The organism is Kitasatospora sp. NPDC038210, from assembly GCF_055600605.1.
This window is the reverse complement of record NZ_JBVJYK010000031.1, coordinates 1-54,315: the sequence shown is the minus strand read 5'-3', so window position 1 is coordinate 54,315 and position 54,315 is coordinate 1. Positions and strand designations below refer to the sequence as shown.

Annotated in this window: 57 protein-coding genes and 1 pseudogene (1 of these 58 only partly in view); 31 read left to right on the top strand and 27 right to left on the bottom strand. The window is 75.2% G+C overall.

Translation table 11 applies throughout. From position 1 onward, the window contains the following. Both ACZ7KX_RS37215 and ACZ7KX_RS37210 read left to right on the top strand, forming a co-directional pair. Positions 1-2,206, top strand: the 3' portion of a protein-coding gene (locus ACZ7KX_RS37215; RefSeq protein ID WP_470330383.1) for a right-handed parallel beta-helix repeat-containing protein. It extends 1,247 nt beyond the left edge of the window; only the last 2,206 of its 3,453 coding nucleotides appear in the window; the start codon falls outside the window, past its left edge; its stop codon occupies positions 2,204-2,206. Further along, positions 2,203-3,588, top strand: coding sequence for a S8 family serine peptidase (locus ACZ7KX_RS37210; protein ID WP_470330382.1), 1,386 nt, complete (start codon positions 2,203-2,205; stop codon positions 3,586-3,588). Before ACZ7KX_RS37215 ends, ACZ7KX_RS37210 begins: the two co-directional genes overlap by 4 nt. Positions 3,589-3,733: 145 nt before the next feature. On the opposite strand, the gene ACZ7KX_RS37205 is transcribed toward ACZ7KX_RS37210, so the two are convergent. The 4 genes from ACZ7KX_RS37205 to ACZ7KX_RS37190 form a co-directional block, all read right to left on the bottom strand. Next, on the bottom strand, positions 3,734-5,104 hold the full coding sequence (locus ACZ7KX_RS37205; RefSeq protein ID WP_470330381.1) for a MinD/ParA family ATP-binding protein: 1,371 nt from the start codon (positions 5,102-5,104) through the stop codon (positions 3,734-3,736). A 143-nt stretch (positions 5,105-5,247) separates the two neighbouring features. Further along, positions 5,248-5,925 (bottom strand): HAD family hydrolase, encoded by a 678-nt coding sequence (locus ACZ7KX_RS37200; RefSeq protein WP_470330380.1) that lies wholly within the window; start codon positions 5,923-5,925, stop codon positions 5,248-5,250. Between the two features lie 59 nt (positions 5,926-5,984). After that, entirely contained in the window at positions 5,985-6,938 is a 954-nt protein-coding gene (locus tag ACZ7KX_RS37195) for a DUF4331 family protein (protein WP_350519413.1), read from the bottom strand. 175 nt (positions 6,939-7,113) lie between these two features. Then, the gene (locus ACZ7KX_RS37190; protein ID WP_470330379.1) at positions 7,114-8,388 is read right to left on the bottom strand and encodes a cytochrome P450 family protein; all 1,275 of its coding nucleotides are present in this window, start codon (positions 8,386-8,388) and stop codon (positions 7,114-7,116) included. 151 nt (positions 8,389-8,539) lie between these two features. Between ACZ7KX_RS37190 and ACZ7KX_RS37185 the strand changes: the two genes are divergently transcribed. Beyond that, entirely contained in the window at positions 8,540-8,896 is a 357-nt protein-coding gene (locus ACZ7KX_RS37185; protein WP_470330378.1) for a hypothetical protein, read from the top strand. Between the two features lie 50 nt (positions 8,897-8,946). Here the strand turns inward: ACZ7KX_RS37185 and ACZ7KX_RS37180 are convergent, their stop codons facing one another. Then, positions 8,947-9,477 carry a YcxB family protein gene (locus tag ACZ7KX_RS37180; RefSeq protein WP_470330377.1) on the bottom strand — a complete coding sequence of 177 codons (531 nt, stop codon included), beginning with the start codon at positions 9,475-9,477 and terminating at the stop codon, positions 8,947-8,949. A 319-nt stretch (positions 9,478-9,796) separates the two neighbouring features. Then, a complete protein-coding gene (locus ACZ7KX_RS37175; RefSeq protein WP_470330376.1) occupies positions 9,797-10,954 on the bottom strand; it encodes an outer membrane protein assembly factor BamB family protein in 1,158 nt (385 codons plus the stop codon). A 318-nt stretch (positions 10,955-11,272) separates the two neighbouring features. On the opposite strand from ACZ7KX_RS37175, the gene ACZ7KX_RS37170 reads away from it, so the two are divergent. Next, positions 11,273-11,458: a hypothetical protein gene (locus tag ACZ7KX_RS37170; protein ID WP_470330375.1), complete on the top strand. Its 186-nt coding sequence runs from the start codon at positions 11,273-11,275 to the stop codon at positions 11,456-11,458. 131 nt (positions 11,459-11,589) lie between these two features. On the opposite strand, the gene ACZ7KX_RS37165 is transcribed toward ACZ7KX_RS37170, so the two are convergent. Then, positions 11,590-12,900, bottom strand: a complete 1,311-nt coding sequence (locus ACZ7KX_RS37165; RefSeq protein ID WP_470330374.1) for a DNA sulfur modification protein DndB — start codon at positions 12,898-12,900, stop codon at positions 11,590-11,592. Between the two features lie 206 nt (positions 12,901-13,106). On the opposite strand from ACZ7KX_RS37165, the gene ACZ7KX_RS37160 reads away from it, so the two are divergent. Further along, positions 13,107-13,499 (top strand): S26 family signal peptidase, encoded by a 393-nt coding sequence (locus ACZ7KX_RS37160; RefSeq protein ID WP_470330373.1) that lies wholly within the window; start codon positions 13,107-13,109, stop codon positions 13,497-13,499. Positions 13,500-13,524: 25 nt separating this feature from the next. On the opposite strand, the gene ACZ7KX_RS37155 is transcribed toward ACZ7KX_RS37160, so the two are convergent. Beyond that, positions 13,525-14,805 carry a HEAT repeat domain-containing protein gene (locus ACZ7KX_RS37155; RefSeq protein WP_470330372.1) on the bottom strand — a complete coding sequence of 427 codons (1,281 nt, stop codon included), beginning with the start codon at positions 14,803-14,805 and terminating at the stop codon, positions 13,525-13,527. 110 nt (positions 14,806-14,915) lie between these two features. Here ACZ7KX_RS37155 and ACZ7KX_RS37150 point away from each other — a divergent pair, with 110 nt between their 5' ends. Both ACZ7KX_RS37150 and ACZ7KX_RS37145 read left to right on the top strand, forming a co-directional pair. After that, on the top strand, positions 14,916-15,359 hold the full coding sequence (locus tag ACZ7KX_RS37150) for an NADAR family protein (protein ID WP_470330371.1): 444 nt from the start codon (positions 14,916-14,918) through the stop codon (positions 15,357-15,359). A 202-nt stretch (positions 15,360-15,561) separates the two neighbouring features. Further along, the gene (locus ACZ7KX_RS37145) at positions 15,562-16,425 is read left to right on the top strand and encodes an alpha/beta fold hydrolase (RefSeq protein WP_470330370.1); all 864 of its coding nucleotides are present in this window, start codon (positions 15,562-15,564) and stop codon (positions 16,423-16,425) included. 69 nt (positions 16,426-16,494) lie between these two features. On the opposite strand, the gene ACZ7KX_RS37140 is transcribed toward ACZ7KX_RS37145, so the two are convergent. Together ACZ7KX_RS37140 and ACZ7KX_RS37135 are read right to left on the bottom strand one after the other, a co-directional pair. Further along, on the bottom strand, positions 16,495-16,704 hold the full coding sequence (locus ACZ7KX_RS37140) for a DUF397 domain-containing protein (protein ID WP_470330369.1): 210 nt from the start codon (positions 16,702-16,704) through the stop codon (positions 16,495-16,497). After that, positions 16,689-17,528, bottom strand: a complete 840-nt coding sequence (locus ACZ7KX_RS37135) for a helix-turn-helix domain-containing protein (protein WP_470330368.1) — start codon at positions 17,526-17,528, stop codon at positions 16,689-16,691. The genes ACZ7KX_RS37140 and ACZ7KX_RS37135 overlap by 16 nt, the downstream gene beginning before the upstream one ends. A gap of 118 nt (positions 17,529-17,646) precedes the next feature. Here ACZ7KX_RS37135 and ACZ7KX_RS37130 point away from each other — a divergent pair, with 118 nt between their 5' ends. The 4 genes from ACZ7KX_RS37130 (at position 17,647) to ACZ7KX_RS37115 (ending at position 19,227) form a co-directional block, all read left to right on the top strand. Continuing rightward, positions 17,647-17,850: a hypothetical protein gene (locus ACZ7KX_RS37130; protein ID WP_470330367.1), complete on the top strand. Its 204-nt coding sequence runs from the start codon at positions 17,647-17,649 to the stop codon at positions 17,848-17,850. Continuing rightward, entirely contained in the window at positions 17,850-18,098 is a 249-nt protein-coding gene (locus tag ACZ7KX_RS37125) for a hypothetical protein (RefSeq protein ID WP_350519426.1), read from the top strand. Before ACZ7KX_RS37130 ends, ACZ7KX_RS37125 begins: the two co-directional genes overlap by 1 nt. A 73-nt stretch (positions 18,099-18,171) precedes the next feature. Then, positions 18,172-18,639, top strand: a complete 468-nt coding sequence (locus ACZ7KX_RS37120; protein WP_350519427.1) for an NUDIX domain-containing protein — start codon at positions 18,172-18,174, stop codon at positions 18,637-18,639. Positions 18,640-18,789: 150 nt separating this feature from the next. Further along, positions 18,790-19,227, top strand: coding sequence for a VOC family protein (locus ACZ7KX_RS37115; protein ID WP_470330366.1), 438 nt, complete (start codon positions 18,790-18,792; stop codon positions 19,225-19,227). A 209-nt stretch (positions 19,228-19,436) separates the two neighbouring features. Here the strand turns inward: ACZ7KX_RS37115 and ACZ7KX_RS37110 are convergent, their stop codons facing one another. Continuing rightward, positions 19,437-20,687, bottom strand: a complete 1,251-nt coding sequence (locus ACZ7KX_RS37110; protein WP_470330365.1) for an MFS transporter — start codon at positions 20,685-20,687, stop codon at positions 19,437-19,439. Positions 20,688-20,749: 62 nt separating this feature from the next. Between ACZ7KX_RS37110 and ACZ7KX_RS37105 the strand changes: the two genes are divergently transcribed. After that, positions 20,750-21,751: a DUF5937 family protein gene (locus tag ACZ7KX_RS37105; protein ID WP_470330364.1), complete on the top strand. Its 1,002-nt coding sequence runs from the start codon at positions 20,750-20,752 to the stop codon at positions 21,749-21,751. 106 nt (positions 21,752-21,857) lie between these two features. Continuing rightward, entirely contained in the window at positions 21,858-22,787 is a 930-nt protein-coding gene (locus ACZ7KX_RS37100) for an ATP-grasp domain-containing protein (protein ID WP_470330363.1), read from the top strand. 93 nt (positions 22,788-22,880) lie between these two features. On the opposite strand, the gene ACZ7KX_RS37095 is transcribed toward ACZ7KX_RS37100, so the two are convergent. Further along, on the bottom strand, positions 22,881-24,062 hold the full coding sequence (locus ACZ7KX_RS37095; protein ID WP_470330362.1) for a serine hydrolase domain-containing protein: 1,182 nt from the start codon (positions 24,060-24,062) through the stop codon (positions 22,881-22,883). Positions 24,063-24,251: 189 nt separating this feature from the next. Here ACZ7KX_RS37095 and ACZ7KX_RS37090 point away from each other — a divergent pair, with 189 nt between their 5' ends. Next, positions 24,252-24,857 (top strand): DUF2306 domain-containing protein, encoded by a 606-nt coding sequence (locus ACZ7KX_RS37090; protein ID WP_470330361.1) that lies wholly within the window; start codon positions 24,252-24,254, stop codon positions 24,855-24,857. 64 nt (positions 24,858-24,921) lie between these two features. On the opposite strand, the gene ACZ7KX_RS37085 is transcribed toward ACZ7KX_RS37090, so the two are convergent. The 3 genes from ACZ7KX_RS37085 to sigJ all read right to left on the bottom strand — a co-directional run bounded on the left by ACZ7KX_RS37085 (position 24,922) and on the right by sigJ (position 26,863). Then, on the bottom strand, positions 24,922-25,302 hold the full coding sequence (locus ACZ7KX_RS37085; protein ID WP_470330360.1) for a hypothetical protein: 381 nt from the start codon (positions 25,300-25,302) through the stop codon (positions 24,922-24,924). A gap of 111 nt (positions 25,303-25,413) precedes the next feature. Next, complete coding sequence (locus tag ACZ7KX_RS37080; RefSeq protein WP_470330359.1) at positions 25,414-25,749, bottom strand: hypothetical protein; 336 nt, start codon at positions 25,747-25,749, stop codon at positions 25,414-25,416. A gap of 19 nt (positions 25,750-25,768) precedes the next feature. Continuing rightward, on the bottom strand, positions 25,769-26,863 hold the full coding sequence (sigJ, locus tag ACZ7KX_RS37075; RefSeq protein ID WP_470330358.1) for an RNA polymerase sigma factor SigJ: 1,095 nt from the start codon (positions 26,861-26,863) through the stop codon (positions 25,769-25,771). Positions 26,864-26,987: 124 nt separating this feature from the next. On the opposite strand from sigJ, the gene ACZ7KX_RS37070 reads away from it, so the two are divergent. From ACZ7KX_RS37070 to ACZ7KX_RS37055, 4 genes and pseudogenes are all read left to right on the top strand, one after another. Then, a complete protein-coding gene (locus tag ACZ7KX_RS37070) occupies positions 26,988-27,464 on the top strand; it encodes a carboxymuconolactone decarboxylase family protein (RefSeq protein ID WP_470330357.1) in 477 nt (158 codons plus the stop codon). Between the two features lie 140 nt (positions 27,465-27,604). Then, positions 27,605-27,802: pseudogene (locus ACZ7KX_RS37065) on the top strand (carboxymuconolactone decarboxylase family protein); the annotation flags it as partial. Positions 27,803-28,012: 210 nt separating this feature from the next. Next, positions 28,013-28,534 (top strand): SixA phosphatase family protein, encoded by a 522-nt coding sequence (locus tag ACZ7KX_RS37060; RefSeq protein WP_470330356.1) that lies wholly within the window; start codon positions 28,013-28,015, stop codon positions 28,532-28,534. A 156-nt stretch (positions 28,535-28,690) separates the two neighbouring features. After that, positions 28,691-29,554, top strand: a complete 864-nt coding sequence (locus ACZ7KX_RS37055; protein WP_470330355.1) for a YhjD/YihY/BrkB family envelope integrity protein — start codon at positions 28,691-28,693, stop codon at positions 29,552-29,554. A gap of 31 nt (positions 29,555-29,585) precedes the next feature. On the opposite strand, the gene ACZ7KX_RS37050 is transcribed toward ACZ7KX_RS37055, so the two are convergent. Then, a complete protein-coding gene (locus ACZ7KX_RS37050; RefSeq protein WP_470330354.1) occupies positions 29,586-30,179 on the bottom strand; it encodes a histone deacetylase in 594 nt (197 codons plus the stop codon). Between the two features lie 496 nt (positions 30,180-30,675). Here ACZ7KX_RS37050 and ACZ7KX_RS37045 point away from each other — a divergent pair, with 496 nt between their 5' ends. The 3 genes from ACZ7KX_RS37045 to ACZ7KX_RS37035 all read left to right on the top strand — a co-directional run bounded on the left by ACZ7KX_RS37045 (position 30,676) and on the right by ACZ7KX_RS37035 (position 36,079). Next, positions 30,676-34,686: a Pls/PosA family non-ribosomal peptide synthetase gene (locus ACZ7KX_RS37045; protein WP_470330353.1), complete on the top strand. Its 4,011-nt coding sequence runs from the start codon at positions 30,676-30,678 to the stop codon at positions 34,684-34,686. Positions 34,687-34,816: 130 nt separating this feature from the next. Next, on the top strand, positions 34,817-35,065 hold the full coding sequence (locus ACZ7KX_RS37040) for a DUF4287 domain-containing protein (protein WP_470330397.1): 249 nt from the start codon (positions 34,817-34,819) through the stop codon (positions 35,063-35,065). A 303-nt stretch (positions 35,066-35,368) separates the two neighbouring features. Then, positions 35,369-36,079 (top strand): hypothetical protein, encoded by a 711-nt coding sequence (locus ACZ7KX_RS37035; protein WP_470330352.1) that lies wholly within the window; start codon positions 35,369-35,371, stop codon positions 36,077-36,079. A 195-nt stretch (positions 36,080-36,274) separates the two neighbouring features. Here the strand turns inward: ACZ7KX_RS37035 and ACZ7KX_RS37030 are convergent, their stop codons facing one another. Beyond that, a complete protein-coding gene (locus ACZ7KX_RS37030) occupies positions 36,275-36,721 on the bottom strand; it encodes an anthrone oxygenase family protein (RefSeq protein ID WP_470330351.1) in 447 nt (148 codons plus the stop codon). Between the two features lie 91 nt (positions 36,722-36,812). Between ACZ7KX_RS37030 and ACZ7KX_RS37025 the strand changes: the two genes are divergently transcribed. The 3 genes from ACZ7KX_RS37025 (at position 36,813) to ACZ7KX_RS37015 (ending at position 39,102) form a co-directional block, all read left to right on the top strand. Further along, positions 36,813-37,391 carry a TetR/AcrR family transcriptional regulator gene (locus ACZ7KX_RS37025; protein ID WP_470330350.1) on the top strand — a complete coding sequence of 193 codons (579 nt, stop codon included), beginning with the start codon at positions 36,813-36,815 and terminating at the stop codon, positions 37,389-37,391. Between the two features lie 389 nt (positions 37,392-37,780). Further along, the gene (locus ACZ7KX_RS37020; protein WP_470330349.1) at positions 37,781-37,906 is read left to right on the top strand and encodes a hypothetical protein; all 126 of its coding nucleotides are present in this window, start codon (positions 37,781-37,783) and stop codon (positions 37,904-37,906) included. Between the two features lie 566 nt (positions 37,907-38,472). Next, complete coding sequence (locus tag ACZ7KX_RS37015; protein WP_470330348.1) at positions 38,473-39,102, top strand: hypothetical protein; 630 nt, start codon at positions 38,473-38,475, stop codon at positions 39,100-39,102. Positions 39,103-39,457: 355 nt separating this feature from the next. On the opposite strand, the gene ACZ7KX_RS37010 is transcribed toward ACZ7KX_RS37015, so the two are convergent. Next, entirely contained in the window at positions 39,458-40,111 is a 654-nt protein-coding gene (locus ACZ7KX_RS37010; protein WP_470330347.1) for a flavin reductase family protein, read from the bottom strand. A gap of 153 nt (positions 40,112-40,264) precedes the next feature. Further along, positions 40,265-40,912, bottom strand: a complete 648-nt coding sequence (locus ACZ7KX_RS37005) for a carbonic anhydrase (protein WP_470330346.1) — start codon at positions 40,910-40,912, stop codon at positions 40,265-40,267. Between the two features lie 289 nt (positions 40,913-41,201). On the opposite strand from ACZ7KX_RS37005, the gene ACZ7KX_RS37000 reads away from it, so the two are divergent. Both ACZ7KX_RS37000 and ACZ7KX_RS36995 read left to right on the top strand, forming a co-directional pair. Further along, a complete protein-coding gene (locus ACZ7KX_RS37000) occupies positions 41,202-42,698 on the top strand; it encodes a phosphatase PAP2 family protein (RefSeq protein ID WP_470330345.1) in 1,497 nt (498 codons plus the stop codon). Positions 42,699-42,785: 87 nt separating this feature from the next. Beyond that, entirely contained in the window at positions 42,786-44,102 is a 1,317-nt protein-coding gene (locus ACZ7KX_RS36995) for a cryptochrome/photolyase family protein (RefSeq protein WP_470330344.1), read from the top strand. Between the two features lie 99 nt (positions 44,103-44,201). On the opposite strand, the gene ACZ7KX_RS36990 is transcribed toward ACZ7KX_RS36995, so the two are convergent. Continuing rightward, positions 44,202-44,918, bottom strand: a complete 717-nt coding sequence (locus ACZ7KX_RS36990) for an SDR family NAD(P)-dependent oxidoreductase (protein ID WP_470330396.1) — start codon at positions 44,916-44,918, stop codon at positions 44,202-44,204. 124 nt (positions 44,919-45,042) lie between these two features. Then, the gene (locus ACZ7KX_RS36985; RefSeq protein ID WP_470330343.1) at positions 45,043-46,218 is read right to left on the bottom strand and encodes a PP2C family protein-serine/threonine phosphatase; all 1,176 of its coding nucleotides are present in this window, start codon (positions 46,216-46,218) and stop codon (positions 45,043-45,045) included. A 277-nt stretch (positions 46,219-46,495) separates the two neighbouring features. On the opposite strand from ACZ7KX_RS36985, the gene ACZ7KX_RS36980 reads away from it, so the two are divergent. Further along, the gene (locus ACZ7KX_RS36980) at positions 46,496-46,876 is read left to right on the top strand and encodes a helix-turn-helix transcriptional regulator (protein ID WP_470330395.1); all 381 of its coding nucleotides are present in this window, start codon (positions 46,496-46,498) and stop codon (positions 46,874-46,876) included. Positions 46,877-46,880: 4 nt separating this feature from the next. Then, a complete protein-coding gene (locus tag ACZ7KX_RS36975; protein ID WP_350633829.1) occupies positions 46,881-47,297 on the top strand; it encodes a VOC family protein in 417 nt (138 codons plus the stop codon). A gap of 135 nt (positions 47,298-47,432) precedes the next feature. Here ACZ7KX_RS36975 and ACZ7KX_RS36970 read toward each other — a convergent pair whose 3' ends face one another. The 3 genes from ACZ7KX_RS36970 to ACZ7KX_RS36960 all read right to left on the bottom strand — a co-directional run bounded on the left by ACZ7KX_RS36970 (position 47,433) and on the right by ACZ7KX_RS36960 (position 49,821). Then, positions 47,433-47,648 (bottom strand): hypothetical protein, encoded by a 216-nt coding sequence (locus ACZ7KX_RS36970; protein ID WP_470330342.1) that lies wholly within the window; start codon positions 47,646-47,648, stop codon positions 47,433-47,435. Further along, positions 47,645-48,418 (bottom strand): MerR family transcriptional regulator, encoded by a 774-nt coding sequence (locus tag ACZ7KX_RS36965; RefSeq protein ID WP_470330341.1) that lies wholly within the window; start codon positions 48,416-48,418, stop codon positions 47,645-47,647. The genes ACZ7KX_RS36970 and ACZ7KX_RS36965 overlap by 4 nt, the downstream gene beginning before the upstream one ends. A gap of 107 nt (positions 48,419-48,525) precedes the next feature. Then, positions 48,526-49,821 (bottom strand): FAD-dependent monooxygenase, encoded by a 1,296-nt coding sequence (locus ACZ7KX_RS36960; protein ID WP_470330340.1) that lies wholly within the window; start codon positions 49,819-49,821, stop codon positions 48,526-48,528. 231 nt (positions 49,822-50,052) lie between these two features. Here ACZ7KX_RS36960 and ACZ7KX_RS36955 point away from each other — a divergent pair, with 231 nt between their 5' ends. After that, positions 50,053-50,445, top strand: a complete 393-nt coding sequence (locus ACZ7KX_RS36955; protein WP_350519460.1) for a RidA family protein — start codon at positions 50,053-50,055, stop codon at positions 50,443-50,445. 95 nt (positions 50,446-50,540) lie between these two features. Here the strand turns inward: ACZ7KX_RS36955 and ACZ7KX_RS36950 are convergent, their stop codons facing one another. Next, positions 50,541-51,326 (bottom strand): NAD(P)-dependent oxidoreductase, encoded by a 786-nt coding sequence (locus tag ACZ7KX_RS36950; protein ID WP_470330339.1) that lies wholly within the window; start codon positions 51,324-51,326, stop codon positions 50,541-50,543. Between the two features lie 65 nt (positions 51,327-51,391). Here ACZ7KX_RS36950 and ACZ7KX_RS36945 point away from each other — a divergent pair, with 65 nt between their 5' ends. Continuing rightward, a complete protein-coding gene (locus tag ACZ7KX_RS36945; protein ID WP_470330338.1) occupies positions 51,392-52,288 on the top strand; it encodes a LysR family transcriptional regulator in 897 nt (298 codons plus the stop codon). A 93-nt stretch (positions 52,289-52,381) separates the two neighbouring features. Here the strand turns inward: ACZ7KX_RS36945 and ACZ7KX_RS36940 are convergent, their stop codons facing one another. After that, complete coding sequence (locus ACZ7KX_RS36940) at positions 52,382-52,531, bottom strand: hypothetical protein (RefSeq protein ID WP_470330337.1); 150 nt, start codon at positions 52,529-52,531, stop codon at positions 52,382-52,384. A gap of 138 nt (positions 52,532-52,669) precedes the next feature. Here ACZ7KX_RS36940 and ACZ7KX_RS36935 point away from each other — a divergent pair, with 138 nt between their 5' ends. Then, the gene (locus ACZ7KX_RS36935; RefSeq protein WP_470330336.1) at positions 52,670-53,863 is read left to right on the top strand and encodes a helix-turn-helix domain-containing protein; all 1,194 of its coding nucleotides are present in this window, start codon (positions 52,670-52,672) and stop codon (positions 53,861-53,863) included. Here the strand turns inward: ACZ7KX_RS36935 and ACZ7KX_RS36930 are convergent. Continuing rightward, positions 53,818-53,937 carry an alpha/beta hydrolase gene (locus ACZ7KX_RS36930; RefSeq protein ID WP_470330335.1) on the bottom strand — a complete coding sequence of 40 codons (120 nt, stop codon included), beginning with the start codon at positions 53,935-53,937 and terminating at the stop codon, positions 53,818-53,820. The two genes, ACZ7KX_RS36935 and ACZ7KX_RS36930, sit on opposite strands and share 46 nt — an antisense overlap. Positions 53,938-54,315: the final 378 nt, after the last annotated feature.

Here is a 54,315-nt window from a genome sequence, read left to right as displayed (position 1 = left end):
CGGCAAGGCCACCGCGGTCACCGGCGTCGAGGTCGGCCCCGGCGGCGTCGCCTCCCTGCGCGACTGCGACATCGCCGAATGGACCGGCGAGGGCGTCCTGGTCGAGGACGGCGGCGAACTCACCATGGCCCGCGGCCGGGTGCACGGCAACCGCCGCCACGGCGTGCTGCTGGGCCCGGGCAGCCGGGCCGCGCTGACCGGCTGCGAAGTCACCGACAACGCCGGCGACGGCCTGCGCGTGGACTCCGAGGAACCCGTGCGGATCACCGGCTGCACCGTCGCCGGCAACCGCGGCTCGGGGCTGCGCCAGACCAGGGCCGGCGGCCGGCTCGCCGTGCAGGACCTCACCAGCCGCGACAACGGCCGCGCCGACAGCCACGGCACCGCCGGCGCCGGAGCCGAGGACGGCCCCGCCGCCGTCCGCCCGGCCGGCGCCCCCGGTGACACCGGCCGCGGCCCCGCCGGCCACGACGACACCGCCGACCCGGCACCGGACCCGGCCGCCACCCCGCCGCCGCCCGAGCCGGAGGGACCGCAGGCCGCCCTGCAGGCCCTGGTCGGCCTGGAGGGCGTCAAGGAACAGGTCGCCACCCTGGTCAACCTCAACAAGCTGGCCCGGCGCCGCGAACAGGCCGGGATGCCCGCCCTGCCGATGGGCCGCCACCTGATCTTCGCCGGGCCCCCCGGCACCGGGAAGACCACCGTCGCCCGCCTCTACGGCGCCATCCTCGCCGAACTCGGTGTGCTGCGCGACGGCCACCTCGTCGAGGTCGCCCGCGCCGACCTGGTCGCCTCGATCGTCGGCGGCACCGCGATCAAGACCACCGAGGTCTTCCAGTCCGCGCTCGGCGGCGTCCTGTTCGTCGACGAGGCGTACGCGCTGTCCGCCGGATCCGGCGGCACCGGACCGGACTTCGGCCGCGAGGCCATCGACACCCTGGTCAAGCTGATGGAGGACCACCGCGACGACGTGGTGGTGATCGTCGCCGGGTACTCGGAGGAGATGCGCGACTTCCTCGCCTCCAACCCCGGCCTGGCCTCCCGCTTCAGCCGCACCGTCGAGTTCCGCAACTACGCGCCCGAGGAACTGGTCACCATCGTCGAACGGGCCGCCGCCGCCCACGGCTACGAACTCGACGCCGCCGCCGTCGACGCGCTCGGCACGCACTTCACCCGCATGCCCAAGGGCGCCGACTTCGGCAACGGCCGCGCCGCCCGCAAGGTCTTCGAGGAGATGGTCGACCGGCAGGCCTCCCGGCTCGCCGGACTCGCCGAGGTCACCGACGCCGACCTGCCCCTGCTGCTGCCCGAGGACCTCGGCGCCGAGGCCGCCGCCGCGGCCCGCGCCGACACCGGCGCGGCGGGAGCCGACGGCGGCGGGAGCACCGCACTGCTGGAACAGCTGCGCTCGATGGTCGGCCTCACCGCCGCCAAGGAACAGGTCGAGAACCTGGTCAACCTGATCACCCAGGTCCGCCGCCGCGAACAGGCCGGACTGCCCACCGCGAAGATCAGCCACCACCTGGTCTTCGCCGGCCCGCCCGGCACCGGCAAGACCACCGTCGCCCGCCTCTACGGCGAACTCCTCGCCGAACTCGGCGTCCTGCCCGGCGGCCGCCTCGTCGAGACCGCCCGCGCCGACCTGGTCGGCCGCTACATCGGCCACACCGCCCAGCTCACCCGCGACGCCTTCGAACGCGCCCGCGGCGGCGTCCTGTTCATCGACGAGGCCTACACCCTCACCCCGCGCGGCGGCGGCTCCGGCGGCGACTTCGGCCAGGAGGCCGTCGACACCCTGATGAAACTCATGGAGGACCACCGCGACGAGGTCGTGGTGATCGTCGCCGGCTACCAGGAGGAGATGCAGGGCTTCCTCGCCTCCAACCCCGGTCTCGCCTCCCGCTTCTCCCAGCAGATCGCCTTCGACCACTACAGCGCCGACGAACTCGTCACCATCGTGCGGCTGCAGGCCGAACAGGCCGGCTACGTCTGCGCCCCCGAGACCCTCGCCGCCCTGGCACAGCTGTGCGAAGCCGTCCCGCGCGACCGCACCTTCGGCAACGGCCGCTTCGCCCGCCAGACCCTCGAAGCGATGATCACCCGCCAGGCCGGCCGACTCGCCCGGCTCGACATCGGCGACGTGTCGGAGCTGAGCCTGCTGCTCCCGCAGGACATCCCCGCACTGCTCCAGCGGAGCGGCGCGTGACGGGCGGTCGCCCCCGTCCGCGCCGCGCCGGGCCCGTCCCGGCGACGGCCGCCGCCGCGCTGTGCTGCGCCGTCCTGCTGGCGCCGGCCACCCCGGCCGGCGCCGCCCCCGGAGCCCCGGCCCCCGGAGCCCCGCTGCCCGGCGCCCCGGTCGCGGGCGTCCCCGTCGCCGGCACACCCGCCGCGCCGGGCCCCGCCCGCCCCGGCCCCGCTCCCTCCGGCGGCGACGCCGCGCTGCCCGTGATCGGGCAGAACCGGGGCACCGGCCGCACGGACGGCTGCGTGAAACCCTCCGACAAGGACACCGACCGGATGCCCTGGGCCCAGGCCTTCCTGCGCCCCGAGACCGCCTGGCAGCTCGGCCGCGGCGCCGGCGTGACCGTCGCCGTCGTCGGCTCCGGCGTCGACCCGGCCTCCGGCGTCCTGGGCGAGCGCCTGGTGCCGGGGCCGCGCGAGTACGGCGACGGCGGCTCCACCCGCGACTGCGTCGGCCACGGCACCTTCCTGGCCGGGCTGATCGCCGCCCGCCACCGCGACGGTGTCGGCTTCACGGGCATCGCCCCCGAGGCGCGGATCCTCGCCGTCGCCGTGACCGACGACGCCGGGAACACCACCGCCGCCCTGCTGGCCAAGGGCATCCGCGACGCGGCCGACGGCGGCGCCCGGGTGATCGCGGTCGCCCTGCCCGTCGCGGCGGGCAACGAGGACCTGGCCGGCGCGGTCCGCTACGCCGACGACAAGGGCGCCCTGGTGGTCGCCCCGGCCGCACCCGACCAGGGCGGCGGTTCCGGCGCCGCCCAGGCCCCCGCGCAGGTGCTCACGGTGTCCGACCTGGCCCCGAACGGCGCCCCGCCCGGCGGCGGTCCGGACTCCGGCGGGTCCGGCGGCTCGGGCGGCTCGGGCGGTGCCTCCGGCGGGTCCGGACGCATCGACCTGGTGGCCCCCGGGGACGCCATGATGAGCGTCGGACCCGGCGGCAAGGGCTACTTCACCGGCTCGGGCCCCAGCTTCGCCGCCGCCGTGGTCGCCGGCACCGCCGCCCTGGTCCTCGGCTACCGGCCCGACCTCGGCCCGGCCCAGCTGAAGGACCGCCTCACCGCCACCGCCTACCACCCCGGCACCGCCCTGCCGGACCCTCGCCTCGGCTACGGCACGGTCGACCCGGCAGCCGCCGTCGGCGCCCCCGCACCCGCCCCCGCGCCGTCCGACCGCCCGGCCCCGACCACGGCCGCACTCCGACCGCCGCCCCCCGACCCGGCCGGCCGCGAGGCGATCATGACGGCGGGCGCCGTCCTCACCGCCGTGGCCCTGATCACCGGCACCGCGCTGGTCTGCACGGCCGGCCGCCGCCGCGCCTGGCGCCCCGGCCGCTGGCAGGCCTGACCCCCGGGACCCGGGAGCCCGACCCGGGCCGAGGCGGGCCGGGCGGGGCGTGCGAGCGCACGCTCCGCCCGGCCTCCGGACGCCCATGACGACGCGCCCCGGCCGACATGACGTCTCGTCGCGTGACCGGCGTCGAACGCGGCTGCTAACAGGCGGGAACGGGCCCGCCCGCGAGGCCCGAGGGCCGCGCGAAGCCCGAGGGCTGCGCGAGGCCCGCGGGGTGCACGGACTGCACCGGGTGCGCGGGGTGTGCGGCGCGGAGGTTCATCCCCTCGGCGACCGCGGCGGCGAGTTCGAGGTGGGCGCGGCGGGTGCGGTGACGCAGCTTCGCGGGGTCGAACGTCCCGCCGAGGGCCAGGTGTTCGTCGAACGGCAGGACGACCGCGGCCCGGCACAGCCGCTCGAAGTGCGCGACCATGGTCTCCGCCTTCACCACCCGGCCGGTGCCGCGGACGCCGGAGATCAGGGTCACGCTGCGCTGCGCCAGCGCGCCGTACCCGTTCGCGTGCAGCCACTCCAGGGTGGCGCCGGCGCCGCTCGCGCCGTCGATGCTGGTGGTGGCGGCGATGACCAGCTGGTCGGCGAGGTCGAGCACGGCGCTCATGGAGCCGTGCAGCAGGCTGGTGCCGCAGTCGCTGAGGACGATCGGGTACTGGCGGGCGAGCAGGTCGACCAGCTGCCGGTAGTCCTCGCCGCCGAAGCCGGTGGCGACCGCCGGGTCCGGGTCGTTGGCCAGGACCTCCAGCCCGCTGGCGGTCAGCGAGGTGAAGCGGCGGATGTCCATGTAGCCGGTGATCGAGGGCGCGGCGGCCAGCAGGTCCTGGACGGTGGCCGTGGTCTCCCGGCGGACCCGCTGGCTGAGGGTGCCGGTGTCCGGGTTGGCGTCGACGGCGATCACCTTGTCGGACCGGGTCTCGGCGAGGACGGAGCCGAGGGCCAGCGTCGCGGAGGTCTTGCCCACCCCGCCCTTGAGGCCGACGACGGCGATCCGGTAGGAGCGCTGCAGCGGCGTGCGGATGACGGCCTCCAGCCGTTCGCGCTCGCCCCGGCCGAGCGCGGTGCCGAGGCCGATCCCGCGCAGGCCCCGCCGCGCTGCGGGTGCGGCGGGGGCGTTGACCGCCTGCGCGTGCGGCGCGCGCGGGGCCGCCTGGACCGGCGGGGCCGCCTGGACCGGCAGTGTCGGCGGGGCCGGCGCAGCGGGGTGGACGGGCGGCGCGGGCGGCACGGCGAGGAGCAGGGCCGGCTGCGGCTGCGGCAGGTGTTGCGGCGGCATGTGCTGCGGCTGCGGCGGCGGGGGCGGTGCCTGCGGGGGGAGTGCGGCGGGCAGCGGCCGGGCCTCCGGGGGCACCAGCACCGTGCCCATGGCGTCCAGCGGCCGGTGCCACCGCGGTCCGGTCTCCGGCCGGGGCGCGGCCTCCGGCCGGGGTGACACGGGCCCGTACGCGGGGGCGAGGTCCCAGTCCGCGTCCTGCTCCAGTCGCCGTACCCGCTCGATGACCGTGTGGTCGCCCGCCACGCCATCGCCTCCTGTCACTACGTGTGCCCGGCCCCCGCCAACCTCCTCAACGGCCCGGGGCGGCGAACCCGTTCAATGCCGGGGCCCGCGGCCCCGGGCAGGCCGGAGGAGGAAGGGGCCGGCGGGGGAGCCGGGCGGCGCCGTCAGGGCAGCGGCAGGTCGGCCGCCGCGGCGACCAGGGCGGGCAGTTCGCGCATGTCGGCGAAGACGCGGGTACCCGGCCCGGCGAGCCAGTGTTCGGGGGTCAGCCCGCCGTGGAAGCCCAGCGAGCGCATGCCCGCCGCCCGGGCGGCCGCGACGCCGTACTTGCTGTCCTCCACCACCAGGCAGGCGGCCGGCTCGACGCCCATCGTCGCCGCGGCGTGCAGGAACAGGTCGGGGGCGGGCTTGCCGCGCTCCACGTCCTCGGAGCTGAAGACCCGTCCGGCGAAGCGCGGCAGCAGACCGGTCCGCCCGAGCGTCGCGCGCAGCCGCGAGTGGCTGCTGGAGGAGGCCACGCAGTCCGCCGTCCCGGCCCGCTCCAGCTCCGCCAGCGCCACCGTCACCCCCTCCACCGGTGTGAGTTCGGCGGCGAACGCCTCGTCGTACAGGTGCTGGAAGCGCTTGTCCCACCCGGGCTCCAGCACGATCCCCGCGTGCGCCTCGACCTCGGCGGTCATGTAGGCGTGCGAGCGGCCGAGGAAACGCTCGACGATCTCCTCCTGCGTCAGCGGCCACCCCACCGCCCTCAGCACCTGCTCGTCCACGCGGACCGCCAGGCGTTCGCTGTCGAGCAGCACGCCGTCGCAGTCGAAGATCACCAGTTCGACGGGAAGGGACATGCCCGCCACCCTACGGGCCGCCGTGCGCACCGCGGCGCCCGCGGTGGCGGGCACCCGGCTCAGTGCGGGTGCCCCAGGTACGGGAAGGCGGGCAGCAGGTCGGTGTGCGGGCCGATGTGATCGGTGGGCACCGTCCCGTCGGTGAGCATCGACAGCCGGGCCGACGTGACGTCGTCGCTCAGCGTGCGCCCGTTCGGGTACCCGGCCGGACGGGCGCGGTCGTAGCGCAGGACGTCCGGCAGCACGATCCGCAGCTGCGCCTCGGCCGCGTCCGTGGTGTACCCGCCGAAGTGCTGCAGCCTGGCCGTCCACGGCTCGCGGTAGGTCTGCCAGTCCTCGGCGGGCTCGCCGGCGTTGTACGCGTCCTTGACGTCCTCCTCGTTGAAGTACGCCGTCAGCGACGGGTGCGCACCCCGGTCCACCGACACCAGCCGCCCGTCCCTGCGCACGCTCACCCGCGCCCACACCCCGATCTGCGGCGCCGCACCGAACTCGGCGTCCGGCGCCTCCAGCACGATCCCGAACACGTTCTTGTCCGCGCCCCAGTCCACCCCCGTCCACCGGAACTCGTGCACGATCCCGTCCAGGTCCGCGAAGAACGGGTCGCTGCGCAGCCCCGCGCTCACCCGGTACGGGCCCGCCTCCACCACGGCCGGGGTGCCCGTGAAGCTCACCGGCGCCCCCGACACCAGAGGCTCGCCCGTCGCCTCGTGCCCGCGCGCCCCCTCACCGGTGGCCCGCCGCACCGTCATGGTCTGCGCCCCGTCCACCGGTTCGGAGAACGTGAAGCTGAACGCGAGGTCGGCCCGGTTGTCGCCGTCGGTGTCGACGTTGATCCGGTACACCGCCTCCGGGTGGAAGGCCTGCCCGCCGGTCGGCGCGACCGGGTTGACGTTCATGATCAGCACGGTGCGGCCCGGCTCCGGCGCGGCGAAGGCGAACAGGTCGGTCAGGTCCAGGCGCGCGTCGCCGTCGGGCGAGCGCAGGTTCGGTCCGCTGAGGTGGTGCGACAAGAGGGTCTCCGGCTTCGAGTGCGTGCGTACGTGCCTCGGGTGCTCCGTACGGATGGCCCCGCCCCTGCCGCCATTGCTAGCACGACCGCCCGGCCCGGGCCCGCCCGCTGCTCCGCGCGGGTCAGGCCCCGCCGCGGGGAGCCGGGGGAGCCGGGGGTGGGTGGGCAGGCGCTGCTCAGGGGGCAGCCGGCGCCTGCTCGCCGAGCAGCACCGGCAGCGCGTGGTGCCCGTTGGAGATCATCGACTCGACCGGCCGCAGCTCGGTGCCCGGCGCGAGGGCGAGGGCGGGGAAGCGCTCGAAGAGCCTGCGCAGCGCGGTGCGCCCCTCCAGGCGGGCCAGCGGGGCGCCGAGGCAGAAGTGCGGGCCGTGGCCGAAGGCGAGGTGGTCCTTGGCCGGGCGGGTGACGTCGAAGGCCGCGCCGCTGTCACCGTGGCGGGCGGGGTGGCGCCCGGCGGCGGCGTAGGAGCCGAGGATCGCCTCGCCCCGGGGGATGGTCACGCCGCCGGGCAGCTCGATGTCCTCGACGGCGTAGCGCAGCGGCAGGTGCGCGACCGGGGCGTCGCGGCGCAGCGCCTCCTCGACCACGTCGTCCCAGCCGGCCTCGCCCGCGCGCACCAGGGCGAGCTGGTCGGGGTGGGTGAGGAGGTTCGCGATGCCGTTGTCGATCAGGTTGACGGTGGTCTCGTAGCCGGCCGAGACGATCAGCAGCAGGGTGTCGCGCAGCTCCTCCTCGGTCAGGGCGCCGCCCTCGCCGCCCTCACGGCCCGCGCCGCCCTCGCCGTCAGTGCCGTCCTCGCTCTCGGTGTCGCGGGCGGCGATCAGCAGGGAGGTCATGTCCTCGCCCGGCTCGCGGCGCTTGGCGGCGATCAGTCCCTCCAGCACGGCGTAGAACTCCGCCGCGTTGGCCGCGGACTCCTCGGGGGTGAGGGTGGTGTCGAAGACCCGGTCGACGCGGGCGCGGAAGCGGTCCTTCAAGTCGTCGGGCAGGCCCAGGAGTTCGGCGATCACCCGGATCGGCAGCGGGTAGGCCAGGCGTTCGCGCAGGTCCACCACCGTGTCCGGACCGGCGGCGGCGAGGTCGTCCAGCAGGGCGTCGGTCAGCTGCTCGACGCGCGCGGCCAGTGCGCCGACCTGGCGGGCGGTGAACGCGCTGCCCACCAGGCGGCGCAGCCGGCGGTGGTCGGCGCCGTGGGCGGTGAACATGTTGCGGGCGCTCACCCACAGCGCCAGCGGCCAGGTGGGGACCACCTCGGCGAAGGCCGGCCAGTGCAGGAGCGGGTCCTTGGAGACCCGGGGGTCCCTGAGCAGGCCCTCCAGCACGTCCGGGTCGGCCACCGCCCAGGCCTTCACCCCCAGGATGTCGACGGGCGTGGCGGGGCCGCGCGCGTGCAGCTCGGCGGTCTCGGCGTCGCGGTCACGGCCGGTCGGGTCCAGGACGAGACGGTCCACGGGGCTCCTCCACTGGTGCGGTCGCCGGTGCGCTCACCGGCCGGGGTCACTGGTGCTGGTCGCTGATGCGGTCGCTGGTACGGGTCGCTGGTGCTCGTCACCGTTCTGCGGCCGCTGCTGCGGGGTCGCTGCCCTGCGGTCACGCGGTGCGGTGACGGAGCGCGCCCGCGCGGGTGCGCTCCGGGACGAGGATGGGGCCCCGGGCCCGCCCGCGTCGAGAGGGCCCCGCTGCCGCCGACGCGCTGACCGGCCGCCGCGCCCGCACCGCGACGCCGCCGCCCAGCAGGCCCTCGACGGCGGCACGACCCGCGGCGCCTCGGGCTGGATCGGCGGCCTGCCGATCGGCAACGCCGAACTCGTCGGCGGCGGAGTCAGGTTCACCGTCTCCGGCACCGGCGTGTTCGCCGGCCACGGCTACGCCTACCTCCCCTCCGGCGCCCCCGCGCCCGGCGGGTACACCCCGGCCGGCGACCACCGGTACGAGTGGTCGGGGCCCGACCGCTTCTGACCTGCCGTCAGCGCCCTCAGTGCCGCCACCACTGGCAGCGCCCTGGCGCGTTACTTCGAGCGCACCGCCGAACCCGCACCGCTGACCGACGCGCCGCCGCCCGCCGGCGTGGTGTGCCGGGCGAGCAGGGCACGCAGCGCGTCGGGGGAGGAGGCGGCGCGCTTGGGCAGCACGACGAGGCAGTTGCCGCTGCGGTTCAGCACCACGAACAGGTGCTCGGTCTCCAGCGAGCGCGGCACCCGCGCCCAGGGCATCACGCGGGTGCCGCGCGCGTCCGTGACGCTCACCCCGGTGCCGTCCACCACCGCCCGGTACCGGCCGCCGCGCCGCTGCGCCCGCCGGTGCGCCGAGAGCACCTGGGAGCGCGGCGCGAACAGCGCCGTGGCCGCCAGCAGGGCCACCAGCCCCACGTCCGACAGGCGCGTCGCGCCGCTCGCGGCCACCGACGCGCAGCCGAGCGCGGCGACGGCGGCCGGCACCCACACCGCCACCCGCACCACCCGGCCGACGGTGGTGTGCCGGGCGTGGGCGGCGATCGCCTCACGGAAGTCCTCACCCGTGGGCGCGTACGCCAGCTCCATGCGCTCCTGGTCCACCGCGTGCCTCGGCCTCTCCTTGATCCACTGCCCGGAGCGGCGGAGCCTGACAAACGGCGGCCCGGCCGCGGCCCCCGGCCGACCCCGTGACCAGTGCCTCTCCACGATCCCGCACCCGTACGCCGGTCCGGGCACCGGCCGCCGGCCGCCGGCCGCCGACCGACGACCGACGACCGACGACCGACGACCGCACGGGCACGGGAACGCGAAAGAGAACGGGAGCGGGAAGTCGGCCCGTCCGACTTCCCACTCCCGAACACCCCGGCCGGAGACCTCCCGGGCCGGGACGCCACGCCCCGTCACATCAGGCCGACGGCAACGCCCCCAGCGCGTGCAGACCGGTTCGGCTGCCCCGGAAGACCGCCGAACCGGCCGCCGCCAGGAACACCCGGGTGTACTCCGTGTCCTCCCGCAGCCGCTGCGGCTCGTCGCGCCACCGCGCCCGGCCCGTCACCAGGTCGAACGCGAACAGCCGGTCGTCGTTCGTCCCCACGTACACCGCGCCGTCCGCCGCGGTCGCCGAACTCACCCCGCGCCCCTGACCGAAGGGCACCTGCGCCGTCCACCGCGTCCCGCCCGTGCCCGCGTCCAACGCCACCAGCCGGTCCCCGCTCAGCAGGCACACCGTCCCGTCCGCGACCGACAGCGGCCCCGCCACCGGCAGCCGCCCGCGCTGCCACAGCACCCGTCCGGTGGCCGCGTCCAGCGCGAAGACGGTCGCCGAATCCACCGTCGGACCGTTCTGCAGGACGTGGACGACACCCCGCTCGACGACGGGCGGGGTACCGGTGCCGTCGACCGCCTCCTGCACCCACCGCCGCTCCCCGCTGCGCGCATCGAACGCGAGCAGCCCGCCGTACCGGCCGGCCGCGAACACCGTGCCCCCGGCCAGCGCCAGCACCCCCGAGGCGCCCGGATCGCTGCTCCAGCACAACCCCCCGTCCACCGCGTCGTAGCAGCGCAGCGACGTCCCGTGGGCCGCGAACACCCGGCCGCCGCCGACCACCGGCTCCTGCTGCCACGGGAACTCGTCCCAGTCCGGCGCCGCCACCTCCCACCGCGGCTCACCCGACGCCGCGTCCAGGACCTGCACGCCCGCCGTGGAGACCACGCACACCGCGCCGTCCCCCGCCGCCAGCGGCCACCCGCCCGAGTTCGCCAGCTGCCACCCGCCCGGGCCGTCCACGGGCGCCGCCGCTGCCACCGCCCGGCTCCAGCGCACCGCACCGGTCGCCGGATCCAGCGCCCGCACCCTGCCGTCGTACCCCGAGGCGAACAGCCCCTGCTGCGCCCCGGCGGCCAGCACGACCCGCCCGCCCAGGTCGGGCGCGGCCCACAGCCGCGGGCCGCGCACCTCGCCGCGGCTCGCCCACCAGCCGGTCGTGCCGGCCACGGCGAGCGCGCCGAGGCCTCCGGCGGCGCTCAGCAGCAGCCGCCGGCGGTTGATCCGGGGAGGAGTCACGGACGGCGTCGGATCGGTCTGCGGGGTATCGGAGTTCACACCGGTCCAGACTTCGTGCACGGACTCGTGGTTCCCGTCGGTCGGGCGGAGGACGGAAGCCCCCGCAGGCAAGTGAAGCGGCGCAGGTGCCCGTTGGGCTCCCCGGTCCGGGACAACGGCCCGCGCCGGCAACCGGGTTCACTCCGCAGGGGCCGCCGGAGGAATCACGGGCCGGGCGGTAAACGCCCCGGCCGGCGCACGCCACTTCCCGGCAGCCGCCTCAGGCACCCCGACCGGGGTCCGCCGAGGGCGGGACGCACCGGGAGGTACGCCGCCGTGATGGACCCCGTGACCCTGCTGCTGCTCGGGAGCGCGCCCGCCGCGCTGAAGGTCGCCGACACCTACGCCCGGTGCCTGCTGCTGCGCGCCCGCGCCGAACTGGCCCGCGCCCAGGTGCAGACAGTGCGGACGGCGGGGACGGCGCAGGCCCCGGACGCCGGAGCGAACGGCGGTGGCGCGCAGTGAGCGAGGAGTCCCGGGACGGCCGTGGCCCCGCGCTCCCGGGCCGCGGTCCGTGGTAGAACGACAGCGCCCCCACCCCGCCTTCATCGGGGTGGGGGCGCACGCCCCGGGCCGTACGCCGCCCGGGCCGGGAGCTACGCGAGGCCGCCGCGGATCTTGCGCCCGAGTTCGGTGGACGGGTAGAGGATCGCGTCGGCGACCCGGCCGCCGGAGTCCTTGGCGCCGCCCGCGAACGACACCCCCGTCACCTTCCCCTCGTTGACCAGGGCCTTGCCGCCGACGCCGTCCCAGTACTGCGCGGAGCGGTCCCAGCGGACGGACGTCACCATGTCCATGAGCGCCTCCTCCGTGATCGGGTCGGCCTCCGCCCACCCGGTCGCGTGGTGCACGGCGACGCCGAGCCCGGTGAGGATCGCCGGCGCGTTCAGCGCCGTCCCCTTCGGCCCCTTGGCCAGCTCCGCGGCGAGCGTGGTGAGGACCGTCGACAGCAGCGACACCACCCGCTCCTTCTGCTCCTCCGCCGGCACCCGCTCGGTGTCCAGCGTCGACTCCGTCACCGTCGCCGAGGTCTTGGCGATCCCGGACCGGCCGAGGAGCGCGGTGGTGACCAGCGCCCGCAGCCCGGACAACGTGACCAGCTTGTCGTCCGACACGGCGAGCTGGCGGCGCTGCGACTGCACCAGCGAGGCGAGCGGGACGACGCCGTCGGCGGTGGTGATCTTGACCCGGTCGGCGATCTGGTGGGCGAGCTGCGTCCCCAGGTCGCGCTGGTCCATGGACATGGCGAGGTTCTTGTCCACCGTGATGCCCTTGACGTTGCGGTCGTGGAACACCTGCCGCGCCTCCTCGACGCTCAGGTCCCAGTACAGCTCCACCGGGATCCGCACGGCCCGCAGCCGGTCGATCGTCAGCCCGTACGCCTCCGGGTCGGCCACGATCTGGTGCAGGGCCGTGCACTGCGTCTCACCGTCGATCGGCACCTCGTGCGCGCCGACGGGGATGAACACCTGGTACAGCCCCGAGCCCGCCGCCTCCGCGACCTCCGAGGCGACGGCGGTCGGCTTCCCGTCCGCCTGCGAGGGGATCCAGATGGTCACCGGCGGCGTCGACCAGCCGTTGGCGAGGTCGCCGCGCAGGCCCGCGGCGATGTAGTCGGCGTACTCGCTCGCGTTCTTGCCCTTCGCCCCGGCGAGGGTGCGCTGGACGAGCAGACGGATCTCGGCGTGCTCCTTGAGGAGCGCGTTCGCCTGCGCCAGGTTCTTCTTCCCCTCCTCCTTCCGCGGGTCGGGCACCGTCTGGACCAGCGAGAACAGCTCGATGCTGGTGACGGCGACGCCCGGCCGCACGAACATCGCGGGCACGGTGACGCCCTGCCGGCCGAACATGGACAGGCTCAACTTGACCTCCAGGAAAGACTTTTCCGCGGCACGCAGGTGCGACCGCATGAACGTCAACGTAGGGCACACAGGCCTTCCGCGGCAGCAGAATTCGCAGATCTCTCCTCCGCGGGGAGCCCGTTGGCGTTCCGCGGTGCCAGCCTCCCGGTGGATTGCCACTGTCCAGGAGAATATGACGCCAGGTCAGGCAGGCCGGCCGCCAGCCGCCGGAAAACCGGTGGGCCCGGCCGGGCGCGGTCTGCCACGATCGCCGGATGGGTGTGTTGGATGCAGTGGCGGCCAGGGTCGCGGGCGGGGCCACCGTCGAGTTCCGGCCGAGCGGTTCCTCGATGGTCCCGCTGATCCGCAGCCGGCAGCCGGTGCGCGTCGCCCCGGTGGACCCGGCGAAGCTGGAGACCGGGGACATCGTCCTGGCCCGCGTCGCCGGGACGGTCTACCTGCACCTGGTGTCGGCCGTCGACCCGGCCCGCAAACGCGTGCAGATCAGCAACAACCGGGGCCGGGTCAACGGCTGGACGAGCCACGACCGCGTCTTCGGCATCTGCGTCGCGGTCGACGGGATGCCCCGGGCCGGCGCCGAGGCCAAGACCGCCCAGGCCAAGGCCGCCGACGCCAGGACCGCCCGGGCCAAGGCCGCCCCGGAGTGAGCGCGCCCTGAGCCCCGCGAGCCCGTCACTCCGACGCTGCGGCAGCCGCCCGCTCGCGGCGGCGCCGTTCGAAGCGGGCGGGCGCGTCCAGGATCCAGGCCAGGGCGGCACGGTCGGCCACCGCCCCCACCCGCCCGGCGCCCTCCACACAACGCGGATCGTCGCGCTCGGCCAGCCCGAAGACCGCCCAGATGCGGATCTCCTGCTCCTCGTCGTCCAGCGCGGCGGCCAGCGCGTCCCCGACCGCGGGCGACGGATCCTTGCGGTCGGCGAGCTGGTGGACGGCGTCCTCACGCACACCCGCGTCGGGATCGCGGGCCAGGCGCAGCATCGCGTCCAGCCCCTCGGGGGTGTACGTCCACCGCTCCAGGCCGCGCGAGGGCGTGCTCTCCAGCAGAGCCGCCACCCGGGCCCGCACCTGCGGGGCGGGGTGCCCGACGTGGGCGAGGCCCAGCGGCTGGATCCGGGGGTCCCTGAACGGAGCCAGGCCGGCCAGCACCTCGGCCAGCACGTCCGGGTGCCGCTCCTCGGCCCCCCAGCCGAGGAACAGCTCCAGCGCCCGCTCCAGGAACGGGCTGCGGACGCCGTGCCGGTAGCCCCCGAGGTGCAGGGAGGCCAGCACCTGCGCACCGAAGCGGCGGCGCAGCGGATCCGGGTGGCCGCGCAGCGCCGCCGCGGCCCGCCACGTCGAGTCGTCCTGCCGCCCCGCGAGCGTGCCGACGATCTGCAGCCAGGAGGCGTGCTCCCCGTCCGGATGCTCCAGCGCGCACGCCCGGTCGGCCAACTCCCGGACGCCGGGGCGCAGTCCGAGGTGCTCCTCCAGGAGGGTCAGCACGCCGGCGTGGCCGTCGTGGACGGCCGACCCGCCGAGCCGCACCTCGTGACACCAAGCGGTCCCGTCCCGGTCCCGCACCCGGGTGCGCCCCACCGGGCCCGAGGAACCCGTCCGCTCCCGCAGCACCGCCACCGCCCCCCGCTCGTGCCACAGCCGGGCACGCGCCAGCAGCTCGCAGCCGGTGCCTTCGTCGAGCGGCGTCCCACCGAGCACCTGGCCCACGAGAGCGACCGAGCCGCTGTCGACCGCCCGCAGCAACGGCGTACTCCCGTCCGGCAGGCGCCGCAGCGCATCCGCACCGCCCTCCACCAGGTAACCGGCGACATTGCCGTCGAACCCCGCGATCGCCACGCAGAACGCGGACACACCCCGCCCGTCGACGGCCTCCGGATCCGCCCCGCCCTCCAGCAGGACACGCACCGCCTCGTCGTCGCCGCTGCGCGCCGCCGCGATCAGCCGATCCTCGCCCACTTCTCTCCCGCCCCCTTGCCACGCCCGCCGCCCTACGGCCGGAAACCGCTTGCACACGCGGCACGCGGCCTGACACCGTGCCCGTTCCCCCGAATCGCCACGAGGCCAGGATGACGATCTACTTCTACGGCGCCGACGAAGCCCCCTACGGCTGCTTCTCCAACTTCTCCGCCCACGCCATCGAACTCGACGGCCACACCTGGCCGACCTCCGAACACTACTTCCAGGCCCAGAAGTTCACCGGCACCCGCCACGCCGACCTGATCCGCCGCGCCCGCACACCCCTGCGCGCCGCCGAACTCGGCCGCGACCCCGCAAAGCCGCTGCGCCGGGACTGGGAACGCGTCAAGGACGACGTGATGCGCCGGGCCGTCACCGCCAAGTTCCGCACCCACGCGGACATCCGCGCGATCCTGCTGGCCACCGCCGACGAGGAGATCGTCGAGGACACCACCACCGACCACTACTGGGGGCGCGGCCGGACCGGCACCGGCAAGAACATGCTCGGCCGGATCCTCATGCGCACCCGCACCCGGCTGCGCGCCGAAGCCTGAACAGCCGGCGTCCGCGGGCCCTTGCGGATGATCTTCGACGGGGTAGGGTGAACGCACGGACGACGGGGGGCCGTTCGCACGCTGCCCGTGTGACTCCGCGCTTGACCCGCCGACGCCTGCCATGCCAGAGGTCCCTGCGGCGGGAGGAGCGGCCACGCGTGCCGCCGGCGCCGCAACGGACCGGAAAGTGAGTCGTAAACAGATGCCACCGACGTTCGTACTGGTCCACGGAGCCTTCGCGAACTCCTTCTCCTTCGCACCCCTCCAGGCCGAACTCGGCCTCCTCGGACACCGCTCGGTCGCCGTCGACCTCCCGGGACACGGGTTCGCCGCGACCTACCCGCACGCCTACCAGGCACCGCAGGACCCCGACGCCCTCGCCACCACGCCCGGCGCCATCAAGGGCGTCACCCTCGCCGACAACGCCGCACACCTCATCGCGGTACTGGAGCGGGCCAAGCGCAACGGGCCCGTCGTCCTCGTCTCCCACAGCCGCGGCGGCCTGACGGCCACCGTCGCCGCCAACCAGCGGCCCGACCTGATCGACCGCATCGTCTACGTCTCCGCCTGGTGCCCCGTCGACCTCGACGTCAGCGCCTACTACGCCGAACCCGAGATGGCCACGGTCGACGTCGGCGCCCTGGCGGCGGCGATGGTCGCCAACCCCGCCGAACTCGGCCTGCTGCGCTGCAACTTCCGCACCGCCGACCCCGGCGTCCTGGCGGCCTTCAAGGCGGCCTTCCTCGCCGACGGGACGGACGAGGAGTTCATGGTCTTCCTCAACACCTTCCAGCCCGACGAGAACCTCGACGCCGGCACGCCCGACGACCGGGCGCAGGCCGACAGCTGGGGGCGGATCCCCAGGACGTACGTCCGGCTGACCGAGGACACCAGCATCCCGCTCGCCATGCAGGACCGGATGATCCGCGAGGGCGACGCACTGACGCCCGAGAACCCCTACGACGTCCGTACCCTCGCCGGTAGCCACCTCAAGTGGCTGGTCGACCCGGCACCCGCGGCCCGGGTCCTGGGCGAGGTCGCCGCCCTCCTGCCCGAAGCGTCCTGATCCGAGCCGGATGAGGGTGAGTGGGAAGTCGGCGGGGCCGACTTCCCACTCCGCTGCGCTGCGGGGTGGTCAGCGGGCGTCGAACTCGCCGCTGCGGACGGCGGTGACGAAGGACCGCCAGGCGGGGGAGGAGAAGACGAGGGCCGGGCCGGAGGGGTCTTTGGAGTCGCGCACGGGCATGAGGTCGGGGTAGCCGTCGGCGACCTCGATGCACTGGCCTCCGTTCTGGCCGCTATACGAACTCTTCCGCCAGGACGCGTCGGTCAGGTCGACATCCACTCCAGGTCTCTCCTTGCCGCACGGATGAAAGCCAGCGATTCGGCTTGGCCTAGGGCCTCGACCGCAAGCCGATCGTAGCTTCTGGTGAGTGTGGCAAGCGACTTGGAATCGCGGTCGATGTAGCCGCGCTGTTCAATCTCGCCGTAAGCGAGAACTTTGCGGTTCGGCATGGTAAGGAAAGCCGTCATGTGGGTGAACGGCCTGTTCTCACCCAGGGTGAATGGTGCCACCTGGATGACGATGTGCGGGCGGATGGACAACTGCTCAAGGTGAAGCAGTTGTTCGACCATGACGTCGCGTCCGCCGACGACCTTCCTGAGGCAGCTCTCGTCCATCACCACATGCAGGAGTGGAGGGGGAGTGCGTTCCAGAATCTTCTGGCGGTTGAGTCTGAACTCGATGCGTTCCTCGGCTAGCTCCTGGGTTCCATTTCCTTGCCTGACGGCACCCATCTGGATTGCGGTTGCGTAGGCGCGGGTCTGCAGGAGCCCGTTGATGACATCAACCTCGAAGATCTTGATCTGCTCCGCGAGGGACTCATAGCGAGCGTACTCCGGGAAGCCTTCGATGATCGCGGCGTTCTTCAGCTGATACCACATCAGCAACAGCGTGCCGCCCGTGTCGAGCGCTTCGTCCGCCAGTTCGGCGAGCTTGCGACTCGGGGGCCGGTGCGCAAGTTCGATGTACGACAGGTGTGAGGGGGAGCACTCCAGGAGCGGCGCAAGTTGCTCCAGCTTGAGGCCCCTGGCCTCTCGAAAGTTGCGAAGTTGGATTCCGAAGGGCGCCCAGGGGCTGGACTCCGGGTCAATCTTCTTTTTGTTCATGGCAGTCCTCGACTTCCGGCAAGCCCGTAGGCAAGTCGCATGCCACTTCCGATCCTAGGCGACCCGGGCCACCATATGCACAGAACGTGAAACTCCGATCGCAGAGGGTTCCCTTCCCATGTCCGACGACAAGGTGCCCCGCCGCCTCCACGGCTACGGTGTCCGCTTCGACCCCGACGCCCAGTGCTACCGGGTCCGCAACGAGATCAGCGGCGAGTGGCTGCGCCAACCGACCGGTGAACTCACCGGGTTCACCTTCTTCTCCGACGCCTACAGCGCCTGGCGCCTCTTCGAGGTCCACAAGCGCCCCGGGGAGCAGTGATGGACTCCGTGCTCTCCCGTGCGACCGCCGAGCAGCGCCGCCAGGCCGCCGGCGTCCTGGACGACCTGACCACCGTCCTCGCCCTCGGCGGCGTCAAGCTGCCCTCGGTCGAGGTGGACTGGGAGTACGGCCGCCTCACCGGCAACTACCTGATCGACCTCGGCCCCGCCCGCCCGCCGGACCTGCTGCGCGTCGTCGACCTGCTCCGCAAGGGCCTGCGCTACGAGCGCCTGACGCATGACGACTGACCTCCTCGCCCGGTCCCTGTGGTGGGCCTGCTTCGCCGTCGTCCTCCTCGTCGCCCTCAGGAAGTGACCCCTCATGCGTGACCCCCGTCTGCTCGCCAAGCCGCCCGTGTGCCGGCTCGGTTGCCACGTCCTGCTCCGCAACCAGCGCGGCGACGTCCTGCTCGTCGACCCGGACTACATGGACGGCTTGATCCTGCCCGGCGGCTCCGCCAAGCCCAACGAGCCCCCGCACCTGGCCGCCGCCCGGCACCTGCACGCCGAGACCGGCATCGTCGCCCGCCTCACCGACGTCACCACCGTCGACTTCACCCCCGCCGACCGCTACCTGGAACGCCTCAACCTGGTCTTCGACGGCGGCACCGTTCCCGACGACGTCCGCCTCACCGTCCCCCCGCAGAACAGGAGCGGCCTGCACGGCGCGCGCTTCGTCCCCGCCAACGACATCCCCGCCCACATGGCTCCCGCTCAGGCCGCCCGCGTCCTGGAGGCGCTGGCCGGCCGCTCCCTGCCCGTCCTCCTCCACGGCCAGCGCGCCACCTGACAGCGCGCCACCCGCAACTGCCCGATCGGGTGACCCGGCGCCCGGTGCCCGCCCGGGTGTCCGGGCCCCCGGGGAGCGGGCGGATAGGTTCGGCGGGATCCGGCCCCCGCCGACCGCCGCATCCGCACACCAGGGAGCGCCACCACCGGCATGGACGTCCTCTTCATCACCAGCGTGGCGGCGGTCGTCGCGGACCCGCCGCTGAGCCGCAAGCTGTTCATCGACGCCCTCGGCCTGCCCCTGGAGGGCGAGGGCGACGGCTACTACTCAAGCGGCGCTGTCCCCGGCAGCAGGCACTTCGGCCTGTGGCCGCTGTCGCAGGCCGCCGAGGCGTGCTTCGGCACGGACCGGTGGCCCGCCGGCCGCGTCGTCCCGCAGGCGTCGATCGAGTTCGAGGTGGCGAGCCCGGAGGCGGTCGCGGCCGCCGGTGCCGAACTGCAGCGCGCGGGCTTCGAGCTGCTGCACCGGGCCCGCACCGAGCCGTGGGGCCAGACCGTGGCCCGGCTCCTCACCGCGGACGGCCTGATCGTCGGCATCTCCTACGCCCCCGCCCTGCACGACCCTGAGGACGACCGGCCCGCCGGGTGACCAGGCGGCCGAAACCGCGCGCGGTCTTCACCCCCGGGAGTGAACGCGCCGGTCGCCGGCTCGCGAGGCCTCCCCTCTGGTCCCCCCCGCACGCCTGACCGGCCGCGCACCCACGGCGCACGCGCCGACGCGCGGGAAGTCGGCCCGGCCGACGCCCCGCGCGGCCGCGCCGACACCCGACCGGGATCACCCGGAGACGGCCGCAGGCCCTACGCCCCCGTGTCCAGCACCGTCATCCGCCGCAGCGGCGACAGCGCGATCGGGATCCACACGCATGCCAGGCACCCGGCCGACACCCCCAGCGCCCAGCGCAGCCCGACCGCCTGCGCCAGCACCCCCGCCGACGCCGCGCCCAGCGCCACCGCCCCCGTGAACAGCACCCGCATCGTGCCGTTGACCCGGCCCAGCAGCCCGGCGGGCGTCACCTGCTGGCGGAAGGTCATCATCACCACCGAGTCGAACCCGACCTTCAGCATCACCAGCGCCCACCCCGCGGCGGCCACCGGCGCGGGCACCGGCGCACCCAGCAGCGGCAGGCCGACCGCCAGCGGCGCGACGGCGACGCCGACGAGCAGCGCTGCCCGCCCCGCACCGAGCCGCCCGGCCAGGCGCACCGCCGACACCGCGCCGACCAGCCCGCCCACACCCCCGGCGCCGAGGAACGCCCCGAGCTGCGCCCCGTTCCACCCCAGCCCGGTCAGGGCCAGCACCGGCAGCAGCGTCGTCACCCCGGCCGTCCCGACGTTCACCAGGCACCCGGCGGCCACCACCGTGCGCAACACGGGCTGGCGGGCCACGAACGTGACGCCCTCGGCCATCTCGCGCAGCAGGCGCCGCCGGGGCCCGGCGCCACCCGGGTGCTCCGGCGTCTTCAGGGTGGCGAGCCGGCCCGCCGACCACAGGTAGCCGCCGGCCGTGACCAGCAGCACGGTCGGCGCGCTCAGCAGCCCGGCCGCCCACCCCGCCAGCGGCGGGCCGGCGATCAGCGCGGTCTGGGTGATCGTCGCCAACCGGGCGTTGGTGCCTGCGAGCCGGGAGCCGTGGACCAGGTCCTTCACATGGCTCTGGGCGGCCAGGTCGAAGAAGACCGTCGCCACCCCCAGCACCGTCACCACGGCGAGCAGGTGGGACGTCGTCAGGTGCCCGGCCCACGCGGCCGCCGGGACGGTCAGCAGCGCGCCCGCCCGTACCAGGTCCGCGCCGATCATCACCGGCCGGCGCCGCACCCGGTCCAGCCACGCCCCCACGGGCAGCCCGAGGACCACGAACGGCAGCGTCAGCGCCGTCTTCACCAGCGAGGTGCCGCCCGCACCGGTGTGCAGCACGGTGACCGCCGTCAACGGCAGGGCCACCTGGCCGATCTGGGCACCCCACAGCGCCACCCCGGACGCGGAGAGGTAGCGGCGGCGGTCCTGCGGCAGTTCGATGGCCCGGGTGGCAGTGGCAGTGGCAGTCGTCATGGCGGGCAGCGTGCGGCAGCCGTACCGGGCGGCTCAACGGATTCACGCTAGGGTGAATCCTCGTGCCGCCCCGGAAGACGCCCGCCCTCACCCTCGCCCTGGTCGCCGCCGACCTGGGCGCACTGCGCTGGGCCATCTCACCGTCCTGGGAACTGCTCGCCTCCGTACGGACGTTGACCCGGCCGGCCGGACACGCGATCCACCTGCCGTGGGTGTCGCAGCACCGCCGCGACCCGCTGCTCACCGACCCCTCATCGGCGGCCGCCCGCGACCTCACCGCCGGCCCGCGCCACCACCTGCCGGGCTTCCTGGCGCCCACCCCGCTCTCCCCGCTGACCGGCCTCGACGAGGAACTCGACGAGGTGCGCCGCACCCCCGCCGCCGTCGTCCGCCGCGACCTGGCGGACGTGTTCGGCGCCGAACTGCCGGACAGCCTCGCGCCGTTGCGGCGCGCGCCGCGGCGCGGGACGGCGGCGGTCGTCGCCGACCTGCACGGCTACTGGCAGCGGGCCCTCGCCCCGGCCTGGCCCCGGATCCGGGCCCTGCTGGAGTCCGACATCCACTACCGGGCGCGCACCCTCACCGAGCGCGGGCCCGCCGCGATGTTCGCCGACATCCACCCCGACCTCTCCTACGACCAGGCCGGCGCCACGCTGCGGATCGCCAACCGGACCTCCGGCCCGCCCGGCTCCCGGCGCTCGCTGGACGGGCGCGGGCTGGTCCTGGTGCCGTCGGCGTTCGCCTGGCCCCGGCTGTACGTGAAGACCGCCGAGCCGTGGGTGCCCGTCATCCGCTACCCGGTGCGGGGCATCGGCACCCTGTGGGAGCCGGGCCCCGACACCGCCGACCTCGCCCCGGCCCTCGGCGCCACCCGCGCCCTGCTCCTCGGCCTGCTGGAGACCCCGGCGAGCACCCTCGAACTCGCCCGCCGCACCGGCCTGGCCGCCGGCGGCGTCTCCGCCCAGCTGCACAGGCTGGCCGCCGCCGGCCTCGTCGCACCCCACCGCACCGGGCGCGTCGTGCTCTACGCCCGCACGAGCCGCGGCGAGGCGCTCTACCGCTGACGCGGACGTTCTGCCCGCCGGCCCGAGCGCCCCCGGCCCCGGTCCCGGGATCCGGGCGGGTGAAGCGGTCTTGTCCGCCGCGGGGGCAGCGGTTCCAATGGCCGGTATGGCAGTGAGCGAACTCGTCCTGATGACCGATCACAGCTCGACCGAGGGCAGCCGCGACACGCTCGTCGCCGCCGCCCGCCTGCTCACCGGCCGCGATCCCGTCCTGCTGGACGCGCGGCACTTCACCCCGGGCGGAAGCGGCCGCTTCCGCACGGACGGCGGGGAGTTGCGGCTGGAGGCCGGCGGGGCGAGCGTGACCACCGACAGCGTGCTGGTCTACGAGATCCCGCCGCACCGGCGCCGGGACTTCGAACACACCCAGCACCGGCTGCGCGAGGCCGGCGCCCGGTCCCTGGGCACGGACGCCGCGGCCTGGCGGGCGGCGACCGAGAAGGACCGCACCGTCGAGTGCTTCACCCGCGACGGCATCGCCCACATGCCGACCGTCACCCTCACCCGGCCCGGCACCCGGGAGGCCGCGGAGGCGTTCGAGCTGCTGGGCCGCGACGTCTGGGCCCGTCCGACGGTCGGCATGGGCGGCACCGACGTCTTCCACATCACCACCCACGCCCAACTCGCCGCCGCCGCACACCACTACGCCCGGGCGGGCACCGCGTGGCTGATCGCCCGCGACGCCGGGAACTTCGGGCCGGACGGGCAGCGCCACCAGTACCGCGTCGTGGTGCTCGGCGGGCAGGTCCTGCGGGCGGTCGAGCACGTCCAGCCGGACCCCGAGGAGCCGTGCAACGAGAGCCGGGGCGCCGTCTCCACCCGCATGGATCCCGGCGACCTGCCCACCGGCCTGGCCGACCTGGCCGTGTCGGCGGCCAAGTCGCTCGGCCTGCCGTTCGCCGGTGTGGACCTCGCTGCGGAGAACGGCGGCGTCGTCTTCGAGGTCAACGTCCACCCGGCGTTCGGCACGGACGGCGGGCTGGAGACCGTCGCCGTCCCCTACGTCGCCGCCCACCTGGCCCCGGTCCGGCCGTGAGCACCGCACCCGGTTCGTACGGCCCGAACGCGGGCGCCCACCAAGGCGGTTGCCCACCCGCGAGGGCCCTCGCTCACCCGCGGCGGCCCCCGCTCACCTGTGCGCCGGGGCCCCGGCGCACAGGGCGTGGTCGACCAGGTCCCCGGCCGCCTTCTCCTGCTCCCGGATGTGCGCCTCGGTGTCGCCGCGCGCCTCCGACATGGAGACCACGACGCTGCGCCGGCCGTCCTCGGTGACGCCGTTGAGGGTGATGTAGCCGCCGTCCCCGCCCTCGTGGCTCCAGTACGTCCCCCCGCAGGTGAGGGGGCGCGAGACCAGGCCGAGCCCGTAGCGGCCGCCGAGCAGCCGCTCCTGGACCTCCGGGCTCTCCTCGGTCGGCTGCTTCATCTCGGCCAGCTGCCGGGCCGGCAGCAGGCGGCCGGAGAGCAGCGCGCGGAAGAAGGCGTTCTCGTCCCGCGTGGTGGTGACCCACGACAGCTCGGTGGACACCGGCACCTGCACGGTGACGTCCTTCTCGGCGCCGGGGCCGTAGAACTGGTAGGCCTGCGCGTGCGGTCGGGGGAGGGTGGGGTTGGTGCCCGTCCACCGGGTGTGGTCCAGGCCCAGCGGGCGCAGGATGCGGTCCTCGATCTCCTGGTGGGAGGAGCGGCCGGTGGCCTGCCGGATGATCATGCCGAGCAGGACGTAGCCGGTGTTGGAGTAGCTCCAGCCCCGGGTGGGTTCCTGGGCCATGGCGCGCTCGACCAGTTCCTCGGAGCTGTGGACGTCGAAGCGCTGCTCGTCGTACTCCTGCGCCGTGTTGTAGCCGGGCAGGCCGGCGTCGGAGATGCCGGCGGTGTGCCGGAGCAGTTGGCGGACGGTGATCCGGTGGGGGTCGTAGTCCTTGCCCCACGCCACGTCCGGCAGCCACCGGTCGACCGTGTCGTCCAGGGACAGCCGGCCCTCGGCCTCCAACTGCAGGACCACGGTGGCGATCAGGGTCTTGGACGTGCTGGCCATCCGGAACCAGCCGTCGGGGTCGACCGGGCGCCCGGTGTGCAGGTCGGCGGTGCCGCTGGTGGCGACCGACGACCGGCCGTCCGGCCCGACCGCGCGGGCCTGCACACCGCTGATGCCGAGCGCGTGGATCGCCTCCGTGTCCCGGCTCAACTGCTGTGCGGGGTAGGGGCCTTCGGTCCGGGCGACGGCCGGGGCCGCGCCGGCGGCGAGCAGGACGGCGGCACCGGCCGCCACGGCGAGGCGCTTTCGCGGATTCGATTTCCTGTGCGGAGTCATGGTCGGACGCTAACCAGCTCCGGCCGCCGCCGGGGCGTTCTCGGGTTCACCTCAGGGAGGATTGGGGGGCCGGCTCCATGGCGGAACCCCAAGTGCTCTGCCCCGTAGGGGACATGAGGGTTCTTTGGGGGTTTCCCCTCGGGGTTGCCCCCGATGCCGGGCCCCCGGAGCCGCCACCACACTCGGGGCATGCGCATCACGCGGGCCGGTTGGGCCATCATGACGGTGCTGTCCACGTTGGTCGTCCTGCTGTCGGCCAGGTACGCCGGCCTCGACCCGGACGACTTCTTCGGCGAGCAGCGCGCCACGTACCTGGCGCACGAACTGCCGCTCGCCGTCCACATATCCGGTGCGGTCCTCGCCCTCGGGGTGGGGCCGTGGCAGTTCTCGGCGCGCCTGCGCCGGCGGTGGCCGCGCCGGCACCGCCGCATCGGCGTCACCTACCTGCTGGGCTGCCTGGTCGGCGGGATCGGCGCGCTGCTGCTGGCACCGGTCGCCTACGGCGGCGCGGTCGCCCGGCTCGGCTTCGCCTGCCTGGGGGTGGCCTGGCTGGTGACCGGCGGCACCGGCCTGCGGATGATCCTGCGGCACCGGGTGGAGGACCACCGGCGCTGGATGGTGCGCAGCTTCGCGCTCACCTTCGCCGCCGTCACGCTGCGGCTCATGCTGGTCGTCGCCAAGGCGGCCCAGCTGGACTTCCGCACCTCGTACCTGGTGATCGCCTGGCTGTGCTGGGTGCCGAACCTGCTGCTGGCCTGCTGGTTCACCCGCCCGCGCCGCCCGGTGCGGGTGTGAGCGGTCCCGGACGGCAGGGCGCCCCGGGCCCGGGAGCCGGGGCCGGGGCGCTCGGTGCCGCGGGTCAGGGGGTGGTGCAGACGGCGGTCGCGCGGATCGACTCGTCCACCGTGTTGGTGTTGGTGCCGCGCACGACCCAGGCGCTGCCGCTCGGGTAGGAGTCGGTGAAGAAGATCTTGAAGGCGCTGGTCTGGCCGCCGCCGCCGGTGGGCACCTGGCCGGACGGACAGGTGACGGTGGCCACCCCGTTGGCGCCCGGGTGCACGACGACCCAGTCGCCGAAGAGCTGCGCGTGCGCGGCCAGCATCGAGGGGTCGGAGGCGGCCGCGTTGCCGGGGACGGTGACGGCCGGCTTCATCGCGGGCTTGTCGTCGGCGGCGGCGCTCGCGGCGCTGCCGGCCAGGAGGCCGACGACGGCGAGGGCGGTCAGGGCGAGGGGCTTCATGCGGGACTCCTGAGGGATCGGGTTCCGGTTCCGGTCGACGCGGGGAGGCTCCCCGCGTCGCGCCCGATCCGTACCCGAACGACTCGGTCGGCCGCGGGAGGGCACGCCGGGCTACTCGGGAGGAGGAACACCGGCGCTCGGCCGGGCTAGACCTCGGCGCCGTACCGGGCCCGGTCCTCGGGCGCGGGTGCAGACGTGCGTCGTGGCGCCGCCGCCCGCGGTGTGGACGATGCGCAGGGTGGTGCCCGAGTAGCTGACGTCCGGCTTGTCGCCGGCGGCGTTGCCGTTCGAGCCGGGCGGCATCCAGGGCAGGGTGAGCTGCCCGCTCTCGCCGACGGTGTCCGGGACCTGCTGGGCCTCGGGCGGCCGCTCGTTCATCAGCCTGCCCGGGCCCTCGAAGAAGCCGAGGGTCAGGGGGCCGCCGCGCAGCAGGAGGCTGCCGCGCACGGCCTCTCCACAACTCCCGCTACCTCCGCCGCTCCTGCGGCCGCAGGCCGAGGTCGGAGACCTCCCCGAGGTGGGCGAGCTTGTCGGGGTTGGACACCGAGTGGAACGCCCGGACGGCGCCGTCGGCGATGTCGAGCGCGATGACACCGGCGACGCGCCCCCGGGCGTCCAGCAGGACGGCGCCGGGCCGGCCGTTGACCCGGGCGTACCGGCGGGAGATGCCGAGCGAGCGGTTGCGGTCGAAGCCGAACAGCAGCAGCCGGGCGACGCGCTGCAGGCCGCTGACCGACCTGCCGACCGCCCGGGCCTTGCCGCCGCCGTCGCCGTGGAAGACGACGTCGGGCGCGAGCAGGTCGAGCAGCGCGTCCAGGTCGCCGCCCTCGGTGGCCGCGAAGAAGCGGCGGGCGAGTTCGTCGCCCTCCGCGCGCCGCGCCGCAGTGGGCTCCGTGCCCGGAGCCGGCGCCGGAGCGGGGCCAGGTGCCGGGGCCAGGTGCCTGCGGGCCCGGGCGAAGATCTGGCGGCAGTTCGCCTCGGACTTGCCGGTCATCTCCGCCACCTCCGGGTACCCGTACCCGAAGGCCTCGCGCAGCAGGAACACCGCCCGCTCGGCGGGGGAGAGGGACTCCAGCATCAGCAGGAAGGCCATCGACAGCGCGTCGGCCAGCTCGGCGTGCTCGGCCGGGCCGCCGGGGCGGTCGGCGAAGGCGACCACCGGCTCGGGCAGCCACTCGCCGACGTAGCTCTCGCGCCGCACCCGGGCCGACTTCAGGTGGTTGATGCCCAGGCGGGTGACCGTGGTGGTCAGGTACGCCTTCGGGTCGGTGACGGCCGTGCCGGCCCGGTCGGCGCGGGTCAGGCCGAGGAAGGTGTCCTGGACGAGGTCCTCGGCGTCGCCGACCGAGCCCGTCATCCCGTAGGCGATGGAGAACAGCAGCGGACGGTACCCGACCGCCTCCGCGACGCCCGCACCCGCCGCCTCCGCGACGCCCGCACCCGCCGCCTCCGCGACGCCCGCACCCGCCGCCTCCGCGACGCCCGCACCCGCCGCCTCCGCGGCGCCCGCGACGTCCTCCGCCGCACGTGCCGCACCCGTCGTCCCTGCCGGTCCTGCCATGGATCCCCCCTCCCCGGCGCCCGTCCCGTCCCGGGTGGCGCACGTCACATCCGGTCCCTGTCACAGCCCGGACGGCTGCCCTGTCTCAGAGGGCAGCAACGGACAACGTACCGAGGAGCACACCGTGGAAGCCCGTCTGAGCCCCTTCGCCAGCCCCGTCATGGGCAAGGTCTACAAGCACTTCATCGCCGCGAGCCAGGCCGTCACCGACGAGGTCCTGCCCTACACCACCCAGGAGTTGGTGCGACTGCGGGTCAGCCAGATCAACGGCTGCGGCGCCTGCGTCGACATGCACGTCAAGGAGGCCCTGCACGCCGGGGAGGACCCGACGCGCCTGAGCCTGGTCGCCGTCTGGCGGGAGGCGACGGTCTTCACCGACGCCGAGCGGGCCGCCCTGGAGCTGGCCGAGCAGGGCACCCGGATCGCCGACGCGGCCGGCGGGGTCGGCGACGAGGCGTGGGAGAACGCCGCGAAGCACTACGACGAGGAGCAGCTCGCGGCGCTGGTGTGCGTGATCGCGATCATCAACGCCTTCAACCGCGGCAACGTGATGACCCGTCAGCCCGGCGGAGGCTACGAGGTCGGCAAGTACCACCTCTGAGCCGTGGTGTGGTGCGGGCCGCGCCGCGGGCTCCCGCGGGGCTGTCACGGGGAGCCCGGTGCCGCGCCCTTGAGGGGGACGGCGGAACACCGGACAAGGAGGTACACCGTGGAACCCCGACTGGACGCCCTCGCCGACCCCGGATCGCCGGCGCGGCCGGCGGGGTCGGCGACGAGGTGTGGGAGAACGCCGCGAAGCACTGCGCCGCGAAGCACTACGACGAGGACCGGCTCGCCGCGCTGGTGGCCACGATCGCCCTGATCAACGCCTTCGACCGGGGCAACGTCATGCTCCGCCGGCCCGGCGGCGACTACCGGCCCGGCCGGTTCGCGTCCTGAGGGAGCCGCCCCCGGCCGGCCGTGTTCGTGGGGTGGGGCGCCCGGGCCGGCCGGCGGGGCGCGGCGCTCCTTTCACCCGCACGGATGAACCTCACCGGCCCGAACCGGTCAACGGGCGGTCGGCGCGGGCCGGTTGCGGGGCCGGGCCTGCCACGATCCTCGCGTCGCGTCCGTACGGCGAGGGCCCGTGCGGGGGAGAGGGAGAAGCCCATGTCCGAGGAAATGCCGCGCCGGATCGTCGTGGTCCGCCACGCCAAGGCCGAGCATCCCGACGGTGTGGAGGACCACGAGCGTCCCCTCGCCGAGCGGGGCCGCCGGGACGCCCCGGCGCTCGGCCGCTGGATCGCCGGCGCCGGCCTCACCCCCGACCTCGCGCTCGTCTCCACCGCCCTGCGGACCCGCCAGACCTGGCAGCTCGCGGCCGCCGAGCTGCCGGCCCGGCCCAGGACCGTCTTCGAGGAGCGCCTGTACGGGGCGGGGGCCGGGGAGATCGTCGCCGTCCTCAACGAGACGCCCGACACGGTCCAGGACCTGGTCGTGGTCGGCCACAACCCCGCCGTCCACGCCCTGGCCGACGCCCTGGCGGACGAGGCCGAGGGCGACCTGTCGGCGCGGATGGACGGCAGCGGCTTCCCGACGGCCGCGGCCGCGGTGCTGACGTTCCAGGGCGACTGGAAGAGCGTCGAGCCCGGCGTCGCGAAGCTGGCCGCCTACTGGACGCCCCGCTCCTGAACGCCCGGGCCGCAGCGCTGCCCGCCACGGCGCTGCCCGCCGCGACCCGGCCGCCACACCGTCACCACGACTCCGGAGGACCAGACGACACGCATCAGCCGCGAGACCGTCCTGAGGACGGCGACCTTCTGGCTGCGCCCGGCGTTCGCCCTGCGCGTGTTCAGCCGGTTCCAGCGGCTCGTGGGCTTCGACCGCTCGATGGCCCTGTCCTCCGCCGCACTGACCGCCCTGGTGCCGCTCGCCCTCCTCTTCAGCTCCCTCGTGTCCAGCCTGGGCGGCGGCAAGGACATCGCCGACCGCGTCATCGACCGCTACGGCCTCACCGGGGACGGCGCCGAAGCCGTACGCGACATGCTCACCGCGTCGGGCGACTGGACCAGCGCGGGGCTCTTCGGGGTCGCCTTCCTCCTCGTGTCGGTGCTGAGTTTCGCGCGCGCCGCCCAGCGGCTCTTCGAACAGGGCTGGGAGCTGCCGCCGTTGAGCGTCCGCAACACGGTGAACGGCCTGAAGTGGATCGCGCTGCTGGCCGCCTACGCCGCCCTGACCGGCCTGGTCCACGCCACTCTGGGCCGCAGGCCGCTGGAGCTGGCGGCGGCGGTCGTGGACGCGCCGCTGACGGCGGCCTTCCTCGTCTGGGGCGGCCGGCTCCTGTCCGCCGGCCGGATCCCCTGGCGCGACCTGGTGCCGTTCGGGGCCATCGGGGCCCTCCTGCTGACCGGCTACTCGGTGGCCATGAGCGTCTACCTGCCCCACCTCTTCAACTCCTACACGAACCGCTACGGCGCGATCGGGGCGGTCTTCGCCATGCTGTCCGCGCTGTTCGGGGCCATGCTCGCGACCGTCGCCTCGGCAGCGCTCGGCAAGGAGGTGCAGGACGAGCTCGACCGGATCGGCCGCGGCGAGCGCCCGCCGGACAACGAGGTCCGCCAGCAGTGGGACACGGTGCTCCGGCAGGCCCGCTCGCGCTGGCAGACCACCCGCGGCCAGAGCGTCCTGGGCCGCCTGGGGAGGGGGCGCTGACCGGCGGCTTCTCCGGGCGGTTTTCCCCCGTTCAGCCCAGCAGCGCCGCCACCGCCCCCGGTGTCCAGTGCCCGGTCGCGCCGGGGCGGGTGGCGAGGTAGCCCGCGGTGCGCCACGGCCCCCAGGCGTGGGATTCGGCCAGCCCCGCGCCCAGGGTCCGCAGGTACGCGGCGGCGGGGGCGTTGAGGTCGGCGCCGGCCGCGCCCCAGGGGGCGGTGAAGGTGAGCAGCGGGTGCCCGTCCAGGTCGCCGACGTGCAGCAGGGTCTCGTAGCGCCCGGGGCCCAGGGCGGTGCGCCCCTCGGCGAGCACCCGGGTGAGGTCGAGGTCGGCGCCGGGGGAGCGGCGCATCTCCTGGGCGGCGATGTCGCTGAACTGGCCGACCGTCAGAAGATAGGCCCGGCAGGGCACTTCGCTGCGCACGGACGGGTCGTAGAAGGCCGAGCCGCCGCCCCAGGTCAGTGACCGGCCGGCGAAGTACAGGGTGCCCGGCAGTGCGGTCGCGACCGCCCGGCGCGCGGGGCTGCGGTCGCGGCAGCCGGGGTAGGTGTGCGCTCCGCCGTTCGGGCGGCCTCCGCGCAGGTAGCAGGCGAGGCGCGCGGCGTGCAGGTTCGAGCCGTAAGCCACGTACCAGACGAGGACCGCGCCGTTCCGGCCGACCGGGGCCCGGCCGGCGGCGCCGCTCCACGGCTCCCTCACAGGAAGGGCCCGCCGTGAGGGCCGCGGGCGTCGTTCACACGGATGTGCGAACCGGGTGAACGGGCAGCGATCCGACCCAAACCCCCCGATTCGGTGGTAATCCTCTCATCGCCGGTACCGTGCCGGGCGCCATGGTGTTCATCACTCTGCCCTCTCCCGTCCCGCCGCCGCACCCTGCGGCGGCTACCCTGCACCAGCGAAAACGCCCAGAAAGCCCGAAACGACATTCGATTCATTCCCTGTCGGCCCCGCGCGGCATCGATGATGAGAATTTCCTTTGACCGCACCCCCACTGCATCCAGCGGACTCCCGGCGGAGTCATGGTGTGTGGGCGCGCCCGCCGGTGGACCCAGTGTCACCCCCCGTCACCCCACGACACAGCCCGTACGCGCCCCCACGACCCCGGAGCCGAGGAACAACCCCCATGGACGCACGCCACGACACGGCCGGCCCAGGCACGCTGCACCGCCCCCACCCGGGCCCCGCGGCCGGCTGGCCGGCGAGCCGGCCCGCGCACCCCCGCAGCCTGCTCGACGTCATCGCCGCCACCGCCGACGCCCACCCCCAGGCGCCCGCGCTCGACACCGGCGACACCGTCCTGGACTACCGCGCCCTGCTCCACGAGGTCGACACCCTCGCCGGACAGCTCGCCGCCCACGGCATCGGCCGCGGCGACCGGGTCGGCGTGCGCATCCCCTCCGGCACCGCCGACCTCTACGTCGCCGTCCTCGCCGTCCTGCGCTGCGGCGCCGCCTACGTCCCCGTCGACGCCGACGACCCCGACGAACGCGCCGACATGATCTGGCAGGACGCCGCCGTCTGCGCCGTCATCGGCGCCGGACGCCACCTCTTCGCCGGGCCCGCCGCCCACCCCGGCGGCCACCCCGCCTGGCCCGCCCCCGCCGACGACGCCTGGATCATCTTCACCTCCGGCACCACCGGCCGCCCCAAGGGCGTCGCCGTCACCCACCGCTCCGCCGCCGCCTTCGTCGACGCCGAAGCCCGCCTCTTCCTGCAGCACCAGCCCCTCGGCCCCGGCGACCGCGTCCTCGCCGGACTCTCCGTCGCCTTCGACGCCTCCTGCGAGGAGATGTGGCTGGCCTGGCGCCACGGCGCCTGCCTCGTCCCCGCCCCCCGCTCCCTCGTCAAAGCCGGCACCGACCTCGGCCCCTGGCTCGTGGAACGCCGCATCACCGCCGTCTCCACCGTCCCCACCCTGCTCGCCCTGTGGCCCCACGACAGCCTGGACGCCGTCCGCCTGATCATCGTCGGCGGCGAAGCCTGCCCCGCCGAACTCGTCGACCGCCTCGCCACCGGCACCCGCGAGTTCTGGAACACCTACGGCCCCACCGAGACCACCGTCGTCGCCACCGCCGCCCGCCTGCTGCCCGGCGAGCCCGTCCGCATCGGCGCCCCCCTCGACGGCTGGGAGATCGCCGTCGTCGACCGGGCCGGCCACCCCGTCCCCTGGTACGCCGACGGCGAACTGCTCATCACCGGCGTCGGCACCGCCCGCTACCTCGACCCCGCCAAGGACGCCGAGAAGTTCAGCCCCCACCCCGCCCTCGCCTCCCCGCGCGTCTACCGCAGCGGCGACCTCGTGCGCAACGACCCCGAAGGCCTCGTCTTCCTCGGCCGCGCCGACGACCAGGTCAAACTCGGCGGCCGCCGCATCGAACTCGGCGAGATCGACGCCGCCCTGCAAGCCCTGCCCGACATCGCGGCCGCGGCCGCCGCCGTCCGCAAGACCCCCGCCGGCGCCGACCTCCTCGTCGGCTACCTCGTCGCCCGCCCCGGCACCACCCCCGACCTCGCCGCCGCCCGCCGCCACCTCCTCGCCCACCTGCCCGCCCCGCTCGTGCCCGTCCTCGCCCTCGTCGACTCCCTGCCCACCCGCACCTCCGGCAAGGTCGACCGAGGCGCCCTGCCCTGGCCCCTGGCCACCACCGCCGGCACCGCCTCTGCTGCCTTCGCCTCCGCCTCCGCTGGGCAGGCCGGGCACGCCCCGGACGGCACCGCCGGCCGCCTCGCCGCGCACTGGGAACGCCTGCTCGGCACCGCCCCCGGCCCCGACGACGACTTCTTCGCCCTCGGCGGCTCCAGCCTCACCGCCGCCCGCCTCGTCTCCGACCTGCGCACCCACCACAGCGGCGTCTCCGTCGCCGACCTGTACGCCCACCCCGTCCTCAGCGACCTCGCCGCCTACCTGGACACCCTCACCCCCGCCGCCCGGCCCGCCGCCACCCCCACCCCCGCCGCGGACCCCCGCCGCACCGTACGCCGCACCCCCCGCAGCGCCGCCGCCTGGCAGACCCTCCTGCTCCTCGGCATGTTCAGCCTCGCCGGACTGCGCTGGATCCTCGTCCTGATCGCCCTCGACAACCTCACCGGCAACCACCTCACCTGGGCCCCGCACAGCCCCTGGTGGCCCGTCGCCGCCGGCCTCGCCCTCCTCCACAGCGCCCCCGGCCGCACCCTCCTCGCCGCCACCGGCGCCCGCCTCCTCACCACCGGCATCCGCCCCGGCAGCCACCCCCGCGGCGGCCACGTCCACCTCCGGCTCTGGGCCGCCGAACGCTACACCGCCATGCTCGGCACCGCCGCCCTCGCCGGCACCCCCTGGGCCACCCGCTACGCCCGCGCCCTCGGCTGCCGCGTCGGCCCCGGCGTACGACTGCACACCCTGCCCCCCGTCACCGGCCTCGCCCGCCTCGGCGCCCACAGCTCCCTCGAACCCGAAGCCGACCTCGCCGGCTGGTGGCTCGACGGCGACACCCTCCACCTCGGCCGCATCGACATCGGCGAAGGCGCCCGCGTCGGCCACCGCGCCACCCTCATGCCCGGCGCCCGCATCGGCGCCCGCGCCGAGATCGCCCCCGGCTCCTGCGTCACCGGCACCGTCCCGCCCGGCGAACACTGGCACGGCTCCCCGGCCCGCCCCACCACCGAACCCCTCGCCGACTGGCCCGCCACCCCCGCCCCCACCCCCCGCGGCTGGAACCCCTGGAACCTCGCCTACGGCATCGGCTCCGCCGTCCTCGGCCTCGTCCCGATCATCTCCGCGCTGCCCGCCCTGCTCGTCGTCTACCCGATGATCGACACCGACCGCACCCTGGCCACCGCCCTCCTCCAACTCCTGCCCGCCACCGTCCCCCTCGCCGCCCTCACCCTCCTGTGCCACGCCGCCCTCATAGCGCTGCTCGTACGCCTCCTCTCCCGGCCGCTGCGCCCCGGCTTCCACCCCGCCGACGGCCACGTCGCCTTCTGCGCCTGGGCCGTCAGCCGCCTCAGCGACACCGCCCGGCGCACCCTCTTCCCCCTCTACGCCAGCCTCTTCACCCCCGTGTGGCTGCGCCTGCTCGGCGCCCGCGTCGGGCGCCGCGTCGAAGCCTCCACCGTGCTCGCCCTGCCCGGCCTGATGCGCGTCGAGGACGGCGCCTTCCTCGCCGACGACACCCTCGTCGCCCCCTACGAACTGCGCGGCGGCTGGCTCCACCTCGGCCCCTCCCGGGTCGGACGCCGTTCCTTCGTCGGCAACTCCGGCATCGTCGGCCCCGGCCGCCACCTGCCCGACAACTCCCTCGTCGGCGTCCTGTCCGACACCCCCGCCCACGCCCCCGAAGGCACCTCCTGGCTCGGCCGCCCCGCCTTCGCCCTGCCCCGCGTCGCCGACACCGGCGGCGAGGCCCGCACCTACGACCCGCCCCGGCGCCTGATGTGGGCCCGCGCCGGCGTCGAGTTCTGCCGGCTGCTGCCCGTCATCCTCGCCGCCCTGCTCGGCGACCTCGTCCTCGCCGTCCTGCAGGAACTGCGCGACGACTACGGCCTGGTCACCGCCCTCGCCGGCGCCGGACTCGTCCTGGTCGGCGCCGCCGCCGTCGCCTGCGCCGTCACCACCGCCGCCAAATGGCTGCTCGTCGGACGCTTCCGCGTCGCCGAACACCCGCTGTGGTCCTCCTTCGTGTGGCGCAACGAGCTCTACGACACCTTCGTCGAGGAACTCGCCATGCCCTTCGGCGGCTCCACCATCACCGGCACCCCCTACCTCAACGCCTGGCTGCGCAGCCTCGGCGCCCGCATCGGACGCGGCGTGTGGTGCGAGACCCACTGGCTGCCCGAGAGCGACCTGGTCACCGTCGAAGCCGGCGCCAGCGTCAACCGCGGCACCGTCCTGCAGACCCACCTCTTCCACGACCGCGTCATGCGCCTGGGCCCCGTCCACCTCGGCGCCGGCTCCACCACCGGCCCGCACTCCGTCGTCCTGCTCAACTCCTCCCTCGGCGCGAACACCACCGTCGGGCCCGCCTCCCTCGTCATGCGCGGCGAGAACGTCCCCGGCGCCACCCGCTGGCTCGGCAACCCTGTCGCCGCGTGGAACGCCGACCCCACCCCGCCCGCCGGCCGCCGACGCCGCCGGGCCCCCGCGGCGGCGTGACGCGGATCACCCCGGGCGGGCGATGAGTCGGCGGTGCGGTCACGGTCCTACCCCGTGACCGCACCGCTTCGGCTTCGCCCGCTCCGGCTCTGCCCGATCGAGAGGAACCACGCCCGTGACCGCCACCCCCGTGAAGAAGCCCGCTGCCGCGACGACCGCCGGCGCGAAGCCCGCTGCCGCGAAGGGCAACCCGGCCTCCTACTTCCCGTCGATCGAGAAGAAGCACGGCCGCCCCATCGAGGAGTGGAAGGACCTCATCCGCACCTCGCCCCTCACCAAGCACATGGAACTCGTCGCCTGGCTCAAGGCCGACCACGGCCTCGGCCACGGCCACGCCAACGCCCTCGTCGCCCACACCCTCGCCGAACGCCCCGCCTGACCGCCGCCCGGCCCCGCCCGGCCGTCCCCGGCGCCGTCCGGCCGCCCGGCCGGCGCGCTACCGGCCCGTCTTCCGGCCGACCGCCCGTCCGATGCGCCGCTTGGCTGAGTGCCCGGTCGCCGCCCCACACACGGCCCGGGTGCCCGTCCGGCGCGTCACCGGCCAGCCGCCCAGCCGCCGCCTCCCTCCTTCCCCCTCCCTCTCCCTCCCTTCCCCGATGCGCCGACCGGCCGCCGGGAGCCCTGTGGGAGAGTACGGGCGATCTTGAATCCCGGGGGTGGATAGTTGCGTACGGGTCATTCCATGGCGGCAGGGCTCGTCCTGGCCGTCCTCGCGGTCTCGGCCTGCTCGGCCGACCCGCAGGCCCGGCCGGGGGCCGCCCCGGGCGCTGCGACCGCCTCGGCTGCCCCAGCCTCCGGCGGCCTGCGCACGGGCCTGCTGACCGCGGACCGGCTCCCCCCGGGCTTCCGGCTCGACACGGAGAAGGTCAACGCGACGACGACCGACCCCCCGCACACCCCCTCGCCGACCCCCATCGCCTCGATGCCGTGCTCCGAACTCGGCGTCGAATCCTTCATGACCAAGCACGCCCGGCCCGCGGAGGACGTGGCCGTGGGGGTGACCCGGTCGCCGGTGCGCGAAGACGACATCGGCTGGTTCGGCCAGGAGGTGCTCGACCGCTACGCCCCCGGGCAGGCGGCCGAGGTCATGGCCGCCATCCGCGGCGTCGCCGGGCGCTGCACCTCCTACACCGACACGCTCCCGGGCGGTGAGCAGCTCCAGGTCACCGCGAGCGTCACGCCGGCCGACCCCCGGGCCGACGACAGCCTCCTGCTCCACATCACCTCGACCTTCCCCGGCGACCCGGCGCCGTGGGTCGACGAAACCGCTTTCATCCGGATGGGCGACGTGATCCTGGTGGTTCAGGAGATCGTCGAGAGTGCGCCGACGTCGGGCACGAGGGACGTCTTCGCGGCCGCCGTGACCACCTACCGCGCCACCGCCTCCGGCTGACGCCCGTACGGCGGCACGGCACGGCCGCCGACGCCTTCGCTCTCGGCGCCTTCGCCGCCAGCCGTTGGCGCAGGCCCGGGGCGCCACCGTCGACGCCGGGACGCGTCGGGGCCCTCCACCTGGAGGGCCCCGACGCGTCCCGGGAACCGGCTCGGCACCGTCCGGGTGCCGGCTGCGCGGCCGGGGTCTGCGGGTTCAGACGAGGGCGGCGGCCAGCAGGGCGAAGGCGGCGATGATGACGGCGACGCGGACGTAGTGGTAGCGGTCCCAGCGGTTCATCTGCTCCTTCCAGTCCTCGGGCCGGTTCTCCGGGGTCCACGTCTTGCCCCGGTTGTTGATCGGGACGAGCAGCAGGATCGACATGATCACGCTGAGGATCAGCAGTGCGGCGGCGATGACGACGAGGCCGGCGCCGTGCTGGTGCCATCCGGCGACGGCCCAGACCGCGGCGAGGGCGAGCGAGCCGATGTACCAGAACGGCATCACGGCGCCGAGCATCCGGCCCCCGTGGGCGCGGCCGAGCTGGCCGCTGTCGTCGGGGAGTGCGTCGAGGATCCGGTTGATGACGAAGGCGACGGAGAACTCCACCCCCACCATCACTCCGACGACCACGGTGGTGACGACCTTGAGTGCGTCGAGCATGATGACCCCTCCTGGGATCTAGCGCTGCTAGGTGACGAGTCAACGCTAGTACTGCTGCTGCTCACTTGTCTAGCGATGCTAGAATCGGGGCATGTCGGTACAGGAACGCAAGGAACGCGAACGGGCGGCCCGCGAGCGCCTCATCGTGGCGACGGCCCGCGAACTCGCCGAGAACCAGGGCTGGGACGCGGTCACCACCCGCCGGCTCGCCGAGCGCATCGAATACAGCCAGCCCGTCCTCTACAGCCACTTCCGCGGCAAGCGTGAGATCATCGGCGCCGTCGCCCTGGAGGGTGCCGCCGAGATGGCCGTGGCACTGCGGGCCGCGACCGCCGCCGCGGACGGCCCCCGCTCCCGGGTCGCCGCCCTCGCCCGCACCTACCTCGACTTCGCCGAACGCAACCCGGCGGTCTACGACGCCATCTTCCGGCTCGACGGCGGCTTGGCCTTCGCGGTCGAGGACACCCCGGAGCCGCTGAAGGACGCCTTCGCCGCCCTGCTGGAAAGCCTCGGCGAGGTCGCCGGGGACGGCGTCCACCCGGCCCTGTTCACCGAGGTGTTCTGGGCCTCCCTGCACGGGCTGGCCACCCTGACCCGGGCGGGCCGCCTGCCCGCGGCGGAAGCCGACCGGAGAGTGGAACTGCTGGTGGACCGGCTCGCCGTGGTCTGACACACCATCCCGACGAAACCCCGACCTCCGCACGAACGCTGACGAAGCCGGCGGGGGCGACTTCCTGCCGTGGGCGGTCGGGGTCCGAAAGGTCGTCAGGTCGACTTTCCGCCGTCGTGAGCGGCCGCGCCGGGTGGGGTGCTCGCACAGGAAGTCGGCAGGGTCGACTTCCGGCGGGGCGGGGCGGGGCGGGGCGGGGCGGGGCGGGGCGGTGTGGTCGGGGGTGGGGCGGGCGGATTCGTTTGAGCCGGTATCTGACGAACTATCAGATGATCAAGGAATCGGGGTAGATTGCTGTCGGTCGCCCCCGTGGCGGTGCGCCTCCCCTCCCGCAATCCTGGCCCGGGTCGTCCGGCCCGGGCGTCGTGCGGAGGTGAGAGGAGACCGGGATGGAAGGCGACGAGCCGGTCCGAACGCGGACGTCGGAGAAGGTCGGGCGGTGGCTGCGGCGCAATGCCGGGGTCATCGCGGCCCTGGCGGCGGCGGTCGGGACGGTGATCGCGGCGGTGAAGTAGGGCCGGTGCCCTGCCGAGGCGCCGGGCGGGGCCCGAAGGGGCGCCGGGTTTCCGGTCCCGGGCCAGTCCCGTCCGAGGTGAAGGCCCCCGACCAGTCGCAGTGGTCGGGGGCCGTTCGCTCTCACGGTAGCGCACCGGGGCGCGTCGCGGAGGCGGGCCGGGCCGCCAAGTACCGTACGGGCCAAGGCGCGTGTGTCGCGCGGCCGCCCCCCGTGCGGTCGCGGACGCCGCGCCGGGGGTGGACCCGGGGGCCGGGACCGCCAGCGGCACGATCGGATGAAGGCGGCCCCGGCCCCGGGTACGGTTCCGTACGGGCGGGGCATCGACCGCGGTGCCCGTACGGCTGCGGTCGGGTGCCATTCGACAACTTCAACAGGACTTGAAGTCAAGCGGGGTCCTCGCGCACCCCGCTTCCGGCCGCGCGTCCCCGCCGCCCCCGCAGCCCGTTCCCCGGCCCGCCCCCGCGCGGCGGCGCCACCCCGGCGCGGGGTAGCCTCGCTCACGGCGTGGGCCTGCGGACGGGCACGGACGAGGCGGGCACGAACGAGGCAGACAGGGGCGGTCGGATGGCGGAGCAGCAGCGCGGCTACTGGCGGGTGTCGGACGGTGTGGTGGTCGGCGCCACCCAGGCGCACATCGTGTGGACCAGAGCCGCCTACCCGGCCCTGGTGGAGGTGGCACACCGCTACCACGCGGTGATCACCTACGCGGAGCTGGCCGAGGCGGTCCAGGAGGCCTCCGGCGTGCGCACCCGGGTCAACCAGCGGCACTGGATCGGCAAGGTGCTGTCGCTGGTGATCCTGGAGGCGCACCGGCGCGGGGACCCGCCGCTGACCTCCCTGGTGGTGAACGCGGCGGACGGCAAGGTCGGCGCCGGCTACCAGGAGGTGCTGGCGGTCGCCGGGCAGCCGCCGCTGGCCGACGAGATGGACCGCGAGCAGCACGCGGCCGCCGCCCGTCTGGCCTGCTACCGGCACTTCGGCGCGGACCTGCCCGCCGACGGCGGCACCCCCGCCCTGGCCCCGCGCCTGCGCGCCTCGGTGCAGCGCAAGGCCACCTCCTCCTCCACCACGACCACCAGTACCAGCACCGCCGCCGCGGCCGCGCCGCGCCCGCCGGCGATCTGTCCGACCTGCTTCCTGGAGCTGCCGGCGACGCGGGTGTGCGACTCCTGCGGGGAGACCATCGCCCCGTGAGGCCGTAAGGCCGTGAATGGCGTGAGCGGCGGGAGCGGCGCGCCCGGCAGTCGGGGCCGGGGTGACCGGGGTGTCGGCTGCCTCGGCGGACGCCGTCCCGTGACGGCCCCGGCGTCGGGAGCCGGCTCCGGTGCCCGAGGGCGTCGCGACGGGGGAGGCCGAGACCGGCGTGACGCTCCCGGAGCCCTGCCGGAAGGTCCGAGGCCGCTGCCGTTGCTGATCTCGGCGACGAAGCGACGAAGGCGTTGGGGCCGGCGGCCTCCAGCCGCTGGGGACGGCTGCCGGGTGAACCGTTTCCCCTTGGAAGCCGCCCGGCCGGGGGAGGACGACGGGAGGCGCCGGGCACCGGCGGCCGTCACACGGCGGTGGCGGCCGGCGCCCGGCCGGGCAGCCGGCCGGGCATCTGCCAGCCCTCGGCGAGGCGGGAGGGGGCCAGCCGCCGACCGTCGCCGAAGAACTCGCAGAACTTCATGATCAGCGGGTCCCAGCCGACCGGGTCGACGTAGTGGCCGCTGCCCGGCACGATCAGCTGCTCCTCGACGTGGGCGCGCACCACCTTCACCTCGAAGGCGGTGCACCGCTCGTTGCCCGCCAGCGGCGTCGCCGCCTCCAGCCGGCACTCCAGCTGCACCGGGCACTCGGCGGCGCGCGGCGCCCGGACCAGCTCGCCCGCCAGCTCCGTCATCCCGGCCGCCTCGAACTTGCGCCGCTCGTGGCGGTAGCCCTGCTCCCGCCGCATCTCGGAGATGTGCGGGTTGGCCGTCAGCAGCGCGAGGGCGTCCACGGCGTCGACCTGCGCCGAGGAGGGCAGGTTGAGCACGCACTCGCCCTCGCGCCGCAGGTTGGCGGAGGTCTGGGAGGCGTTGCCCAGGCCCAGCATGCAGGACTGCCCCAGCCACCACGCCGAGGAGATCGGCGCGAGGTTGGCGCTGCCGTCCTCGTTGCGCGAGCCGATCAGCACCACGGGGGTGCCGAAGTACAGAACCTTGAGGTCGATGACCTTGTGCACGGGATTGCCGTCCTCGGGATGGGGAACCGTTGTCGATCACCGACTCTGCCCCCGCCCGTACGGGGGCGCTGGCGGTGATCGGACATCCAGTTCCCGCAGGTCACACCCGCCCTGCCGGTCACACGGGTCCCGAGGACGGCGCTCCGCGGTCCGTCAGGCGACCGGCCCGCGGGCGGCCACCTGACGGGCCTGGCCGTCGTGCAGCCGGTAGGACAGGCCCACCACGGCCACCGAGCCCTCGGCGACCCTGGAGGCGAGCAGCTGGGAACGCTCCACCAGCAGGTCCACGGTCTGGCGGATGTGCTCGTCCACGATCGCGTCCCGGTCCTCGATGCCCGCCGCCTTGGCGGACAGCACACTCGGGGTCACCCGCTCCACCACGTCCCGCACGAAGCCGCCCGGCAGCTGCCCCTGCTCCAGGGAGTCCAGCGCCGCCGCCACCGCACCGCAGGAGTCGTGCCCCAGCACGACCACCAGCGGGCACTCCAGCACGCTCACGCCGTACTCGATGCTGCCCAGCGCCTCCGCGCCGGTGACGTGCCCGGCGGTGCGCACCACGAACAGGTCGCCCAGGCCCTGGTCGAAGATGATCTCGGCGGCCAGACGGGAGTCCGAACAGCCGAACAGCACCGCGAAGGGCCGCTGCGCCGGGGCGAGCGCGGCGCGGCGCCCGGCGTCCTGGTTGGGGTGCTCGGGACTGCCCGCGACGAACCGGGCATTGCCCTCCAGCAGCACCCGCAGGGCCTCGCGGGGGTCGGATATCGGGTCGGACATCGGGTCGGACATCGGTGTGGGGATCATGCCAGCACCCTAGATCGCCGCAGGTGGGCCCCGCAGCCGGGGGTGACGGGTCTCACTGGGGCACGGCGCCCGCCGCCCGGTGCTGCGACACGCCGTCATCCCGCCCTGCTGCGCCGGCGCCCGTGCCGTCCTAGGCTCGCCGGACGGAGCAACGGGGACGAAGCGACCCGGGCCGGAGCGGACAGGGGTGGGGCACATGTGGACGAAGCGCAACGGAGCGTCACGGGTCCGAGCATCACGGGTCGGAGCGTTACGGGCCGGAGCGGCCCGACCGGGCGCGGCCCGGTCGGTGGCAGCCCGGCTGGACACCCTCGACCGCGCCCTGTTCGACCGGATCGCCGCCGCGCCGCTGCCCGGCACCCGCTCCTGGCCGCGCCTCCTGAGCCGGGCCGCCGACCACGGCCTGCTGTGGACGGGCACCGCCGCGCTCCTCGGCGCGGTCGGCGGACGCACCGGGCGGCGTGCCGCACTGCGCGGCCTCGGCGCGCTCGCCCTCGCCTCCGCCACCGCCAACACCGTCGCCAAGCACGCCACCCGGCGCCCCCGCCCACTGCTGGACTCCGTCCCGCACGCGCGCCGGCTGCTGCGCCAGCCCGTCACCACCTCCTTCCCGTCCGGTCACTCCGCCTCCGCGGCCGCCTTCGCCACCGGGGTGGCGATCGAGTCCCCGCTGCTGGGCGCAGCCGTCGCGCCGCTCGCCGCCGCGGTGGCGTTCTCCCGCGTCCACACCGGCGTGCACTACCCCGGCGACGTGCTGGCGGGCACGGCCCTGGGTGCGGCGGCGGCCGCCGCCACCCTGCACTGGTGGCCGCGCTCCTCCGCCGCGCCGGCGCCGGCCGCCCCCGCCCTATGCCCGGCCCCCGCCCTGCCGCGGGGACGGGGACTGTCGGTCGTGGTCAACGCGGGCTCCGGCAACGGCTCCCCGATCGCCCCCGGGCCCGAGGACACGGCCGAGACGCTGCGCACCCTGCTGCCCGAGGCGGACGTCCGGGTGTGCGGGCCCGGGGACGACCTGACCGAACTGCTGACCGGGGCCGCCGACCGCGCCGCCCGGGCCGGCGGCGCGCTCGGGGTGTGCGGCGGCGACGGCAGCGTCAACCTGGCCGCCGCCCTCGCCGTCGAACGCGCCGTGCCGCTGGCGGTCTTCCCCGGCGGCACCCTCAACCACTTCGCCCTCGACCTCGGCACCGCCACCCACCAGGACACCGCCGAGGCCGTCGAGGCCGGCAACGCCGTCGGCGTCGACCTCGCCCTGGCCACCGACGGCACCGGGCAGCGAGTCTTCGTCAACACCTTCAGCCTCGGCATCTACCCCGAACTCGTCCACCAGCGCGAGAAGTTGGAGAAGCGCCTCGGCAAGTGGCCGGCCCTCGCCGTCGCCCTCGCCACCCTCCTGCCCACGGCCGAACCCGTCACCGTCCACGCCGACGGCCGCACCCACCGGCTGTGGCTGCTGTTCGCCGGCAACGGCGCCTACGAACCGGCCGGCGTCGCCCCCACCCGCCGCGCCGCCCTGGCCGACGGCCGGCTCGACGTCCGGGTCGTCGACGGCGCCGCGCCCCTCGCCCGTACCCGCCTGGTCGCCGCCCTCCTGACCGGCACCCTGCACCGCTCCCGGGTCTACCGCACCGCCCACCTGCGCGCCCTGCACCTGGACTCCCTCGGCGACGCCGACCGCATCGCCGTCGACGGCGAATCCGTCCCCGCCCGCGGAACCCTGCGACTGTCCAAGGCCCACGCCGCGCTCACCGTCTACCGGCCCCAGGGCCCCCAATCCGTTTCCTGAACCGCTCCGAACCACCGGGGAACCGTCCGCCGACTTGCCGCCTGCCGCCTGCCGCCCGCCCTTCCAGACGCACCGTACGAGGCCCCGATGAGCACCGCCGTCGTCCTGTTCACCCAGGACCTGCGCCTGCACGACAACCCCGCCCTGCACGCCGCCCGCACCGGCGCCGACCGGGTCCTGCCGCTGTTCGTCCTCGACCCCGCCGTCGACAAGGCCGACTTCGCCCCGCCCAACCGGCGCGCCTTCCTCGCCGACGGCCTCGCCGACCTCGACCGGGCCCTGCGCGCGGCCGGCTCCCGCCTGGTCCTGCGCCACGGCGACCCCGCCGAACAGACCGCCCGCGTCGCCGCCGAATGCGACGCCACCGCCGTCCACACCGCCGCCGGCGTCTCCGCCTTCGCCACCCGCCGCGAAGCCGCCCTGCGCCGGGCCCTGGGGGAGCGGCTGCACCTGCATGACGGCCTCACCGTCGTCCCCGCCGGCACCCTCACCCCCGCCGGACGCGACCACTACGCCGTCTTCACTCCCTACCTGCGCGCCTGGCAGCAGGCCCCGCACCGCCCCGTCCTGCCCGCCCCGCGCACCCTCGCCACCCCCGACCACCCGCACGGCGACCCGCTGCCCACCACCCCCGCCGGCACCTCCCCGGGCCTGCCGCCCGGCGGCGAACGCGCCGCCCGGCGCCGGCTGCGCGCCTGGAACCCGGCCGACTACGACCACCTGCACGACGACCTCGCCGCCGACGCCACCTCCCGCCTCTCGCCCTACCTGCACTTCGGCTGCCTGTCCGCCACCGAACTCGCCCGGCACGCCGCCGCACACGGCGGACCCGGCGCCGACGCCCTGGTCCGCCAACTCGCCTGGCGCGACTTCCACCACCAGGTCCTGGCCGCCCGCCCCGACGCCGCCCACACCGACTACCGCCCCCGCGACACCCGCTGGCACCACGACGAACAGGAACTGCAGGCCTGGCGCGAAGGCCGCACCGGCTACCCGATCGTCGACGCCGGCATGCGCCAACTCGCCCACGAAGGCTGGATGCACAACCGCGCCCGCCTGATCACCGCCTCCTTCCTCACCAAGACCCTGCGCCACGACTGGCGCCCCGGCGCCGCCCACTTCCTCCACCTCCTCGTCGACGGCGACCTCGCCAACAACCAGCTCAACTGGCAGTGGATCGCCGGCACCGGCAACGACACCCGCCCCAACCGCGTCCTCAACCCCCTGCGCCAGGCCGAGCGCTACGACCCCGACGGCACCTACGTACGCCGCTGGCTGCCCGAACTCGCCCACCTCCCCGGCCGGGCCGTCCACCAGCCCTGGACGTGGGACGGACCGCTCGACTACCCCGACCCCCTGGTGCCCCCGGACGCCCTGACGGCCCGCATGCGGGGGACGGGGTGACGGCTGCCCGGCCGTGCCGTGCGGCGGCCCCGGAAGCGGGGCCCGCCCGGCTCCGGCCGACCGGGCCCTCCCCTGTGGGGCCCGGTCGGCCGGGCGGGCTCAGGCGGTGTAGCCGCCGTCGACGGCGAGGGCGGTGCCGGTGACGTAGCGCCCGCCGGGGCCGGCCAGGAAGGCGACGGCGGCGGCGACGTCCTCGGCCCGGCCGTAGTGGCCCAGGGCGGTGAGGGAGCGCTGGAAGTCGGCGCTGTCGCCGTCGGCCGGGTTCATGTCCGTGTCGATCGGGCCCGGGTCCACGACGGTCGCGGTGATGCCGCGCGGGCCGAGCTCGCGCGCCAGAGCCCTGGTCATCCCGGTGAGGGCGGCCTTGGCCGTGGCCTGCAGGACGAAGTTCGCGCCCGGCACCCGCCCGTTGAACCCGCCCCCGCCCATGTGCCGGGCGGCGGCCTGGGCGGCCAGGAACACCGAACGGACGTCCACCGCCAGCACCCGGTCCAGGTCCTCGGCCGTGACCTCCTCCAGCGGCCCGTAGGCGAGGAAGCCCGCGTTGTTCACCAGGATGTCCAGGCCGCCGAGCTGCGCCACCGTCTGCTCCACCGCCCGCGCCGCCGCGTCCGGCCGGGTCAGGTCCGCCCGGACGACCACGGCCCGCCCGCCGTCCGCCTCGATCCGCTCCGCGACGGCGCGGGCCTCCTCCTGCGCCCGCACGTACGTCAGCGCCACCGCCGCGCCCTGCTCCGCCAGCCGTCCGGCGATCGCCGCGCCGATCCCGCGGCTGCCGCCGGTCACCAGCGCCACCTTGCCGGTCAGCTCGCCCATGGTCTCCTCCTCCGTCGCCGGTGTGTTCGTCACACCGGGACGGTAGGAGCTGACACCGATGTCAGATTCAAGCCGCTACGCCGCCGGACCGCCGGACCTCCGGACCGATGGACCGGCCGCGCCGCTACGCCGTGGCCGCACCGCGCAGGGCCAGGACCGTGACGTCGTCACGGCTGCGCCCGCCGCTCCAGCGCCGGGCCCGCAGGTCGAGGGCCCCGGGCAGGGCCTCGGCCGGGGTGGCGGCGAGATCGGCCAGGCCCTGCTCGACCGGGTAGAACGTGCCGGAGGCGTCCTGCGCCTCGGTGATGCCGTCGGTGAGCAGCACCAGCACCCCGTCGGCGGGCACCACGACCCGCCGGACCGTACGCGGCTGCGCCCCGCCGGTCAGCTCCGCGAGCGAGGCCAGGCCCAGCGGGATCCCGGTCGGCAGCGCGACGGGCTCCACCCGGCCGTCGGCGCGCAGCAGGTAGGGGGCGAGGTGGCCGCAGTTGACGGCCTGCAGCTCGGTGCAAGCTTCCTCACCCGTGTTGGCGCCCATGCCGCCGCCGTCCGGGGCGCCGTCCGGGCCCGTGCCGCCGTCCGGGCCCGTGCCCAGGACGGTCGCGGTGACGAAACGTTCCTGCTCCCCGCTCTGCACCACGTACGCGTTGTGCCGCTCCACCGCCGCCTCCAGGGCGTCGGCGACCGCGGTCAGCTCCGCCTCGCGGAAGGCCGCCTCCCGGAAGGCGCTCAGCACCGCGAAGCCCGTACCGATCGCGGGCAGGCCCTTGCCCTGCACGTCGCCCACCAGCACCCGGGTGCCGTGCGGGGTCTCGGCGATGTCATACAGGTCGCCGCCCACCATGGCGTCCTCCTCCACCGGCCGGTACAGCCCGTCCAGGCGCACGTCCGCCGTGGTCACCGGCAGCGGACGCAGCAGCTGGCGCTGCAGCGCCACCGCGCTCTGGCGCATCCGCGACAGCTCCCGCTCGCGCCGCACCCGCCGCGCGCACAGCCCGATCACGGCGGCCTCCGCGCCGACCACCGCCACCAGGGTGCCCACCCGCGCCTCCAGGTCCGGCGGCGGGAACAGCACCGTGCTCACCCCCACCACCGCGGCCACCCACACCGAGACGGCCACCGTCTGCGCCACCGTGCCCCGGCCCGCCAGGAACGCGGGCAGGAACACCAGCAGCAGCACCAGCCGGGCGCTGCTGCCGCTGGCCGCCTGCCCGAGCAGCACGACGGCGGTGGCGGCCAGCACGCCCAGCACCACCGCCCGGTTGCCGGGCGCGCGCGGGACGGTTCCGTCGCTCTCCACCCCGCCACCCTCTCCGTCGTCCGTCTCGCCCGGCCGTCCCCCCAGGGTGGGCGGCACGGCGGCGCGGGCGCCAACGGGCCGCGCCGGACGGGGGAAGCCGGCGGAACCCGCAGCCGGACCGGGGAAAGCCGGGGGAGTGTCGGCGGCGGTGGGTACGGTGGCTGGTGTGTCCACCCCTGAACCCCGCGAGCCCGGTACGAGCCGCGCGCCCGCCACCGGCCGCGCCACCCGCGTACCCCTGGCCGACCTCGTCCGGCTGCGCCAGGCCCGCGACCGGATGGACCGCGACTACGAGCAGCCCCTCGACGTGCCCGCGCTCGCCCGCACCGCGCTGATGTCCTCCGGCCACTTCTCGCGCAGCTTCCGCACCGCCTACGGCGAGACCCCGTACAGCTACCTCATGACCCGCCGGATCGAACGGGCCAAGGCACTGCTGCGGCGCGGGGACCTCAGCGTCACCGAGGTGTGCATGGCGGTCGGCTGTACGTCGCTGGGTTCCTTCAGCACCCGCTTCACCGAACTCGTCGGCGAGAGCCCCAGCGCCTACCGCGCCCGCGACCACGGCGACGGCGCCGCGATCCCCGCCTGCGTCGCCAAGATCCGCACCCGCCCGGTCCGGCGGACGGGCGCCAAGGACGGGCCCTCTCCCGTAGCGTGACGCCATGAGCATCGAACTCGCGCAGTGCTTCATCGCCGTCGACGACCACGACCGGGCCCTCGCCTTCTACCGCGACGTCCTCGGCTTCGAGGTCCGCAACGACGTCGGCTTCGAAGGCATGCGCTGGGTCACCGTCGGCTCGCCCGACCAGCCCGGCGTCGAGATCGTCCTGGAACCCCCGCTGGCCGACCCGCACGCCTCCGAGGACGACCGCCAAGCCGCCGCCGAACTCCTCGCCAAGGGCCTGCTGCGCGGCGTCATCTTCCGCACCGACGACTGCGACGCCACCTTCGAACGCATCCGCGCCGCCGGCGCCGAAGTCCTCCAGGAACCCATGGACCAGCCCTACGGCGTCCGCGACTGCGCCTTCCGCGACCCCTCGGGCAACATGCTCCGCTTCAACCAGCCCCGCACGAAGTAACCCGGCGCGCCCCGGTCTTCCGCCGGCGCGCTGCGCGCTGCCTCTCCGGGTGTTCCCGGGGTGGGCGGGGCGGTGGTGGCCCCGGACGGGCCCGGTCCGGTCCACCCCCGTGGGGCCGGGCCGGGGCCGCCGGGGTCACGGGGTGAGCAGGCAGGCCCGGACCACCAGTGCGGCGGTGACGGCGGGCAGGGCCGGCCAGGGCAGGAGGCCGGCCGTGGCGGCGAGGGTGGCCGGGGAGAGGACGGGCAGGGCGGCGGCCAGGTGGAGGCGCAGCTGCACGTGGTGGGGCAGCCGGTCCGGGTCGGCGGGGTCCGTGGGTGTGGGGTCGGCGGGCGGGGTGGCGGTCATCATGAGCTCCGGCGGGCCTGGTCGAGGTAGGTGCGCAGCGGCGCCCAGGCGTCGGCCGGGGCGTCGGGGACGCCGGACATCGCGGCGGGGTCCTCGCGCCAGGCGGTGCGGACGGCGGCCGCGAGGGTGGCGTCGCCGCCGCTGAAGAGGCGGGAGAGTTCGTCGAGGCGCCCGGCGATGCGGCGGACCCGGGGGTCGGTGGGGTCGACCCCGGCGGTGCGCAGGGCCTCGGCGCTGCGGTAGAGCTGGGGCCATTCGACCTCCAGCAGGTAGTGGGCGGCGGGGCCGAGGGCGGCGGCGTGGTCGGCGAGGGCGTGGACCTGGTCGTCGTCGAGGTGGCGGTGCAGGACCTCCTGGGCGGCGGGGCCGGTGGGTCCGGTGGCGCCGACGGCCTGGACCAGGCGCAGCAGGTCGGCGGTGTCGGGGGTGCGTTCGGCGGTGAGTTCGGTGTGCACGTGGGCGAGGCGTTCGCGCAGCGCCTGCAGGGCGGTGAGGGAGGCGTCGGTGGCGGCCAGGTGCTCACGCACCAGCCGGACGGGGTCGATGCCGGCGTCCAGGCAGGTGGCGATGGTGTCCAGGCCCAGGCCCAGGCGGCGCAGGGCGAGGATCTGGTAGAGGCGGACGACGTCCGGCTCGGTGTAGGCGCGGTGGCCGGAGGAGGTGCGCAGGGAGGGGCTGAGCAGGCCGATGCCGTCCCAGTGGTGCAGGGTGCGTACGGTCAGGCCGCTGGCCTCGGCGAGGGGGCCGACCTTCCACGTCTGTTCGGTGGTCATGGCACGAGCATTCCTCCTGACGTCGCGTGAGGTGCAAGCCCCCGTGCACACCCGGTGTCCCGGGCCGGCCCCGGTGTCCCGGCCCCGGTGTCTCGGGCCGCGGTGTTTCAGGCCGCGGCGGTGCGGGCCGGCAGCGGGTAGTCGGGCAGGTCGATGGCGTCGGCCTTGGCGAACTGGGCGGCGAGCAGGTTGCGCAGCGGCCGGCGGCTCATCCAGCGCATGGAGGCGGCGCGCAGGCGGATCATCAGGGCGGTGTCGGGGGCGTAGCCGCTCAGGCCGCCGGGCGGCAGTTCCTGGGCCCGGGCGACGTAGGGGCGCATCAGCTCCTCGTAGCGGGCGAAGGCGGTGCGGAAGGCGCCGTCGGCGGCGGCGAGTTCGCCGGCGAGCAGGTAGGCGCCGACGAGGGCGAGGCTGGTGCCGAGGCCGGTGAGGGGGCTGGGGCTGTAGCCGGCGTCGCCGAGCAGGACGACGCGGCCGCGGCTGTAGTGGTCGAGGCGGATCTGGCCGAAGGAGTCGAAGGCGAAGTCCTCGGCGGTGCGCATCCCGGCGAGCAGCCGGTCCACCTCCCAGCCGGCGCCGGCGAAGCGGTCGGCGAGCAGGCGCTTGAGGGCGGCGCCGTCGCGGCGGTCGTACGTCAGCGGGTCGGAGCGGAAGCCGAGGGAGGCCTTGACCTCGCCGGGCAGCCGGCCCGGGCGGGCGCCGGCGACCAGGCCGCCGGGGGCGTTGTACATCAGGAACCAGCTGTCGAGGTCGCGGGCGAGCGCGGGGTCGTGGACGGTGAACCAGGCGTGGTAGCCGCCGAGCGGGTGGTAGTGGCTGCTGCCGTTGCCGCCGCTGGTGCCGAGGCCGCTGCCGCCGCCGTTGCCGGGGCCCTGCCCGCGGTTGCTGCCTCCGGGGGCTTCGAAGGCGAGGCGGCGTACGGCGGAGTGCAGGCCGTCCGCGCCGACGACCAGGGCGAAGCGGCGGGCGGGGGCGTTCTCGAAGGTGACGGTGACGCCGTCGGCGTCCTCGGCGAGCGCGGTGACGGTGTCGTCCCACAGGTACTCGACGCCGTCGGTGGCCTCCCGGAGCACGTCGGCGAGGTCGCCGCGCAGGATCTCGACCTCGGAGACGATGCCCTCGCCCTCGAACAGCTCGACGGGGATCCGGGCGGTCCGGCGCCCTCGCCGGTCGACCAGGGCGACGCCGCGCTGGTCGACGCACAGCGCGCGGACGCGTTCCGTCAGGCCCATCCGCTCGACGACGGTGCGTGCGGCGCCGCGCAGGTCGACGGCCTGCCCGCCGGGGCGCGGGCCGGGGGCGCGCTCGACGACGGTGGGGTTGAAGCCGTGGCGGCGCAGCCAGTGGGCGAGGGCGGGGCCGGCGATGCCGCCGCCGGAGACGAGGATGTCGGTGTTGTCCATGGAGGGGCTTCCCGTCGGTGCGTGCGTACGGTGGTGTCCGATGCCGACGAATGTACGCCGTACGCATGGGCTCAACAAGCCCTGTAGTGCGAGAACTTGACTTTGGTGTACTAGTGCAGTAGGGCGCCCGGGGCCCGTTCCGGCGGGCTGCCACGCCCGGCTCCGGGCATCCGCGCAGGCCGGAGGCCGTCAAGGACGGCCACGGGTGCACTAGTGCGGCACGATGGCGGCATGGAGAACACTCGACAGATGGTCAGTTCCGGCTCCCCCCTCGAACCGCGGATCGGCTTCTCCCGGGCCGTGCGCAAGGGCCCGTACGTCGCGGTCGCGGGCACCGCCCCGCTCGGCGAGAACGGCACCACGGTGGGGCAGGGCGACGTCCACGCCCAGACCGCCCGCTGCCTGGACATCGCCGAAGCCGCCCTCAAGGAGGCCGGCGCCTCGCTCCGGGACGTCGTGCGCACCCGCATCATGCTCACCGACATCACGCGCTGGAAGGAGGCCGCCCGCGCCCACGGCGAACGCTTCGCGACGATCCGCCCGGCCTGCACCTTCGTGGAGGTCTCGCGCTTCCTCGACGAGCAGTGGCTGGTCGAGATCGAGGTCGACGCGGTCATCGGCTAAAGGCGGGGCGGGGCCGAGGAGGCCGGGCCGGGGCTCCCGGCCGGTGGCGGGGTGCGGACCCGCCACCGGCCCGACGGCGCCCGGGACTTCGGGCCCTACCCCCGCCGCAGAGCGCCCACCACCGCCGACAGGTCCTCCTCGGCGATCGACGGGTCCGCCAGCAGCACCTCCCGGGCCGCCGCCAGGACCGGGCCGCCGCCCGCCAGGGCCAGGTCCTTCGCGGCCAGGCGCACCGGGAAGTCCGAGTCCGTGCTGTGCGCCCGGGCCACCACCCCCGCGAGCGGCCCGGCCGCCAGCACCTCCCGCGCCACCTCCGGCGGCACGCCCAACTCCCCGGCCACCGCAAGCACTTCGCCGACCACCGTGACCGAGGCGACGATCGCCCCGATCGCCACCACCTTCAGCGCCGCCCCCGCCCCCGGGCCGCCGCAGCGCCGCACCCGCCCCAGCTGCTCCAGGACGGGCTGCGCGCGGTCCAGGTCGGCGTCCTCGCCGCCCGCGAGGACGGTCAGGCCGCCGGTGGCCGCCGGGCCCACGCTGCCGAGCACCGGGGCGTCCACCAGGGCGACGCCGTCCGGGAGTTGCTCACGCAGGCCGGCGGTGGCGGCCGGGCCGATCGAGGACATGTCGATCCACAGCGTGCCCGGCGCCAGCTCCGGCGTGAAGTGCCCGGCCACCTCGGCGACCGCCGCCGGGTCGGAGAGCATGGTGACGACGACGTCCGCGCCCCGCACCGCCTCCGCCGGGGTGGCGGCTTCGGTGAGGCCCCCGGCGCGGCCGGGGGAGCGGTTCCAGACGGTCAACGGGTGGCCGGCGGCGGCGAGGCGACGGGCCATCGGCAGGCCCATGCGGCCCAGCCCCAGAAAGGCGATCTTCTCCATGGCCACCACGCTAGGCAGCCCCGAGCCAGGCGACAAGCGAATGTCCGGCATGGTAGCCATGCGGAATGGACATGGCTTGGCTGGACGTCTTCCGCACCGTCGCGCACCTCGGCTCCTTCACCGCCGCCGGAGAACGGCTGGGCTTCACCCAGTCCGCGATCTCCCGCCAGATCGCCACCCTGGAAAGCGAGTTGGGCACCCCGCTGTTCGACCGCCTGGCCCGCGGCGTACGGCTGACCGAGCACGGCCGCGCCCTGCTGCCGCACGCCGAAGCCATGCTCGAACGCCTCGACACCACCCGGCGCGACCTCGCCGCACTCACCGAACTCACCGCCGGACAGCTGCGGGTGGGCGCCTTCGACAGCGCCAACGCGGCCCTCGTCCCCGGCGCGCTCGCCGCCTTCCGCACCGCGCACCCCCAGGTGGCGATCAGCCTCACCGAAGGCCTCTCCGCCCACCTGCTGGAACTTCTCGGCAACGGCGCGATCGACCTGGCCGTCGTCGCCTCCTACGACCAGGACGCCTACGACGCGGACCAGTTCGACGTGCGGCCGCTGCTGGAGGACCCGGTGCTGGTCGCCCTGCCACGCGGACACCGCCTGGCCGGCCGGCGCCGCCTGCGGCTGGCCGAACTCGCCGACGAACCCTGGATCGCCGCCCGCCGCCACGCCGAGACCACCCTCCTCGCCGCCTGCCTGCGCAGCGGCTTCCAGCCCCGGATCGAGTACGCGGTCGCCGCGTGGACGGCCAAGCTCGGCCTGGTCGCCGCCGGCCTGGGCCCCACCCTGATCCCCTCGCTGGCCGCCCGCGCCGCCCGCCCCGACATCGCCCTCGTCCCGCTCCACCCCGACGACACCCCGGTCCGGCACGTCCACACGGTGACCCGCCGCGGGCAGCGGGTGGCGCCGGCGGTGGCGGCGTTCGCGGGGTTCCTGCGCGAGGCGGCGGGGGCGGGGGAGTAGGGGTGGTTGGGGGGAGGGGGAGTAGCCGGGGAAGGGCCCGCACCCGCGCGCGAGGGGCCGTCCGTCGTCCGTCGTCCGTGCGGCCCCCCCGGGTCAGCGGCGCAGCGCGATGACGCCCGCCAGGGCGGTCAGCGCGGGGCCGAGGAGCAGGAGCAGGCGGCGGGGGCGGGACTGCAGGGTCAGGCGGAAGCCGCCTGCGCGGAACTCCAGGAACGGACGCGGGGGACGCTGCTGACGGCGCATGTGGTATCTCCGGGGTTTGCGACAACTCGGTACGTCCCCCATCACAATGGCCTGTGGGGTGGTTGCGTCAGGTCGCAACCACGACGTGCAGCGGGAGAGCGCAACGTGCCGACGGCGCAACACGGGGGAGAACGAGGCGTGACGCGGGAGCAGATGCCCGTACGACGGGGGCTGGCCCCGCTGGACGAGCGGCTGTCGGAGCCGGAGCGGCGCTGTGCGGAGCGGCTGCGGGAGTTGCGGGCGCGGATCGGCCTGACCTCGGAGGAACTGGCCGAGCGGCTGAGCGGGGACGGGCTCCGCGTCGACCGGACCAGGCTGTCGAAGTTCTTCAACGGCCGGGAGGTGCCGCGCCGGGAGATCGCCGTGCGGCTCCACGCGTTGGCGGCCGAGGGCGAGGGCGTGGAGGTGTCCGCCGAGGAGGTCGGGGCGACGAGGGCGCTGATGTACGCGGCCGCCTGCGTGCGCAGCCCGCTGCAGGCCCGGGAGTTCGAACTCGCCACCGCGAAGGAGGAACTCGACCTCCACCGGGCCGCGGCCGTGGAGGAGTTGGCCTCCCTGCAACGTGAACTCCGCGACGAGCGCAAGCGCCGCCAGGACGCGGAGGACGCGCTGGAGGACATGGCCTTCCACAGCCGGGCGGAGGTCCGCGCACTGGCCGAGGAGCGGGACGCGGCGCTGGAGCGCATCGCGGAGTTGGAGGACCAGATCCGGCAGGCGGGGGCCGTGCTCAGGCTGCGCGACCGGGACGCCGAGACCCTCGACCAGATCACCCGGGCCACGGACGCGGAACTGGCCCTGTGGGAGCACGGCGGCACAGGCGAGATGGCCGGGATCTGTGCCGCGGTCGTGCACCTGCGCCATGCCGACGAGGACGACGCCGCCAACCGTCTCATCGATCAGATCGCACTGGGGCGTCCTGTCCGGGACGTCATGCGCCTGGTGGACGAGTTCGCCGCCCTGCGTCGCTACCTCGACGGATCCAGGGCCGAAGCCGTACTTGCCTCCAAGCGAAAGCCCATGGACCTCTTCCGATGGCTCTCGAACGAGGGTGAGCAGAGCGAGGCACGTTCGCACCTGCTGGGGATCTTGGCCGCAAAGGCGCCCGTCGAGCACCTCGTTCGGATCAACAAAGCATGTGTGGATCACGGAAGTCTGGATCTGGGATCCGCGCTGCGGAAGGCGATCATCGCGCAGGAACGGGAGGTGCCCGAGAGCAGGGGCGACCTGTGGACCACGCACCTCAGGGTGATGCTGAACGTCATGCGGCGGGTGGACGCCGCCGACGCTCAGCAGGTGGCGTCCGCCGCCGGAAGCGCCCCCGTCGACAGGTAGGCGTCGACGGCCCGGGCGGCGCAGGGGCTGTAGCCGGTGGGGTAGACGGAGACCCAGGCCCGTCCCGGCGTCACCCTCGCCGCCCTGCTCACCCTGCGCGCCTACGGCCGCGCCGCCGGGTAGGGCGCCCTTCTCCGGGAACGACCGGCTCCGCGGCAGGGCTCGCGGCAGGGTCCGCGGGCGGGCCGCTCGGGAGGGACCCGGAGCCGAGCGGCGGGCTGCGCCGGGAAGCGGCGGCCGCGTCGTGGACTTCTCCCGCTACCTGTCCGCCGCGACCGTCACACTGCGCCCAGGCCCGTCCGCCGCGCGGCCCCGCGTCACCACCGGGCTGACCGCCCCACCACCGGGCGCCTGACGCAGTGCCTACGGGTGGGCGTTCTTGACCGTGGGCTGCGTCTTCTGGTTGTAGATCTCCTTGCCGTTCGTGTCGTAGGCGTGGACGTAGGGGGTCG

Coding starts and splice junctions, on each gene's coding strand:
- ACZ7KX_RS37200 (WP_470330380.1), bottom strand. CDS start 5,925: ATGTCCCTTCCCGTCGAACTGGTGATCTTCGACTGCGACGGCGTGCTG.
- ACZ7KX_RS37180 (WP_470330377.1), bottom strand. CDS start 9,477: ATGGAGCTGGCGTACGCGCCCACGGGTGAGGACTTCCGTGAGGCGATC.
- ACZ7KX_RS37170 (WP_470330375.1), top strand. CDS start 11,273: ATGGACCCCGTGACCCTGCTGCTGCTCGGGAGCGCGCCCGCCGCGCTG.
- ACZ7KX_RS37165 (WP_470330374.1), bottom strand. CDS start 12,900: ATGCGGTCGCACCTGCGTGCCGCGGAAAAGTCTTTCCTGGAGGTCAAG.
- ACZ7KX_RS37160 (WP_470330373.1), top strand. CDS start 13,107: ATGGGTGTGTTGGATGCAGTGGCGGCCAGGGTCGCGGGCGGGGCCACC.
- ACZ7KX_RS37150 (WP_470330371.1), top strand. CDS start 14,916: ATGACGATCTACTTCTACGGCGCCGACGAAGCCCCCTACGGCTGCTTC.
- ACZ7KX_RS37145 (WP_470330370.1), top strand. CDS start 15,562: ATGCCACCGACGTTCGTACTGGTCCACGGAGCCTTCGCGAACTCCTTC.
- ACZ7KX_RS37135 (WP_470330368.1), bottom strand. CDS start 17,528: ATGAACAAAAAGAAGATTGACCCGGAGTCCAGCCCCTGGGCGCCCTTC.
- ACZ7KX_RS37130 (WP_470330367.1), top strand. CDS start 17,647: ATGTCCGACGACAAGGTGCCCCGCCGCCTCCACGGCTACGGTGTCCGC.
- ACZ7KX_RS37125 (WP_350519426.1), top strand. CDS start 17,850: ATGGACTCCGTGCTCTCCCGTGCGACCGCCGAGCAGCGCCGCCAGGCC.
- ACZ7KX_RS37120 (WP_350519427.1), top strand. CDS start 18,172: ATGCGTGACCCCCGTCTGCTCGCCAAGCCGCCCGTGTGCCGGCTCGGT.
- ACZ7KX_RS37115 (WP_470330366.1), top strand. CDS start 18,790: ATGGACGTCCTCTTCATCACCAGCGTGGCGGCGGTCGTCGCGGACCCG.
- ACZ7KX_RS37110 (WP_470330365.1), bottom strand. CDS start 20,687: ATGACGACTGCCACTGCCACTGCCACCCGGGCCATCGAACTGCCGCAG.
- ACZ7KX_RS37100 (WP_470330363.1), top strand. CDS start 21,858: ATGGCAGTGAGCGAACTCGTCCTGATGACCGATCACAGCTCGACCGAG.
- ACZ7KX_RS37095 (WP_470330362.1), bottom strand. CDS start 24,062: ATGACTCCGCACAGGAAATCGAATCCGCGAAAGCGCCTCGCCGTGGCG.
- ACZ7KX_RS37090 (WP_470330361.1), top strand. CDS start 24,252: ATGCGCATCACGCGGGCCGGTTGGGCCATCATGACGGTGCTGTCCACG.
- ACZ7KX_RS37085 (WP_470330360.1), bottom strand. CDS start 25,302: ATGAAGCCCCTCGCCCTGACCGCCCTCGCCGTCGTCGGCCTCCTGGCC.
- sigJ (WP_470330358.1), bottom strand. CDS start 26,863: ATGGCAGGACCGGCAGGGACGACGGGTGCGGCACGTGCGGCGGAGGAC.
- ACZ7KX_RS37060 (WP_470330356.1), top strand. CDS start 28,013: ATGTCCGAGGAAATGCCGCGCCGGATCGTCGTGGTCCGCCACGCCAAG.
- ACZ7KX_RS37045 (WP_470330353.1), top strand. CDS start 30,676: ATGGACGCACGCCACGACACGGCCGGCCCAGGCACGCTGCACCGCCCC.
- ACZ7KX_RS37035 (WP_470330352.1), top strand. CDS start 35,369: ATGGCGGCAGGGCTCGTCCTGGCCGTCCTCGCGGTCTCGGCCTGCTCG.
- ACZ7KX_RS37030 (WP_470330351.1), bottom strand. CDS start 36,721: ATGCTCGACGCACTCAAGGTCGTCACCACCGTGGTCGTCGGAGTGATG.
- ACZ7KX_RS37025 (WP_470330350.1), top strand. CDS start 36,813: ATGTCGGTACAGGAACGCAAGGAACGCGAACGGGCGGCCCGCGAGCGC.
- ACZ7KX_RS37020 (WP_470330349.1), top strand. CDS start 37,781: ATGGAAGGCGACGAGCCGGTCCGAACGCGGACGTCGGAGAAGGTCGGG.
- ACZ7KX_RS37015 (WP_470330348.1), top strand. CDS start 38,473: ATGGCGGAGCAGCAGCGCGGCTACTGGCGGGTGTCGGACGGTGTGGTG.
- ACZ7KX_RS37005 (WP_470330346.1), bottom strand. CDS start 40,912: ATGATCCCCACACCGATGTCCGACCCGATGTCCGACCCGATATCCGAC.
- ACZ7KX_RS36995 (WP_470330344.1), top strand. CDS start 42,786: ATGAGCACCGCCGTCGTCCTGTTCACCCAGGACCTGCGCCTGCACGAC.
- ACZ7KX_RS36990 (WP_470330396.1), bottom strand. CDS start 44,918: ATGGGCGAGCTGACCGGCAAGGTGGCGCTGGTGACCGGCGGCAGCCGC.
- ACZ7KX_RS36980 (WP_470330395.1), top strand. CDS start 46,496: ATGGACCGCGACTACGAGCAGCCCCTCGACGTGCCCGCGCTCGCCCGC.
- ACZ7KX_RS36975 (WP_350633829.1), top strand. CDS start 46,881: ATGAGCATCGAACTCGCGCAGTGCTTCATCGCCGTCGACGACCACGAC.
- ACZ7KX_RS36970 (WP_470330342.1), bottom strand. CDS start 47,648: ATGATGACCGCCACCCCGCCCGCCGACCCCACACCCACGGACCCCGCC.
- ACZ7KX_RS36965 (WP_470330341.1), bottom strand. CDS start 48,418: ATGACCACCGAACAGACGTGGAAGGTCGGCCCCCTCGCCGAGGCCAGC.
- ACZ7KX_RS36960 (WP_470330340.1), bottom strand. CDS start 49,821: ATGGACAACACCGACATCCTCGTCTCCGGCGGCGGCATCGCCGGCCCC.
- ACZ7KX_RS36955 (WP_350519460.1), top strand. CDS start 50,053: ATGGAGAACACTCGACAGATGGTCAGTTCCGGCTCCCCCCTCGAACCG.
- ACZ7KX_RS36950 (WP_470330339.1), bottom strand. CDS start 51,326: ATGGAGAAGATCGCCTTTCTGGGGCTGGGCCGCATGGGCCTGCCGATG.
- ACZ7KX_RS36945 (WP_470330338.1), top strand. CDS start 51,392: ATGGACATGGCTTGGCTGGACGTCTTCCGCACCGTCGCGCACCTCGGC.
- ACZ7KX_RS36940 (WP_470330337.1), bottom strand. CDS start 52,531: ATGCGCCGTCAGCAGCGTCCCCCGCGTCCGTTCCTGGAGTTCCGCGCA.